The organism is Donghicola sp. (assembly GCF_025210255.1).
Classification (GTDB): domain Bacteria; phylum Pseudomonadota; class Alphaproteobacteria; order Rhodobacterales; family Rhodobacteraceae; genus Donghicola; species Donghicola eburneus.
The window spans coordinates 1-55,260 of record NZ_JAOARZ010000029.1; the positions used below are offsets into that span (position 1 = coordinate 1).

Here is a 55,260-nt window from a genome sequence, read left to right on the forward strand (position 1 = left end):
CTAACCGAACCATCCAGCCTTCCGACCGTCCCGTCCGTCCCAACCGCGCCTCAGCGCCGCCGGTGAGGGGCCTTCTACGGATAGCTGTGGAGAGTCGCAAGTGAAAAAATCACAGAAATCCAAAAAAAATGAAACAGAGCCCAATTTATTGGAAAGCCGCCCAAATTTCAGATGTTAGCGCGCCTCTATCTGAAGCCGAATGGTCTGCTAGGCCGCCTCAGACGGTACCTGCAGATTTACCACGCCCTCTCATCGCCCCGAGGACGCCCAAAGCCCCCAAGAATAGCCATGCTGTCGCAGGCAGCGGGATCGGTGGCGGCGTATAGGCCTCGAACTGCATCGCGCCGAGAACCGCTTCGGACTGCCAGTTCCAGCTCTGAAAATCACCATCAATAGCGAACGTCGTGTTCTTCGGAATGATGATGTCCTGCTCCGATAGATCCAGCCACCCCCATTGATAGGCGGGGAACGCGAGATTGTCGGCCTGCATCTCTTCTCGGACCAAGACTGAAAATGGCAGGCTCGCGCCGCTCGGGTCCAACTTGGTGGTCTTACCGTTCAAGCGCGTCAACTGGATTGCTTCGCTCGCCACAATCGTCAGTGCGTGCATATAGGAGTAGCCGAAACTGAGCCCCCCGTTCTTGAAGAACCGCTCAGGTGTCCCAGCCGACTCGGCCCAAAAGGTCAGATCGATGCCATCCACAGAATAGGTCACCGTCGACTTGGTGTCAGAAAAGAGTGATGACGAGAAGTTCACGGTGGATGCAGCCGCCGACTGCCCGAGTGCGACAACCATTGCCGCAGTGATCATTGCCTTTGTCATATGCGCCCCCAATAAGTCGTGACGCCTAAGGTCTTAGGCCTCAGCGTTTAACAAAGACTTGCCGGAATGAAGAAAGAGGCATCCAGCGCATCGCGAGCAAGAACGCAATCGCAGCGAGGTACACCAAAGGCTCGAGCTGAAAGCCTTTGGCTTGCATCACCATATGGAGACCGGCCAACAGCACTGCCGGATAGACAAGCTTGTGTACAGTCCGCCAACGGGCGCCCAATTTTCGGATGGACCAGTTGTTCGATGTGACCGCCAAAGGCAACAGAAACAGCAGCGCGACCATGCCCACTGTCACATAAGGACGCTTGATAATATCCGCGACGATCTGCGAGGGGATCTGCACATCCAGCACCAACCAAGTCAGGAAGTGCACAAGCACATAGAAGAAGGCCACAACCCCAATCGGTCGCCGCAGCTTGATCAAGCGAAGAGGCGTCAGACGCTGAATTGGCGTAATGCACAAGCCGGCGATCAACAGCCACAGCGCCCAAAGTCCTAGATTACGTTCGATCGCATCTACGGGGTCCGCACCCAGAGCATTCTGAAACCCCAGCGCATAGAGCCATATGACAGGCACTGCGCCCACCACATAGAGAACCCAATTCGGGATCGCCCGAACCGACCGGTTCACGACATCGATCATTAGAAGTTCTTTCGCAGGTCCATGCCTTGGTACAGCGAAGCGACCTCGTCGTAGCCATTGAACATCAAGGTGGGCTCGCGCTTGGCGAACAGGCCACCCCCAATCCGGCGCTCGGTCGCTTGGGACCAGCGTGGGTGAGCGACTTCGGGGTTCACGTTACTATAGAAACCGTACTCGCGTGCGTTCGCCATATTCCAGCTGGTGGGCGGCTCTTTATCCGTCAGGGTGATGCGGGAGATGGATTTGGCGTATTTGAACCCGTACTTCCACGGCACGACCAGACGGATCGGCGCACCATTCTGGTTCGGCATGGGTTTCCCATAAATGCCGGTGGCCAGCAGCGTCAGGGGATGACGCGCCTCGTCCAGACGCAAGCCCTCGCGATAGGGCCAGTCCAGAACAGGGAATCGCGTGCCCGGCATTTCCTCGGGACGTAGCACGGTTTCAAAGGCCACATACTTGGCGCCGCTTTTCACCCCGACCAGTTCCAGCAGATCCGCCAGTTCAAAGCCATTCCATGGCACAACCATCGACCATGCCTCGACGCAGCGGAAACGGTAGATGCGCTCTTCGATTGTCATCTGGGGGACAAGATCGGACAAAGCATAATCGCCGGGCTTTTCGACCATGCCATCAATCTTGATGGTCCACGGGTCGGTTGTCAGCTGATCCGCATAACGCGCGGGGTCGTCTTTGCCTGTGCCAAACTCGTAGTAGTTATTGTAGCTGGTGATATCTTCGAAGCTGTTAGGCTCCAGACCAGCGGCCCGCAGAGGAGAGGCGGTCAAACCCAGCCCAAGCGCCGCAGCCCCCGCCATCATTTGACGGCGATTTACAAACATCGCCTCGGGGGTCACATCGTCAGAAGTCAGGGTATTGCGCCAGCGGTTCGCCATCAGATCCTCCTTGAAAGCTCTGCATGACATAGCATCACCGCCCTCGTTGACCAAAAAACTCCTTTTCACACTGTCGTAAAGCGAATGAAACGTTTGGCGCCGCCATTGCCAGCAACCCACCCCCCGTGCCATAAATTCACAAACACGAATTTGTTTTCACGGGGAGGAAAACCATGAAGCATTGGATTACAGTCGGTCTGATCGCGGCTGCCACGACAGCTGCTGCCGAAGAGCCCTTTATGTATGTCACTGACCAAAGCTTCGATGACGTCACTTTTGGGCTAGAAAGTGCGATTATCGACGCAGGGCTCGTGGTCGACCACATCAGCCACACGGGCGAGATGCTAGAGCGGACCCGCGCCGATGTTGGCTCGGACGTGGTGCTGTTCGAGGCTGCGGATGTCTACAGCTTCTGTTCGGCCACTGTGTCGCGCAGCGTGATGGAGGCGGACCCGCTGAACCTGATGTACTGCCCCTACGACATCTTTGTCGCCGTGATGGCGGATAAACCCAACGAGACCATCATCGGCTTCCGCCCCTACCCTGACGGCCCAATGCAAGAGGTTCATGACCTTCTAGACGGCATTGCACGTGCAGCAATTGGGCTGGAATAACGGCCGGTTCAATCACGACCGCTGACGAAAATGTCAGTGGTCTTCTCCAGAAGCGCTGGCTTAGTCGGCGGATTGCTTAGATCAAGAAATTAAACACGATATCTCGAGTGATCTTTTTCGCGGCTGGCGCGTACTTTCTCCAACAACGCCAACACTGGGTTGTGATTGAAACTAAAATTTGGAGATACAAAATGTTCCGTCGTACTGTTCTTGCTCTTGGTACCGCAGCTTTGATGGCAGGCCCCGCGCTCGCTGAAACTCATTCCATGGACATCGTCGACACCGCAGCCGGTGCAGGCAACTTTAACACTCTGGCGACCGCAATCGAAGCTGCTGGTCTGACCGAGACGCTGAAGGGCGAAGGTCCGTTCACCGTATTTGCCCCCAACGACGATGCATTTGCCGCTCTGCCCGCTGGCACGCTGGACACCCTACTGGCAGACCCCGAGGCACTGGCCGAAATCCTGACATATCACGTAGTCCCCGGCGCCGTGATGTCGTCTGACATCGAAGTTGGCATCATGCCTGTCACCACCGTTAATGGTGCAGAAGCAACCGTGACCAACAGCGACGACGTCATCTCGATTGATGATGCGACCGTGGTGGGTGTCGACATCGAAGCATCGAACGGCGTGATCCACGAAATCGACGCTGTGATTATGCCCCAATAATCACCACTCACGCGAAAGGCCCCGGAGAGCGATCTCCGGGGCCTTTTTTATGCTCGGGTCTTAGTGGACGACGGCGTCATCCGGCTTTGGGCGATTGCTGGCACCGATACGGTCGCCAATCAACAATCCCTCGGCACCCGCGCTAACGGTCACAACAGTATCGTCGCGCACGTCCCCGCCGAGGATCATCTCGGCCAGCGGGTCTTGCAGGGCACGTTGGATCACGCGTTTCAGCGGGCGAGCACCGAACACAGGATCATAGCCTTCGTCGGCCAGCCACTTACGGGCGTCCTCATCCAGCTCCAGTTTGATCTTGCGCGCAGCCAGACGTTTTTCCAGACGGCGCAACTGGATGCTGACAATGCCATCCATATCCGCGCGGCCCAGACGGTCAAAGATGATCGTCTCGTCCAGACGGTTCAGGAACTCGGGGCGGAAGTGCGCCCGCACCGCATCCATCACGTCGCGCTTGGCATCGCTAGCATCCGCACCATCCGGCAGAGTGCTGAGCGACTGGGCTCCAAGGTTAGACGTCAGAATGATCAACGTCTGCTTGAAGTCCACCGTCCGACCTTGGCCATCGGTCAGCACACCGTCGTCCAGAACCTGCAACAGCACATTAAAGACATCGGGGTGTGCCTTCTCGACCTCGTCGAACAGAACCACCTGATAAGGACGGCGACGGACCGCTTCGGTCAGAACACCACCTTCGTCATAGCCGACGTAGCCCGGAGGAGCACCGATCAGACGGCTGACCGCGTGTTTCTCCATGAACTCGGACATGTCGATGCGGACCATCGCGTTGTCGTCGTCAAAGAGGTACTCGGCCAGAGCCTTGGTCAGCTCGGTCTTACCCACACCCGTCGGCCCGAGGAACAAGAAGCTACCCAAGGGACGGTTCTCGTCGTTCAGGCCAGCGCGGGCACGCCGCACGGCGTTCGACACAGCCTTGACCGCCTGACGCTGACCGATGACGCGGCGTCCCAGCTCCTCTTCCATCTTGAGCAGCTTTTCACGCTCGCCTTCCAGCATCTTAGTGGTCGGGATACCCGTCCAACGCTCCACGACCTGAGCGATCTGCTCGGGGCGGACAGCCTCTTCGACCATGACACCGTCGGCTTCTGCGGTCTCGGCGTCGCCTAGCTGTTTTTCCAGCTGAGGGATCACGCCATAAGACAGCTCACCGGCACGGGCCAGATTGCCTTCGCGTTTCGCCTGCTCCAGTTCGGCGCGGGCACGGTCCAGCTTTTCTTTCAGGTCGCGTGCACCGGCCAGCTTGTCCCGCTCTGCCTGCCAGCGGGCAGTCAGTTCAGCGCTACGGTCTTGCAGGTCAGCCAGTTCCTTCTCCAGCTTCTCGAGGCGGTCGCGCGAGGCATCGTCATCCTCTTTCTTCAGCGCTTCGGCTTCGATCTGCTTTTGCAGGATCTCGCGGTCGATCGCGTCCAGTTCCTCGGGCTTACTGTCCACAGCCATACGCAGACGGCTGGCGGCTTCGTCCATCAGGTCGATGGCCTTGTCCGGCAGGAAGCGGTCCGTGATATAGCGGTGTGACAGGGTTGCCGCCGCCACAAGGGCCGAGTCACTGATCCGCACACCGTGGTGCAGCTCGTACTTCTCTTTGATGCCGCGCAGGATACTGATGGTATCCTCGACCGTGGGCTCCTCGACCACGAGGGGCTGGAACCGGCGGGCCAGAGCCGCATCCTTTTCGATGTACTTGCGGTACTCGTCCAGCGTGGTTGCGCCGACGCAGTGCAGTTCCCCCCGAGCCAGCGCAGGCTTGATCAGGTTGGCCGCATCCATCGCGCCATCAGTTTTCCCCGCGCCGACCAGAACGTGCATCTCGTCGATGAACAGGATGATTTCGCCAGCTGCGGCGGTCACCTCGTTCAAGACGGCTTTTAGGCGCTCTTCGAATTCACCGCGGTATTTCGCACCGGCGATCAGCGCGCCCATATCCAGCGCGAGCAGCTTCTTGTTGCGCAGGGATTCAGGGACGTCGCCGTTCACGATCCGTAGGGCAAGGCCCTCGGCAATCGCGGTTTTACCCACGCCCGGCTCACCGATCAGAACTGGGTTGTTCTTGGTCCGGCGAGACAGGACTTGCATCGCACGGCGGATTTCCTCGTCCCGGCCAATGATCGGATCGATTTTGCCGTCGGCAGCGCGCTGGGTCAGGTCGGCCGCGTATTTCTTTAGGGCATCATAGCCATCCTCGGCCGACGCGCTGTCTGCGGTGCGTCCTTTGCGAATGTCGTTGATCGCTTCGTTCAGCTTTTGCGCAGTCACGCCACCTGCATCCAGAGCGTCCTTGGCTTTGGTTTTCACCATCGCCAGCGCCATCAGAATGCGTTCGACAGGAACAAAGCTGTCACCGGCTTTTTGCGCTAGGGTTTCGGCCTCGGCCAGCACCTTGGCAGTTGTCTGCGCCATGTAGGTCTGACCAGCATCGCCGCTGACCTTGGGCAATTTATCGACAGCCAAATCTACGGCCAGAGCAACCTGATTTGCCTGACCACCGGAACGCGTGATCAGATTGGCGGCCAAGCCTTGATCGTCATCCATGAGAGCCTTCAGCAGGTGCTCAGGGGTCAGTTGCTGGTGCCCCTCGCGCATAGCAATCGTCTGCGCGGCCTGAAGGAAACCACGCGACCGCTCCGTGAACTTCTCTAAGTTCATGGCAGTTCTCCTCTATATAAGCGCCCGATTACGGCGATGCCCGCTAAGCGGCACATCATGTTGTGGGCCTCTTACGAAAAGATGGAGTGCACACGCATGGGTTTCAAGAGGTCACACACTCTTGACCGTTCGATTTTCACAGCGCATCACGGGCGAAATTTTCCCACAGGAGACTGCCATGATCGCCGATAACCGCCTGATCGTCGCACTGGATGTGCCGAACGCCCTCGAAGGACTGAAAGTTGCCGAAACCCTCGGGGATGCGGTCAGTTTCTACAAGATCGGTCTGGGGATGCTGACCGGCGGCGGGCTGGCGCTGGCCAACGAGCTGAAGGACGAGCACGGCAAGAAGATCTTTCTGGATATGAAGCTGTTCGACATCGGCCAGACCGTCGAGAACGCGGTGCGCGGGCTGGCGCAATTCGATCTGGATTTCCTGACTGTTCATGGCGACCCCTATGTGGTGAAGGCCGCCAAAGAAGGCGCAGCCGGCAGCAACATGAAAATTCTGGGTGTGACGATCCTGACCTCGCTGGATCGCAGCGATCTGGATGGCGCGCTGATCAAGGACGGTGCCATCGACGATCTGGTCGTCGAGCGCGCGGGCCGTGCCTTTGACGCTGGCGCAGACGGCATCATTTGTTCGCCCAACGAGGCGGCGCGCATCCGTGCCCTGCCCGAATCCGCTGGCCGACTGATCGTCACCCCCGGCGTGCGCCCTACGGGCAGCGCGACCGACGACCAGAAGCGTATCGCGACCCCTGCCATGGCAGTAAAGAGCGGCGTGGACCACATCGTCTGCGGCCGCCCGATCTGGCGCGCGGCTGATCCACGTCAGGCAGCTTTGGATGTGGTGGCAGAGATGCGCGCCGCGGCGGCTCCGAACGCCTGATTTTGGCGCTGACGCGCCACGGCCTGCGGCCGGTTGGGTATTTTTGCCAAGATGAAGGAGGCGGGTGCCATTAGGTGTCCGGCTCTCTTATATTTGCTGCCGGAGGTGGGGTCGGATGCCTGCACTGTGTCGCAATTGTTTGCATGAGTTCGAGAGCGGGGCGCGATGCCCCAAGTGCCGCAGCCCCCGCGTGGTTGCGCATGACGAGTTGTGGGATTTGGGAATCGCCCACATGGACTGCGACGCCTTTTACGCCAGTGTTGAGAAGCGGGATCGGCCTGAGCTGGCCGCCAAGCCTGTGATTATTGGCGGGGGGAGGCGCGGAGTAGTCTCGACTGCCTGCTATGTGGCGCGGATTCGCGGTGTGCGGTCTGCCATGCCGATGTTCAAGGCGCTGGAGCTGTGCCCCGATGCCGTGGTGATCAAACCTCGGATGGAGGTCTATGCCGAGGTTTCACGTGACGTGCGGGCGCGGATGGAGGCACTAACGCCAGCGGTGGAGCCATTATCCCTGGATGAGGCGTTTATGGATTTGCGTGGGACGGCCAAGTTGCATGGCGCTCCGCCAGCGGTTCTGGTTGCGCGACTGGTCAAAGGCATGAAGGACGATCTGGGGATCACCGGATCAATCGGGCTGTCGCATAACAAGTTTCTCGCCAAGATCGCGTCAGAGATCGACAAGCCAAACGGGTTCGCGGTGATCGGCAAGGCCGAGACAGCAGACTTTCTGCGCGACAAAGATGTGGGAATCATTTGGGGCGTTGGCGGTGCGACTAGGGCATTGCTGGACCGTGCAGGGATTCGGACCATCTCTGATCTGCTGCGCTGGGACGAGGCGGAACTGGTCGCGCGGTTCGGCAGCATGGGGCTACGGCTATTCCATCTTGCACGCGGCGTAGATGCGCGCGCTGTGAAACCCGATCGCGGGATGAAATCCGTCAGCAACGAGACAACCTTTGACGAAGATATCTCGGATATCGATCTGCTGGACGGCCATCTGTGGCGCATGGCGGAGAAAGTTTCGGATCGCGCCAAAGCGAAAGGGATCGCGGGCCGTACTGTCACACTGAAACTGAAACGCGCGGATTTCCGTCTACTGACCCGTCGCGTGACCCTGACCGATTCGACCCAGTACGCCGACAAACTGTACCGCGCGGCCCGTGGGCTATTGGATCAAGCCATAGACGCAGCGCCGTTCCGTTTGATCGGCGTCGGGCTCGGTGATCTGGTGGATAGCGGAGATGCGGATCGGTCCGGCGATCTGTTGGACCCTGACGCAGAGCGTCGCGCCCGCGCCGAGAAAGCAACCGACGCCATCCGTCAGAGATTTGGAAGCGACGCGATCATCAAAGGGCGCTCTTTGCGGTAATCACTCGGCCGCCATACGCGTGGGCGTTGCCCTCGCAAACTCTGCCATCCCTGCGATTACACGGCCGATCAGCGCCTTGAAGTCTTCATAGCCCTCGTGCGGGGTGATCGTCGCCTCGTTCATATACAGAGAGCGATCTATCTCGATCTGGATCGCGTGCTGATTGCGGCCAGGTCGTCCGTAATGCTGCACGGTGTAGGCCCCCGCAAAGGGGCTATTACGGGTCACTACCAACCCTTCGGCACGGAACAGAGACTCAAGATGCGTGACTATGGCCAAATCAGCCGAGGCTCCGAAACGATCCCCCAGAACGACTTGCGGGCGCGGTAGGTCGCTGCGCACCAGATTATCGACCGCCTCGTGCGGCATCGAGTGGCAATCAATCAGAATGGCACGACCGAATGACTCACTAGTGTCGTCCATCAACCCGCGCAAAGCCTGATGATAGGGCACCCAGCATCGCTCGATTCGCTCTTGGGCCGTGTCTTGGGTCATCTTGCCCCGATAGATCGCGCGCCCGTTTGACACCACGCGGGGAATCACACCAAGCCCCGATGCGATTCTCGGAGAATTGTAGCGGCGGCGGACACCCTCGATCAGGGCGGGGTCCAGTTCATCGCGGCTACGATTCAGATCTAGGTAGGCGCGCGGGAATCGCGCGGACAGAAACGGCGAGCCTTGATCGGGCGCACTGCTGAACAGGTCGTGGACATAGGCATCTTCGGACGACCGTATGGTGTGCGCGTCAAGGATCGTGCGCTCCATCAAATCTCTCGGATATTCATTGCCGCTATGAGGGGATGCAAACACCACCGCAGTGGTTTGCCGCGCAGGGCGGTCCAAGTCGAATATCCGGTGATGCATGGCGGCTCCTTTGAGACAAATCCTAAACCGAAAAGAATCCTTGTCAAAAGCCCTTGAACACCCCGACGACTCCTTTTATAGAGCGCGAACCGAAACGAAGCAGACGGGTTCTTCGGAGCCTTTGACGCAGACATTTAGGTAAGCGCGCGTAGCTCAGCGGTAGAGCACTACGTTGACATCGTAGGGGTCACTGGTTCAATCCCAGTCGTGCGCACCACGAATTCACCGGTCCTTTTTGGGGCCAACTGCTAACAGGCGCACGCGCGCCGCGACAAGGAGAGATACGATGAAAGTCAAGAACTCGCTCCGCTCGCTCAAGCAGCGTCACCGCGATTGCCGTGTCGTGCGCCGTAAGGGCCGCGTCTACGTCATCAACAAGACGCAGCGCCGCTTTAAAGCCCGTCAAGGCTAAGAGCATCCTGAGCAGCAGAATAAGCCGTCCTTCTGGGGCGGCTTTTTTCTTTGGTAGCCTATGCGATCGCACAGAAAAGAGGCGGCTCTCTGGTTCAGAGGCCGCCTTTTCCATGTGAACTGGTGAGTGTTGGGTCAGCCGCCGTAGCTGCGCTGGTCGTCGATCACCTTGCCATCGTTCGGCAAGCTGCCCACAGGCACACACTCTACGGCACCCTTCAGCTTCAGCACCTCGGCCACAGAGCCCTCGTAAGAGGACGCATCTGTGCCCCCCTCGATTTGGACCCGCATGACATCCATCTCGCCCTCACGCAGGGCGATGACGCGCGCTTTGGTGATCTCCGGGTGCTTGGCCACCAGTTGGGCGACCTGTTCAGGGCGGACGAACATGCCCTTGATCTTGGTCGTCTGGTCCGCACGGCCCATCCAGCCCTTGATCCGCTTGTTCGTGCGGCCACAGGGGCTGGTGCCCTCCATGATCGCGCTCAGGTCACCTGTGGCAAAGCGGATGAGCGGGTAATCGGGGTTCAGACTGGTCACAACGACCTCGCCGACCTCGCCTTCGGCAACGGGCGTGCCAGTGCCGGGGCGGACGATTTCCACGATGACACCTTCGTCGATGATCATCCCGTCCATCGCGGGGCTTTCATAGGCGATATTCCCCAAATCCGCGGTCGCATAGCACTGCAGGCAGGAAATCCCGCGATCGGCATATTCCTGGCGCAGGGACGGGAACAGCGCCCCTCCCCCAACAGCAGCCTTGGTGATCTTGAGCGTTGCGCCCATCTCGTCGGCCTTGTCCAGAATCACCTTCAGATAATCCGGAGTGCCCGCATAAGCCGTCGTGCCCACATCCGCGGCGGCACGCACCTGCAGTTCGGTCTGCCCAACACCGGCGGGCAGAACTGCGGCCTGCACAGCCCGAGCCCCACTCTCAAAGATCATACCCGCGGGCGTCAGATGATAGCCAAAGCAGTTCTGCACGACGTCGCCGCGCCCGATTCCCGCTGCGTGCAAGAAACGCCCGATCCTCCACCAGTCATGGCTGATCTCGCCGGGCTCATAGATTGGGCCTGGCGACTGGAAGATATGCGCGAACTCACCAGCACTTTTTGCGGTGAAACCACCAAAGGGCGAGCTTTGCCCCTGCGCGACCCCAAGCTCTGACTTTCGCAGAACCGGCAGTACGGCCAAATCATCGAGCCCCTCGATTTCTGACGGGTCAATCAGGCCCAGAGAATCGCGATACCCGCGCAAGCCCTGCACAGTACGAAGTTGCGCACGCAAAGCTTCCATCTGCGCGGCCTCACGTTCATCAGCGCTCCGCGTTTCGAGGTCATCAAAATATGTGGTCATCGGCGCCTCCTCAGCTCAGCCAACGCTTGCGGCGGCGATAGCTCCGCACATCGCGGAAACTCTTGCGGCCCTCTTCGGACATCCCGAGATAGAATTCTTTGACGTCTGGGTTCTCGCGCAGATCGGCGGCGCTGCCGTCCATCACAACGCGGCCCGATTCCAGAATGTAGCCGTGGTGCGCGTAGCGCAGCGCCACATTGGTGTTCTGTTCGGCCAGCAAGAAGGACACGCCCTCGTTCTCGTTTACCGATTTCACGATCTCGAAGATCTGTTCCACCAGCTGCGGCGCCAGACCCATGCTGGGTTCGTCCAGCAGAATGCATTCGGGACGGGACATCAGCGCACGGCCAATCGCGACCATCTGCTGTTCGCCGCCCGAGGTATAACCGGCCTGCGATTTGCGGCGTTCTTTGAGGCGCGGGAAATAGTCATAGACCATCTGCAAATCCGCATCGACCGCGCCGCGCCCGTCATGGCGCGTGTAGGCACCGGTCATCAGGTTTTCTTCGACGGTCAGGTGCTCGAAACAGTGACGGCCTTCCATCACCTGAATGACACCCTTTTTCACCAGCGCCGCAGGGTCCAGATCCTGCACGCGCTCGCCCTTGTAGAGCACCGACCCTTTGGTCACCTCGCCGCGCTCGGAATGCAGCAGGTTCGAAATGGCCTTCAATGTAGTTGTTTTGCCTGCCCCGTTGCCCCCGAGCAGCGCAGTGATGCCGCCCTTGGGGACCGACAGACTCACCCCCTTCAGCACAAGGATAACGTGGTTGTAGATCACCTCGATATTGTTGACCTCGAGCAAGGTCTCTTGGGTTCGTCCCGCGTCCAGCATGGCTCTTCTTCTTTGGAAAAATACCTAAAGGTTCTCCGGCGACGACCCGCGCCGCCGGAGCCGTTTCAGATCAGCTGTCGCACTCGACGACGGGCCAAGGCGCGTTGGCTTCGGCGTATTCAGCCGCCTTGGCTTCGGCGAGCGGCTTGATCACCGACTGGTCGGCCTGCAGCAGATCACTGGCTTGGGTGAACTTGGAGCCATCCCATTCCAGAATCCACGCCCCCGAATGGCCGGTGTGGTTCGAGCAAGAGGTCGAGAACGGCGGCACCATGCCTTCCATTCCCAGCTCTGCCAGCTTCTCTTCGGTAATGTTCAGGTTTTCGAAGCCCCAACGCAGGTCCTTGGGTCCGATTTCGGCATTACCTGTGTGCTCTTGGGCGGCCTTGATCGCCTCGGCCAGCATCATCGACATGACCAGACCGCGCTGATAGAAAACACTATTCAACTGGTCTTCGGTGGTCTGGGTTTTGCCGGTGTCGATGACGTGCTTCTTGATGTCCGCCAACAGAGCGCTGTCAGGTTGCGGCATCGACCAGCTGATCGATTTGTAGCCTTTGCCCTCGTCGCCGACAGCCGCCAGATCGGGATCGTGGCCCGCCCACCAGACGCCATAGAACTGATCCATGGGATAGCGGGTCTTGACCGCTTCTTGGATCGCGGCGCTGTTCATCGCACCCCAGCCCCACATGATCACGTTGTCCGGACGCTCGCGGCGAATTTGCAGCCACTGAGCCGACTGGTTCTGCATTTCTTTCAGGCCAACGGGGACCGGAACCAGTTCAAAGCCATGCTCTTCCGCCATTTGCTCCAGCAGGGGCAGAGGCTCTTTGCCGAAGGGGTGGTCAAGGTGCAGGAACGCAATCTTCTTGCCCTGCAGGGTCGACATGTCACCGCCTGCAATATGCGAAACGATCATGTAGGCGCCATCCCAATAGGAGGCGGGCGGGTTATACGCCCACTGGAAGGTGCCGCCTTCGGACATGGGGCTAAAGCCATAGCCGGGTGCCAGGATCGGGATCTCGTCCACGTTGGTCTTTGGCAGAACCTGCAGGGTGATGCCGGTGGACCAAGGCTGGGTCACAATCGCGGTGCCTTTGGTCTTTTCATAGCATTCGACGCCTTTTTCAGTCGAATAGCCGGTCTCGCACTCCGAGAAATCGACGGGTACGCCGCCGACGCCGCCATCGCGTTCGTTCAGCAGGGTCATGTAGTCAGCCTGACCGTTCATCAGCGGGATACCCAGCGCTGCGAACGGGCCGGTGCGGTAGGCCATGTTCGGGGCATACAGGCCCTCTGCCATGGCTCCGCCTGCAATTACGGTCAGCGCAGTCGCGGCTGCCAGTTTCTTCCACAGTTTCATCCGGTCTCCTCCCTTGGATCACGTGGATGGAATTCAGCGTGCTCCCTCCTCAAAGAGCGCGCCAATGGTTGGGCTGCCCCGCGTTAGTGCGGGAACGGCCAGATCACGAGCTTCTCACGGATTAGCGCCCAAAGGCGGGCCAAGCCGTGCGGTTCGATGATTAGGAAAAACACGATCAGTGCACCGACGATCATGATGTTCAGATGCTCAACCGTGGCCGAGCTGATCGGAAGGCCAAAGGTTTCGGGCAAGGTGTTCAGGATCACAGGCAGGCCGACGATCAGGATCGCGCCCAAGTAGTTGCCCAAAATCGAGCCAAGACCGCCGATGATCGCGATGAACAGGATGCGGAACGACAGGGGGATATCGAACAGGTTCGGTTCAGCCGCGCCGCGCCACATAAAGACGAACAGCGCACCGGCCACCCCCACGATGTAGCTGCTGATGGCAAAGGCAGTCAGCTTGGACTTCATCAGGTTGATGCCAATCAGTTCGGCCGCAATGTCCATGTCGCGGGTCGCTTTCCACGTCCGGCCCAGCGTGCCGCGCGTTAGGTTGATGCAAAGCATGGTCATCAGACTCACGATCCCCAGCACCACATAGTATTGCACGTGGCTACTGGCGGTCGGACCGGCAACGGTTACGCCGAACATCTGCAGCGTGGGCACCTGAATCGCGCCCGAAGCGTTGTAGTTGTAGAGCCACGCCCACTTCTCGAAGAGCCAGACGAGGAAGAACTGCGCAGCAAGGGTGGCAATCGCCAGATAGAAGCCTTTGATCCGCAGGCTCGGGATACCAAAGGCCACCCCGACCCCCGCCGAGAACACTCCCGACAGCAGGATCGCCACCACAGGGTTCATCCACGGCATGATCGTCACCAGCTTGTAGCAGGCATAGGCGCCGACCCCCATGAACGCGGCGGTCCCGAGGCTCAGCTGCCCCGCATAGCCGGTCAAAATATTCAGGCCCATCGCGGCCAGCGAATAGATCAGGATCGGGATCAACAGGGTCTGAAACGCGAACTCACTCGCGGTCAGGGGCAAGATCACCCAAGCAAAGGCCAGAATAACCGCCAGTAGGATGGCATCCTGACGGACCGGGAACAGGGCCATATCTGCCGTGTAGCTGGTCTTGAACTGGCCAGACGTACGATAAAACATCGGTTCTCTTTCTTGTTCTTAGCCGGAGATCAGACTGCGGACTCGACGGTGTCTTCTTTGACCGCCCACTTCGGCGGCTGCGCTTTGCCGGTGCGTTCGGAATGGCGGACCAGCCACAAGTGCGCCCACATCCCAACCGCTCCACCAGCCGCGGCCAGTACCACCGCTGTCACCATCCGGTCGGCCTGTCCGGTGTTTTCGGTCAGCGCCAGATACCCAAAGGCCCAGAACCCACACCACGCGACAACGTTCAGAATTGCGATAAGCTTCGGCATTTTCAGACCCTTTCGATAATGCGTTCGCCGAACAGACCCTGCGGGCGGAACAGCAGAACAATCAGTGCCAGAACAAAGGCGAACCACGTTTCGGTGTTGCCGCCCAGCAGCGGCTGGCCCCAGTAAATCTCGAACAATTTTTCCAAGATTCCGATCATCAGACCGCCAATGATGGCCCCCGTGATCGACTCCAGACCGCCCAGCATCAGAACCGGCAGCGCCTTGTAGGCGATGACTTCCAGCGCAAAGCTGACGCCCGCGCGCGCACCCCAGGCAATACCGGTGACCAGCGCGATGATGCCTGCGATGAACCAGACCAAAACCCAGATCGTCTGCAGGCTGATGCCCACGGACAGCGCCGCTTGGTGGTCATCCCCCAGCGCGCGGATCGCGCGGCCCATGCGGGTTTTGTTCAGGAACGCCAGTAGCGCAATTACCAGCACTGCAGCCACGACAACAGCGGTCACGTCCTTCTGCTCCAGCAGAAGGAAACCGCCAAAGGGTTCAAAGATGAACTCACCGGTGGGAATACCCAACTCTTCGGTGATCATGATCTTGTTTTCGCCGCCGAAAATAAGCTCGCCAAAGCCGATCAGGAACAGCGTGATCCCGATGGTTGCCATGAACAAGATGATGTCCGGCTGGCCCACCAGCGGGCGGAGGACAACCCTTTCAATGCTGACCGCCAGCACGAACATCACCCCCAGCGACAGGATCACCGAGATCCACGCTGGCACACCCATTTCATGGAACCCCACAAGGGTCAGCGCGGCGAACACCACCATGATCCCTTGGGCAAAATTAAAGATACGGCTCGACCGGAAGATCAGCACGAACCCCAGCGCGATCAGCGCATAAAGGATACCTGACACCAGACCTTCCCACAGCACCTGCATCAAGAAATCAGGCGCCGCGAACATGTCGGCAAAGGGTTGCACCAAAAGGCTATTCAAAAAATCCATCTGCTCGTTCCTTTAGTGCTGCACGCCAAGATAGGCGTCGATCACGTCTTGATTGTTGCGCACCTCATCAGGTGTGCCGTCACCGATCTTCTTGCCGTAATCCATCACAACCACGCGGTCGCTCAGATCCATGACCACGCCCATATCGTGTTCGATCAGGGCGATCGTGGTCCCGAATTCGTCATTCACATCGAGGATGAAGCGGCTCATGTCCTCTTTCTCTTCGACGTTCATACCCGCCATGGGTTCGTCCAGCAGCAGGATCGACGGCTCAGCCGCCAAGGCCCGCGCTAGTTCCACCCGCTTTTTCAAGCCATAGGGCAAGCGACCCACAGGCGTTTTGCGGATAGCCTGAATTTCCAGAAAGTCGATGATCTCCTCGACCTTCTCGCGGTTTGCGACCTCTTCGTCCCGTGCCTTGCCCCACCAGAGGGCCTGACTTGCGATCCCGGCGTTCATCTTGGTCAAACGGCCCGTCATCACGTTGTCCAGAACGGTCATCCCTTCAAACAAGGCGATGTTCTGGAACGTCCGCGCAACGCCCATCCGCGCCACCTCATACGGGCGCATCGGCGGACGCGGCGCACCCTTGTACCAGACCGACCCTTCGCTCGGGGTGTAGAACCCCGAAATGATGTTCAACATCGAAGACTTGCCCGCCCCGTTCGGCCCGATGATCGCGCGGATCTCGCCCGCGCGAATGTCAAAGCTGATGTCCTTGATCGCCACCACGCCGCCAAACCGCAGGGTGATGTTCTTCATTTCCATCAAGACGCCGCCGATCTGGCGACCGTCCTCGGTCACGTATCCTGCGCTCGCGTCCATCACTGCGTCCGCTCCTTCAAACACAGGTCCATCCCTTCTTTTTGCTGAAAATACTCATGCTGACTGATCCACATGCTCATTCCGCCGCCACCTTCTGGGTCGCAACCTGCGCCACTTCGGCATCGCGGATCTCCAGCGTTGCGCGGATTTTGCCTTTTCGACCGTCTTCGTAGGTGACCTCAGTCTCGGTGTAGATGCTCGGCGATCCGTCATAGAGCGCCCCGACCAGATCAGCGAATTTCTCGGCGATGATCTTGCGGCGCACTTTGCGGGTGCGGGTCAGTTCGCCATCATCCGCATCCAACTCCTTGTGCAGCACAAGGAAGCGGTGGATCTGGCAGCCCGACAGCATCTCGTCCTGCGCAACGCTGCGGTTCACCTCTTCGACATGGTTCTGGATCGTCTCCAGCACTTGCGGATGCCCCGCCAACTCCTGATAGGAGGCATAGGCGATGTTGTTCCGCTCGGCCCAGTTGCCCACCGCCGTCAGGTCGATGTTGATGAACGCCGTGCAGCGATCTTTGCCTGCGCCGAACACCACGGCCTCAAGGATATTCGGGAAGAACTTCAGCTTGTTCTCGACATATTTGGGCGCGAACAGGCTGCCGTCGGCCATCTGACCCACGTCTTTGGCACGGTCGATGATCCGCAGATGGCCGGTCGATGGCTCAAAGAACCCAGCGTCACCAGTGGCCACCCAACCCTCGGCATCCTTGGTGTCAGCCGTGCTTTCAGCGTTCTTGTAGTACTCGACGAACGTTCCGGGGCTGCGATAGAACACCTCGCCATTTTCGGCGATGCGGACTTCGACACCGGGCGAAGGCACACCCACCGTGTCCGAGCGCACCTCGCCATCGGGCTGCTGGGTGATGAACACGCTGGCCTCTGTCTGACCATAAAGCTGCTTCAGGTTGATCCCGAGCGAGCGGTAGAAATCGAAAATCTCGGGCCCGATCGCCTCGCCTGCGGTATAGCCCACACGTACTTGGCCAAAACCAAGCATGTTCTTCAGCGGGCCATAGACCATGAACTCACCCAGAGCGTACTTCAGCCGGTCCATCGGGCTCACGGATTTGCCGTCCAGAATAGCCGGACCGACTTTGCGGGCGTGCGCCATGAAGTGATCAAAGATCTTCTTCTTAGTCGGCCCAGCATCCTCCATCCGGATCATGGTCTGGGTCAGCTGGGTCTCGAAAATCCGCGGCGGGGCGAAATAGTAGCTCGGCCCGATTTCCCTCAGATCGGTCATCATCGTCTCGGGGCTTTCGGGGCAGTTCACGCAGAACCCTGTCCAATACGCCTGCCCGATCGAGAAGATGAAATCCCCCACCCACGCCATCGGCAGATAGGCCAGCACCTCGTCCCCGGCCTTCAGATGGTCAAACTCCGACGAGTTCTTGGCGGTCTCGATCATGTTGCGATTGGACAGAACCACGCCCTTGGGCTTGCCCGTGGTGCCCGAGGTATAAAGCATCACGCAGGTGCTGTCGTAGTTCAGCTTGGCAGTGCGGCGGTGCAGTTCGGGTGTAAGCTCGTCCCGCGCGGCATGGCCCTGTTCCTGCACATGGCTGTATTCATGCAGACGGGTGTGATCGTATTTCCGCATCCCCTTCGGATCGAGATAGATCATATGCTCGAACTGATGCAAGTCGTCCTGAATATCGATGACTTTATCGACCTGCTCTTGATCGCCCGCTATCACGAAACGCGCGCCGCAGTGGTCCAGCACATAGGCCATCTCTTCGGCGTTTGCGTCTTGGTACAGCGGTACCGGAATGGCGCCCACAGCCTGCGCGGCCACCATGGACCAATACAAATATGGGCGATTGCGCCCTATAATGGCGATGTAGTCGCCCTCGGCGATGCCCATATTGATCAGGCCAAGCGCCAGCGATTCAACTTCTTTGGCCGTCTCGGACCACGTCCAGCTTTGCCAGATACCGAACTCTTTTTCGCGATACGCCGGTTTGGCCGCGTACAGTCGGGCATTACGCTCCAACAGCGCTGGAAAGCTCTCCAGCGCGTCGGACGCAGTATGCGTCAGTGTCACGTTATTTTCCTCCCTATGTCCGGTCTCCCCTCCGGACAAGCCGCCAGAGCGACTCTTGACCTATTGGGTCATGGTCTCAGCCTGTCGGTCAACTTTTTCCTGAAAATTTCTGAAACCTAACGAATTGTAACAGCCGCCGCGTCGGCCTTGCACCTGCCTGTTCGATAGCGACTAATACGGGCCGGAGGAGCCATGACACAAAGCGATCACGCCATTCACGCGATGACGACAGCGGGGTTGGATTTGATCCAGCAAGCCCTGTCGATTTTCGATTCCGACCTACGTCTGGTGATCGCGAACCGCCGCATGCAAGAGATGTTCAACCTGCCCGACTCGCTGGCCACGCCCGGTGCGAGTTTCGAGGATGTGATCCGCTATCTGGCCGAACGCGGCGAATATGGCGAGATTGACGATATCCCTGACTACGTGGCGACACGCCTCGAACAAGCCCGTACCTTTGCCCCGCACTACATGGAGCGCACCCGCGCCAATGGCCGCGTGATCAGCGTCGAAGGGAACCCCTTGCCCGAAGGCGGCTGGGTCACGGTCTACACCGACATCACCCAGATCAAACGCCAAGAGGCCCTGCTGCGCGCGCGGTCCGAGGAACTGAGCGACCAAGTCCTGTCCTATGCCGAGGAACTGTCCGGCGCGAACCGTGAACTGGCTGCCACAAACGCCGCCTTGGAACAGGCCAAAGCCCGCGCGAATGAGGCAGAGGCCCGCATCCGTCTGACGACCGAGATGATGCCCGCCCACATCGCTCGCGTCGATCTGAACCTGCGCTATACCTATTCGAACCGGCAGCTATCTTGGGTCATGCCAGGCCGGCGCAAAGACATTCTGGGCATGACCATGACCGAGGCGTTGGGCGAATCCTTCCCAAAGGTGCTGCCAGCCGTCCAGCGCGCCCTGTCCGGCGAATCCGCCGTGATCGAGTTCACCGACGCCCCAACGTCCCGCCGCATCCGCGCGGCCTTTACCCCTGACTTCAGCACGGGCCAGATTTCTGGCGTGAACGTGCTGTCCCTTGATGTGACCGAGGAAACCCAAGCCCGCACCGCGCTCCAGCAGACGAAAAAACGCGAAATGGCCGCGCAACTGACCAGCGGCTTGGCCCATGACTTTTCAAACCTGCTGACGATCATTCTGGGGATGCAAGGGAAACTGGCTCGCATGTCCCTGCCCGCTGATGCGGCCGACCTGATCAGCGCCACGATCAATGCCGCGAACCGTGGCGGGCGGCTGTTGAACAAGATCGCAGGGATCACAGCGGGACGCGAACTCCGTCTGCATTCTGTCGACATGAAAGCGTTCACCAAAGACTTGATTACTCTGGCGCGGTCCACACTGCCCGATGGCGTCTATCTGAAGGTCGAAACGGAGTTGCCGGACACCCCGCTGCTGCTGGACTCCGGCCTCTTGCAAGACGCTGCCCTAAATCTCGTGCTGAATGCGCGGGATGCCTGCGGGGCCAAGGGGCAGATCACCCTGCGCCTGCGGGCGATCAGCGACACATGGCTAGAGCTATCTGTCGGGGACACGGGGCCAGGATTCTCCGAAACCGCCTTAAAACACGCGCTCGACCCATTCTTCACGACCAAAGGCGGCGAAGGCTCGGGCCTTGGACTGCCGATGGTTTACGACATGACCAAAACAGCGGGCGGCACAGTCACCTTGGGCAACACGTCCCAAGGCGCACGCGTCACCATCCGCCTGCCCCTGCGCGCCGCCCCCACCGCAGTTGCCCCCGCGCTGGTCCTGTTGGTCGAGGACAGCGACGACATCCGCACCACCGTCCGCGATATGCTGACCAGCCAAGGGCACTCGGTGATCGAAGCGACCTCGGTCGACGAAGGCCTCGCGCTGGCCCGTGACCTGCCGGAAATCGCCTACATCGTCTCCGACATTTCCCTGACGGGCGAGGCGACGGGGCTCGACCTGCGCGCCGCCCTGACGAACCATCCTGCGAAGATTGTGCTCATGACGTCTCTGCCCGACACCCACCCCCATCACATCGCGGCCCGTGCCAGCGGAACGGTCTTGCGCAAACCCTTCGACGCGTCCGATCTGGCCGCCGCCCTCGGGTCAGAGGTCCAAGCATGACAGAACCCCTTGTCACCATTCTGGACGATGAACCGGAAATCCGTCAGCTCTTGGCCGATACGCTCCAAGAGGCTGGTTTCCGGACCATGTCCTTTGGCCGCGCCACGGAGTTCGAGGCTGCGCTGAAATCCTGCCAGCCCGATCTGTGCCTCGTGGACCTGTCCTTGCCGGATCGGGACGGGCTGTCGCTGGTTCACCGGCTGGCGCTGGAACAGGGCGCAACCGTGATTATCATCTCGGGCCGCGCACAAGTGCAGGACCGGATCACGGGGCTTGAGCTCGGCGCCGATGACTACATCATCAAGCCCTTTGACCCGTCCGAAGTCGTTGCTCGCATCCGCGCCCGTCTGCGCAAGGGCAAAGCCACGAAATCCAGCGGCGAGACTGCGCAATTCGAAGGCTGGACCGCCCATTTCGATCGGTTCACTTTAGAGAACACCGATGGCACCGAAACCCCCTTCAGCCATGCCGAAGGGGCAGTGCTGCGTCTCTTCCTCGAAAGCCCGAAACGGCTGATCACCCGTGCCTATATGCAGGAAACATTGGGCGGCGCAGCGGGCGAAAGCTTTGACCGCGCGATGGACGTCCGAATCTCGCGCCTGCGGACCAAGCTGCAAGAGGACCCCAAGAACCCCCGCCTCATCAAAACGATCTACGGCGCGGGCTACATCTTTCTTGGCGATGTGAGCTGGCGATAGGGGTTGCGACCCGCGCTGCCCTCGGCCTAAGCACCACGGGCAAGAACAGGAGTCGCAGATGACCGAGATTACACTGGTGCGCCACGGGCAGGCCAATACCGGCGCGCAGGACGAAGCCAGCTATGACCGCCTGTCCGATCTGGGCCACCAGCAAGCCGCGTGGCTTGGCCAGCATCTGGAAACCGTCGCGCCCTATGACCGCATTATTTCTGGCGCGATGCGCCGCCAGATCGAGACCGCGCAGGGCCTGAACCGCCGCGCCTTGCCCCACGACACAGACGCGCGCCTGAACGAACTGGACTACTTTGGCCTTGCCGAGTCGCTGAAAAACAGCCACGGAGTGCCAATCCCGACCTGCGCCACCGAGTTTGCCGCCCACGTCCCCCAGGTACTGGACGCGTGGCGCAATGACGGGATCCACCCTGATGTCGAAAGCTATGACGCCTTTCACGACCGGATTTTCGGCGCGCTTCGGGCGGCGGCTGGCACGGGCGAACGCTGCCTTCTGGTCACGTCGACCGGTGTGATTTCGACCCTGACCGCAATTGCCTTGGGTCTGGAAACCGCCGCCAAGGTAAAGATGTTCCTGGCTGTTGCCCACACCTCGGTGCACAAATTCGAATTGCGTGGGGATGACTTGTATCTGACCCAATTCGGCGCGACGCCGCACTTGGATGTGCCCGACCGCATCCACGCCAAAACCCATGCCTGATAGACCAAAGGAAACCACGATGACTCACCTCTGGGTCCGCACCGAAAGCCGCCAGAACGAACAGCGCGTCGGCATCACCCCCGAAGGCGTGGCCGAAATGATCGCTGCCGGATATCAGGTCACCGTCGAAGAAAGCAGCCAGCGCATTATCCCGATTAACGCGTACCGCAAGGCAGGCGCGGAAATCGCCGCCGAAGGCAGCTGGCCGGACGCCCCAAAAGACGCCATCATCTTTGGCCTCAAAGAGCTGCCAGAAGAGGACACGCCGCTCGTTCACCGCCACATCATGTTCGGCCATGCCTACAAAGGTCAGTCCGCAGGTCAGCGCCTGCTGAAACGGTTCAAAGCTGGCGGCGGGACTCTGTTTGATCTGGAATATTTGGTGAATGAACAGGGGCGCCGCGTGGCCGCGTTCGGGTATTGGGCCGGTTATGCGGGTGCAGCAGTGGCGCTGCGCGCTTGGGCCGCGCAGAAATCCGGCGGGATTTGCCCCCCGATGCAAGGCTACGCCAATGCAAAAACCATGTGCGCCATGCTGCGGGACGAACTGGACCGCACCGGTCAGCCCCGCCCCGACGCCATCGTCATAGGCGCGCTTGGCCGCGTCGGTACAGGCGCGAGCGATCTGTGCGGCGAACTAGGTGTGGACGTGACCAAATGGGACATGAAGGAAACCGCTCACGGGGGACCTTTCCCAGAAATTCTCGAACATGACGTCTTTCTAAACTGCATTTTGGCAGGACCAAGGACGCCCGTTTTCGTTCCCGCGTCTGCCAAAGAAACGGAACGCAAGCTGTCTGTCATCGGGGATATCGCCTGCGATCCGGACAGCGATTTTAACCCTGTGCCCTTGTACCATGAGGCCACCACCTGGGCAGAGCCCGCAACCCGCGTCCACGACGACCCGCCCTTGGATGTCACCGCGATCGATAACTTGCCCTCGATGCTACCGCTCGAAAGCTCTCAGGATTTCTCGGGACAATTGCTGCCATGGCTGATGCAACTCGAGGATACCTATTCCGGCGTGTGGGGCCGCGCGATGGCGACCTACCGTAAGCATCTGGTAAATATCTGATCCAAAGGGGGCCGAGGCCCCCTTTTTCACATGATGTCGTCTTCTTCGTCCTCGGCAGAGATGCCAAAAGCGTCCAAACCGCTTTCCAGATACTCAGCAAGTTCGGGCATCCCCAGCAGATAATCTGCCGTTTCGCTGGTGGCTTCGGACACAACGGTCGCCCGCGCTTCGTCCACTTCATCGACGGTGAAAGTGTCGCGCCCGATCCACGCCAGAGCAATAAGATCGGTTTGCTCTTCTTCGTTCAGATCGCCGATGAAAGAGCGGATCGCGTCATCATCCATCCGTCCCATGGTCTGCACTTCGTCTTCAGAAAGGTCTTCGGTCAGGATTTCCATTTCGCCCGAATTCATCCGCAGCTCATGCGCCAGCAAAATGATCTGAGCAACTTTTGACGAGGATATTCTTAGCATGGCTCGTTTCCTTCTTCGGCCCTGATCCAGCATTCGGCGTTTTGCGCCTGCCGTCCTTGATCTAGGGCAACACAGTTTGGTTCAGGAGATCAGGCGGAAATAGGCCCAGTCTGGCAGCAAATTGGCAAGTCGGAACACCCACGAGAACATCGTGGGGAAATTGCGGGCAAAGCTGGGGGAGTTCATGTGGTCAAAGATTTCGCGCGCCGCGTCCTCTGGCTCCATGAGAAAGGGCATCTTGAAATCATTTTTGTTGGTCAACCGCGTCTTAATAAAGCCGGGGTTTGCCAATTGAATCCGAACGTTTGTTTTGCGCAAATCTGCATAAAGCGTTTCTGCCAGTGACATTACGCCGGACTTGGATGCACCGTATCCGACCGCGCCCGGCAATCCGCGGAAGCCAGACAGGCTGCCGGTAAAGACGATATGACCACGGTCTTGGTTGGCAAATTTCGGCACCATCACCCCTGCAACGCGCATCGCACCGGTCAAATTCACATCTGCCATCAGCTCTAGCTTCTCGGCGTCGATTTCCTTGGGCGTCATCGGCCAATAGACGCCCGCCAAGTACACGACACCATCGACATCTCCGACCTCCTCAGCGGCCTTCGACACGCTCTCGAGGCTTGATACATCGCACGTCACGGCGCGGGCGCGGCCCGGCAGCTCTGCGACCAAGTCGTTCAACCGATCCTCGGAGCGGGCGCTCACAATCACTTCGACACCGACGCGGCTCAATTGGTGGGCCAGAGCGCGGCCCAGCCCTTCGCTCGCCCCGATCAACCAATACCGCTTGCCGTTCCAATCTATCACGCAACCTCCTTTGGACGCATGGTGGCGACCAATTCGCCCACCGTGATCCCGAATTTTTTGAACTGGCTGCGGTTCATGATCACCCCATTCGGCGTCAAATACATCCAGTCCGTCACATCCAAAACGTGGCCCCCTGCGTCCTCCATCAGACGAATGCGGTAATTCAATTGCACCGCGTCTCCGCGCTGCCATCCGCGTCCGGTTCCGATCAAGTCTTCTGCTTCGGCTGCGATGGTGCCGTCGTCGGACACCACCAGCTGCCATTCGCGATCCTGCCGAGAGCCACTGTCATATGTGAAGAATTCGCTCAGCGTCCCTTTGTTCCCGTCCCAGCGCCCTTCCATTTCCGCACAAAAGCGCGAGGCAACGCGGCCGGTCGGTCCGTAGATCACGCCTTCGCACAACAGAGGGCCAGAAAGCGCCTTTCGAACGTCAAAAGAGAGGGGTCCGTCGTAATCCGCGGGCTTTTGCGCGGAGAATGACATTTTCCGCTTCACGATCACGAAACCGATCAGGGAAATCACAAAGCCCAAGAAAATCCATAGGACAGTCATCGTCTACAGCTCCTTTTCGATGGGGGTACGCATGAGCAATGCCATGGCGCATAACTTCAACAAACAGGGCACACCTGCATAGAGGATTGTGAGCAGGTACAAGGTCGCGGGCGTATTCGGCCCGCCGCTCTCGAACCCAGCGCCTTGGAGAATGGGCAGTAGAACCGCCGCCGCAAACGCCAGGCTGACCTTGGTCGCAAAGGACCACAGGCCGAAGCCTGCCGCGCCGTTTGGATCAATACGCGCCATGCGCCCCGCAAAGATCGCAGGCAGGATGGTCATATCTGCCCCAAGGGCGAGTCCCGTCGCCACACACACAGCCGCAAAAGGCCAAACATCACCCGCCCCCAAGGTCAGCGCCCAGAGAAACGCCGCGATGGACAGGGCCATGCCGTAGATCAGGGCACGTCGTGCCCCGACCCGTTGGGCAATCGTCGACCAGATTGGCGCACCCACTGCAGCGGACACAAAGAACAGCACCAGAAGCGGGCCCTCGCTGCCGATGCTTTGCAGACGGCTTTCGACAAAGAATAGGAACAAGGTCGAAGTCACCGCGACAGGGGCTGCATTGACAACACCCAACAGCAGAAGCCTGCGGGCGGCACCGTCCCCGAGGATGCGGCGAATGTCAGGCTGTTCCGGCACGGCATGGGTCGCGCCCCATTCGGGTGCCATCACGATAGCGGCTACCGCGGCCAAAGCCACGAACCCGACCGCAAATCCGGCAAAGGGCGCCTCTATCACCCCAGCAAGCATAACCGGCGCAATCGCGGCTAGACACACGCCAACCAGCGCGCCGCCCTCGCGCCACCCAGCCAGTCGCAGATGGGCGCGGCCCAGAGTCTCGGCCCGCTTCACACCCACTGCGTAGAACGTGATGCTCAGAAAACTGTAGGCCGAGAACATCAGAATCAGCATGGCGGCGAACCACAGTGCGGGTCCGAACACCGGCGAGACTGCGAACAATCCGACCATCGCGGCAGCCAGTACAGCCAATCCGATGAACACGGCCAGACTGCGGTATCGAATGCGGGCAGAGAGCAACCCCAACAGGGGATCCTGCACAACATCCAGCAAACGCAGCCCAGCTAGGATGGCCCCAAGGCTCCCCAACCCGACGCCATAGGAATCCACGTAAAATTTTGGCGCGTGCATGTAGATCGGAAGACCCGCCGCCGCCAGCACACCTGCAAACACTGAATATGGCCACAAGGGCCGATGCTGTGTCACCGGCTGACCTCTGACTCGGGCTCCTCCGGTGCTGGTCGATATCCTGCGCGCTTGATCCACAACTTAAGCGCTTGCCAATGGATCAGAAACACTACGCGCCGCGCGCCAAAGGGGCGGCGGAACACCGACTTCAGAATGGAACGGTTCGTGAGCGGTGCCCGTTTGCCCGTCAATGTCGCCGTCAGCCCACCCTTGTCATGGGTCAGGTCAATCCAGATCCCGATCCGATCTCTTCGGATGTCGAAGCGAAACTGATACTCGCCCGCGATCGGCTGGAACGGAGAGACGTGGAAAATCTTGCGCGCGACCAACTTGTCGCTGGGATTAATTGGGGACAGGTCATCGTGGTGGCACAGATAGCTGTGACGTTGGCCAAAGGTATTTGTGACCTCCGCGATCACCACGCGCAGGGTTTGTTCAGCGTCGTAGCACAGCCAGAAGCTCACCGGATTGAACACGTGGCCCAGAACACGGGGCTGGGTTAGAAGCAAAATTTCGCCGTCGACCTCTACACCATTGTCTCGCAGCACAGTCCGAGCCCAAGGCGCGCCGCGCCCGTCCTTTGGTGCGCCGCCATGATCCTTGTCCTGCAAAGAAAAAAGGTTGCCGGCATTGCGCGAAAACAAGCGCGGTGGCTGTACCTCCTGCTCAGGGTTCAACAGCACGTAATCAACGCTGTAGCGAAAGGCGTTCTCGATCCCGCCCTTGCGCCCGTGCCATGTGTACCCCGCGATGTGGTCCACCGTATTCATTCGGCAGCCACCTGTTGTCGAACCCGCAGACGCAGGCTGTCAGCGACTTCTAGACCGCTGGACAGGCCATCTTCGTGGAAGCCATTCTTCATCCACGCGCCGCAGAACCACGTGTTGGCTGTGCCGTTGACCAAAGGCATCTTCTTTTGCGCATCCCACGCCGCCATGTCGTAGACGGGGTGCATGAAGGTCACCTCGTCGTAAATCAGGTCTTCGCGGATGGCACGGCGCGAGTTCAGCGTCACAAAATGCGGGTCATCCATCGGGATCGGCTGCAGTGAGTTCATCCAGTAGGTCAAGTCGATCCGGTCACTGGGGGCATCGCGGTCTTCGGTATAGACCCATGATGACCAGCAAAGACGACGCTTGGGCATCACCGAAGCATCCGCGTGCAGCACGATTTTGTTCGGCTGGTATTTCACCGCGCTCAGGATATCGATCTCGTGCGGCATCGGGTCTTCGAGCAAAGCGAGCGACACGTCAGAGTGCGTCGCAAAGACAATCTCGTCAAATTGCTCCCACTCTCCGCCAAAGCTGCGAACTTGCGGACCAACAGAGGTACGGCGCACCCCTTGGACCGGCGATCCAATGCGTAGCTCGACCCCTTTTCGCTGCAACGCCGCTTTCAGCCGCGTCACGTATTGGATGGACCCGCCCTGCACGGTGTACCATTGGTGCTGTCCTGTGTGGCTCAAGAGCGCGTGGTTCTCCAAAAAGGTAATCATCGCCTGCGCGGGGAAATCCAGAATTTCGTCGACCGGCGTAGACCAGATCGCACCGGACAGCGGGGCGAGGTAATACTTGCGGAACCACTCACCTAGCTGCAGATGATCCAGAAGTTCGCCAATCGTGGCATCCGGCATGTTCGCCGCCGCCTCGACCGCCGATTTATTGAAGCGGAAGATGTCGCGGATCATTCCCAGATATTTCGGGCGTATCAGGTTGCGCCGCTGCGCGAATGTCGCGTTCACCGACCCGAAACCATACTCCAGCCATCCGCCGTCAATCGACGCGCCAAAGCTCATATCGCTTTTGACCGTGGGCACATCCAGACGCTCGAACAGTTCGACCATGTTCGGATAGTTCACGTGGTTAAACACGATGAAGCCTGTATCAACGGGCTGATCCCCGTTCTTGCCCGCAATCACAGTACGGGCGTGGCCGCCAAGGCGCGGCTCGGCCTCGAACAGGGTCACATTATGGTCCTCGGACAATGAATAGGCTGCCCCCATCCCGGAAATGCCACCACCAATAACGGCGATCTTGCGTGCGATAGAGGATGATGTCTCGAAGGGCATTAGTGTGTGACTCCTGTTTTTCTATTCTCTGTTACGCTGGTCAGACGCGGACGGATGAAAAAAATAATCTGAGGTGATCCAAACGTTTTATTGATGCGTATAGGATGCATGTTGATGGAACGGTTGGATATTTCGGAAAACAGGTTGCCAGCACCCGCGAAGCGTCGTGTTATGGAGGATGACGTACGCTCTCCACGCCTGAAAGACGCCGCAGTGCCCGACGCCCCACAACAGCCCGCACAGGACTGGACCGACCATATCCATCGCATCCGTGCTCAGGACCAGGCAGCTTTCAAAGAGCTGTTTGCCCATTTCGCTCCGCGGGTGAAGGGGTTCTTGATCAAGTCCGGTGCGGACGAAGCCTTGGCCGAGGAATGCACCCAAGAGGTGATGGCCACGATCTGGCGCAAGTCAGAGATGTTCGACCCCTCGCGGGCCTCGGTTTCCACGTGGATCTATACGATCGCACGGAACCGCAAGATTGACATGCTGCGCAAACGGCGCCGCCCTGAACCCGAGGATTTGCCTTGGGGACCAGAGGCCGAGCCCGACGCCGAAGACACCTTCGCAATGCAGCAAGAGACACAAAGACTGGGAGAGGCAATCCGCGCTCTACCAGAAAAACAACGGCAGCTGGTCGAGAAAGCCTACTTTGGCGATCTTACTCACAGTGAAATCGCCGAGGAAACGGGTCTGCCCTTGGGCACGATCAAATCTAGGATACGGTTGGCGCTGGACCGCTTGCGCCACCAGATGAAGTGACTGTGATGATGCGCGATATTAAACACCACCTGACCGACCAACTGTTGATGGCCTACTCTGCAGGAACCCTGACCGAGGCTTTTGATCTGATTGTTGCCGCCCATCTATCGATGTGCGACGCCTGCCGTGCGGCAGCCGAGAGTTTTGATGCAACCGGCGGGGCCTTGATTGAGGATTTGGATACCGCCGAGTTGTCCGATGACAGTTTTGCTGCGACCATGCGCCTGATCGAAGGCGCGCCGAAACTATCCGCTCCAAAACCCTGCAAAAAGGGTGTTTTGCCCGGTCCGGTGCAGGATTTCGTCGGCGGCGACCTAGAAAGCGTGAAGTGGCGGTCGATCGGCATGGGCGTGAAACAAGCGATTATCCCAACCGAAAAGGATGCAACCGCGCGCCTGCTCTACATTCCTGCGGGATGCGCTGTGCCGGATCATGGGCATCGCGGGACCGAGCTAACCTTGGTGCTGCAGGGTGCGTTTCAGGACGAAACCGATCACTTTGGTCCCGGTGACATTGAAGTTGCGGACGAGGACCTGTTCCACACCCCTGTTGCGGATATCGGCGAGGATTGTATCTGTCTGGCCGCGACCGACGCACCGCTTCGGTTCCGCAGCTTGCTGCCGCGGCTCGCGCAGCCGTTTCTACGCATCTAAACTCAGGCAAGAAAAAAGGGCTGCTTAACGCAGCCCTGTTTCGTCCAGCAGACCTTTGGCTTTGGCCGCATAGTAGTAGCCGCGTGCGTAGTGCATGACGGCTTCTTTTTCGTTGCCATCTGCCACCAGATAGGCACCGCGCAGGTACTTGCCCGCATATTTCAGATTGGTTTCCGCATCCAGAAGGTCCGTCGGCTCGCCTTTGAAGCCCATGCTGCGGGCCGTGGCGGGCAGGATCTGCATCAGGCCGTAGTAGGGGCCATTGCGCGCACCCGGGCGGTGGGTGCTTTCGCGGATTACGACGCGTTGGATCAGCGTCGGGGGAATTTGGTATTCTTCTGCGTATTTCAGAATGAGAGACCGGATTTCCGGTGTTTCGTTCGGGTAAAGGGGCGCGGCATAGTCGGCAAATGCGAGCGGTTTCACATCGGGGTCCGGCTCTGCCATCTGACTGCAAGCACTGGTCAATACGAATAGGCCAAAGGCCACACAGGTGAGGGTGCGCTTCATCATGTCTTCCACTGCTTCATCATGTCTTCCACTATCGTCCCAAGGTCGCCACTGCGCGCTAAGGCACGTCTTCGGCAGAATTGCGGGGAAGAAACACAGAAATTGCGGTTGCGTCACCCCTGAATTGTTCGCGTGGCGAACGATCGGCGGATTTAGACAGTTTTTTGCGTATTGATGGCTAACTGATCGGCGGTTTCTGGCGCAAGTTCTTCGAAATCGAAATTATCCAGTCGACGAGCGCGTTTGCCTGCCTTTTCGGCACTAATCTTGATTTCAGAGATATCCTTGGCCGCCTGATTGAAATGGCGGTCCAGATTTTCGACCCGTGATCCTAAACGATCCACGTCCGAATAAAGCAGACCCAACTCTTTGCGAATGGCACCCGCCTGCTCTCGCATCCGCGCATCCTTGAGGATCGCACGCATGGTGTTCAGGGTCGCCATGCAAGTGGTCGGAGACACGATCCAAACCCGCTTTTCGAAACCCTCACGCACCAGTTCGGGGAAATTGGCGTGAAGTTCAGCGTACACCGCCTCGGACGGCAGAAACATGATTGCGCCGTCCGCCGTCTCACCTTCTAGGATGTACTTCTCGGAAATCGCCTTGATATGGTTGCGCACGGACTGACGTAGCATCCGCGCCGCCTCGTTCAGCAAGGATTGCGTGTCGGCCTTGCGCAGCGCCTCATAGGCCTCGAGCGGGAATTTACTGTCGATAACAATTGGTCCTGGCGGATTGGGCAGGTGAATCAAACAGTCCGCCCTGCGCCCGTTAGACAGCGTGTGCTGGAGAACGTAGCTGTCCGAAGGCAGCGCCTTGCCCACAATGTCATTCAACTGGATCTCGCCGAATGCACCACGGGTCTGTTTGTTCGACAGAATATCCTGAAGGCTCAGAACATCACCGGACAGTTTGGTGATGTTCTCTTGCGCCTTGTCGATCGCGACGAGCCTCTGCTGCAACTCCCCCAGCGACTTTGCCGTCCGCTGCGCCGATCCGTGCAGGTTCACATTCATCTGCTCGGTCACCGTCGCCAGACGCTGCTCCATCAGTTGTAGCATGTGCTTTTGACTAGAGGCCTGCGCCTCTGACACATGGTTCAATCCACCCGCCAATTGTTGCTGACCATCAGAAAGAGACTGAACGCGCTGGTCTAGTGCCCACATCTGGCGCGCCATCGGCTCCATCATCTGGGCAGACTTTCCAGCAGAGCGCATGACCGCGAACAGCATAAGCAGCACCAATCCACCAAGGATGAGGGCACCCAGAACCAAAGGATTCTGAAGGGTCAAAGTAAGTGCGGTGTCGTCGGTCATGTGCGCCCGAACAGCCTTTCGATGTCAGAGAGTTTCAGCTCCACATAGGTGGGGCGTCCGTGGTTGCACTGACCGGAATGAGGCGTGGCCTCCATCTCGCGCAGGAGGGCATCCATTTCTTCGGCCCGCATCCGGCGGCCGGATCGGATTGAGCCATGGCAGGCGACACGGGACAGGATTGCTTCAAGTCGCGCTTGTAGGGACAGGCTTTCGCCCTGATCCGTCAACTCATCCAGAATGTCGAGAACCATCGCCTTGGCGTCCACATTTCCGAGGATCGCTGGGGTCTCGCGGACTGCGACAGCACCAGCGCCAAAGGGTTCAATGCTCAGCCCCATGCGTGCCAGATCATCCGCGTGTTCTAGCAACCGCGCGCTGTCGCCTTCGGACAAATCCACGACCTCGGGGATCAGCAGGGCTTGGGCCGCGACGCCATTTTCAGCCATCTGCTTTTTCAGCTTTTCGTAGACCAGACGTTCGTGAGCGGCATGCTGATCGACGATCACCATACCATCACGGGTCTGCGCGATGATGTAGTTCTCGTGCACCTGCCCGCGCGCCACGCCCAAAGGCAGATGCACAGGTTCCGGCGCTTCGGTTTCAGGTTCGGGACGCGTATCAGGGACAGGCGGGGTTTCCACGACGCGCCCGCTGTAGGCGGTCGAAAACTCGGCAAAGCCAGTGTCACGCGGTGGAACAGGCTGGATCGCAGGAGCTTGGCCCATGTAGCTGGCACTGCGCGCGGCAGCAGACGGGCGATCCATCTGGTATTGGAACACGCGCGGCTGGGTCGGCTCGGTTCGCATCGCCCCCAAGGTAGCGCCCGCGACGGTGCTAGAAGCGCGATGCCCAGCTTCGGCCAAAGCGTGGCGCAAGGACGAGACGATCAATCCGCGCACCAGACCAGGGTCGCGGAACCGAACCTCTGACTTGGCAGGGTGGACGTTCACGTCGACCTTTTGCGGGTCACAATCGACGAACAGAACAGCTGCGGGATGTCGGTCACGGGACAGAAAGTCCATGTAAGCGGCGCGCAATGCGCCGGTGAGCTGTTTGTCCCGCACAGGCCGCCCGTTCACGAACAGGTACTGTGAGACGGCCGCGCCGCGAGAATAGGTGGGCAGAGCCGCGTAGCCCGTCAGGCGGACGCCTTCGCGCTCGGCATCAATCGCCAGAGCATTTTCAGAGAACTCTCCACCGAGGACTCCGGCCAGCCGCCCGCGAAGCGCGTCGAACAGATCGCCTGTTTCTGGGTCGCTGCGAAAGGTCACACGCCCCGAACCGCCGCCCGAAACATCGCGCAGGGTGAAGCCGATGGACGGCTCGGCCATCGCCAAGCGTTTCACCACATCGCTGATCGCTTGGGACTCAGCGCGGTCGCTGCGCATGAACTTCAGGCGCGCAGGGGTCGCGTAGAACAGATCACGCAACTCAACCACAGTCCCGCTGGTCAGAGCGGCGGGTTTGACCGGCCCCATTTCGCCACCTGCGACTGTGATTTGCGCAGCGTCTTCCCCAGAGGGGCGCGAGGTGATCGTCAACCGTCCAACAGCGCCAAGGGACGGCAGCGCCTCGCCTCGGAAACCGAAGGTGTGAATATTCAAGAGATCAGAGCCGTCGATCTTGCTGGTGGCATGGCGCGACAATGCCAATGGCAAGTCCTCTGCAGACATGCCACAGCCGTCATCCGTCACGCGTATCAAGGTCTTGCCACCATCGGCCACACAGACTTGAATCCGGCGCGCGCCAGCGTCGACTGCATTCTCGACCAGCTCCTTCACGGCCGATGCAGGCCGCTCGACAACTTCGCCAGCGGCGATGCGGTTAATGGCGCCACTGTCAAGCTGGCGAATTACAGGGCGAGAGACCTGATCTGTGGATATCTTGGGGCTGCTCATTGTCATACCCCAAGACTTAGCACGCGATCTTACGAATCTCTAGGGCAGATCATAGGCCCGCAGGCTGACCCACCACGCTAAACGTCAGCTTATCCGGCTGCATCAGCTCCGAAGCAACGCGGTTAATCTGCTCTAGCGTCACTGCGTTCATCCGATCATTTCTGGTCTCGACGTAGGAGACCGGCAGATCATCCATCTGCATGCCCACGAGGATCCGTGCAATGGCGGCATTGCTGTCGAATCGCAGGGGATAGGCGCCAGTCAAATAGGTCTTGGCCTGCTCCAATTCCTCTGCAGTGACGCCTTCGGTCGCCAGTTTAGCCCACTCGTCGCGCACGACACTGATCGCGTCTGCCATCCGGTCGTTGCCCGATGCGACTTGGCCCACCCAAAGCTCGGCATGATCGCGCGGGACAAGATAGCTGCCGATGCCATAGGTCAGGCCCCGCTTTTCGCGGACTTCTGTCATCAGGCGGCTGTCAAAACCCGAACCACCCAGGATTTGGTTCAGGATGTACGCGGCAAAGTAGTCAGGATCGTCCCGTTTCATCCCCGGCTGCGCAAACAGCGCGACCGACTGCGGTGTCTCGAACGGCACAACAGTTGTTTCGCCGTCAAAGGTCAGGATCGCGTCTCCCGGCAGTTCTGGACCACTCTCCGGAAGACCAGTCAGCAGATCGTCCAACATTTGCCCCAGTTCTTCGGCCGTGATGTCACCCACGGCAGACACATATACGCGGTCCAAGGTTAGCGCATTCTGGTGGGCCTGCGCGATATCGTCGCGGGTTAGGGCTGCAACACTTTCGGCGGTACCTTCAAATTCCGTCGCATAGGGGTGGTCCCCATAAACTTGGGCGGCAAACGCGCGGCTGGCGATGTCGTTGGGATCTGTTTGGCTGCTCCGGATGCCGGTCAGCACCTGCTGGCGCACGCGCTCGACTGCGGTCTCGTCGAAGCTGGGAGAGACGAGCGCCTGACGAAGCAGGTCCATCGACTCTTCTTTGTTTTCGGTTAGGAACCGCGCCGAGATCGAGACCGAATCCGCGTTGGTGTTAAACCGATAAGAGGCGGCCAGTGTATCCCGAGCCCTTGCAAAGGCGCGGGCGTCCATGTCGCCGGTGCCCTCTTCTAACAGACCCATCATCAGGTTCGTAGCCCCGCGCTTGCCTTCGGCGTCCAGATTGCCGCCACCACGGAACCGCAGTTCCAGCGCGACAAAGGGGATGGAGTGCTCTTCGACGAGCCAGGCTTTGATACCATTCGGGCTCTCGACTTCTTGGATGTCCACGGCAGCGGCGGCGCGCAGAGTCGACAGTGCGACCAGACACAATGCGATAAGGTATCTCATGATTAACCCTCCGTTCCGGCTTCAGGGGTATTGCCCGCCGTCACATAACCGGTGACCGAACTGCTGCGCTTGAGCACGGATTTCGCCACTTCGATGATCTCTTCTTCGGTGATGTCGAGCACCGTCGGCACCCAGTTTTGTACGTCCTCGACGGTCAAGCCGATCGACAGGGCTGCCCCGTAGCGGTTCGCGCGGGTGCTGGTGCTGTCCATTGCGTAAATCTCGGACGCGCGGAACTGTGTCTTGATCCGTTCTAGATCGTCTGGGTCTGGTCCCTCGGCGATAAAGGCCTGGATAGCGTCATCCATAGCCGCTTCAGCCTCGGCCAACTCCACACCCGGAGCGGGCACAACGACAAAAGTGAATTTGGTATCATCCAGTGTCGCCCCAGAATACGACGCGCTGGTATATACGGCGGTCTGGGTATCGAACTGAAGTTTGGTCGCCAGATACGACGTGGTGCCATCTCCCCCTAGCAAGTTAGACAGCAGCGTTAGAGCCGCCGCTTTTCGCTGATCGCCACTGTCCCGTTCGGGCGCCAGATAGCCGCGGATCATGTAGGGCTGACTGATGCGCGGATCACTAAAGCTAAGGCGTCGCTCCGCACGCTGTGGGGGCTCTTGCGGGCGCACGCGGGGGCCGAGTTCGGGGTTCGGCTCCAGATCACCAAAATGCTTCTCTGCCAAATCGCGGACGTCCGATGGAACGACATCGCCCGCGACAACAAGGATCGCATTATTCGGCGCATAGTACTGATGGTAGAAGGACAGCGCATCCTCTTGGGTCAAACCCTCCATCTCTTGGCGCCAACCAATAACGGGGATCCCATAGGCGTGATTGAGGTACTGGGCTGCATCGGCTTGCTCAGAGAACAGAGCCTGCGGGCTGTTCTCAATACGCATATTCCGCTCTTCGAGAATCACATCACGCTCGGTCAGAACCTCTGCCTCGGTCATGCGCAGATTGACCATGCGGTCCGCCTCCATCCCGAGCATCAGATCCAAGCGGTCTGCCGCCACGTTCTGGTAGTAGGCCGTGTAATCCTGCGAAGTGAAAGCGTTGTCTGTGCCGCCATTCGCCGCCACAGTGGCCGAGAATTCGCCAGCTTCCATGTCCTTGGTCCCCTTGAACATGAGATGTTCAAGGAAGTGCGCAATGCCAGACTTGCCTGCTGGCTCGTCTGCGGCACCAACTTTGTACCAAACCATATTGGTCAGGGCGGACGAGCGGTGATCTTCGATCACAACAACGTCCATCCCATTATCAAGGGTAAAGGTGGTCACGTCGTCAGCTTGCGCCAACGCGGTCGTGGCAAATAATCCGAAGGTCAGGCCCAATGGGGACAGGATGGCTTTCATGGCAGCTCCCTTTTTCCAAAGGAAGCTACGCGAAGACCGCAGGCATTCAAGGGGGCTGACAGGACTGTGACCGACCGTGTCGCGATTATTCGTCTTCGAGAGGCGGCGGCGTCGGGACGCGGTAGCCGCGCGCGCGATACGAGTCGATTAGCTCGTATGGATCGAGACGCATCTCGTTGTAGGGCAACTCTGGCCCTAGCAGACGGCGACGACGTTTGACCCAAATCTGGTCTTCTTCGGCCAGAACCGCGCGGATGTCAGGCGACAGGCCGCCACGAGCAGCATAGCTGACCAGCGCGCCATCAGCGGCAGGATACTGACCATCAACGGCTTCGGTCCGGCCGCCCAATGCAGCAACACCATCCGCGAGCGGGGTCAGGTCCGACCGATTGGCACTGCCAGTGGTGGGCACGGGCAAGGCCGCTGTGTCAGGTATTTCCAGAGGCTTCACAGGAACAATGGCAAATTCGTCCGGTCCCCGAGACAGACGATCGGGGTTTCCGTTATCGCAGGCCCCAAGAGCCAACGCTGCAATGACGAGCACGAAACGCTTCATGCCTAACTAGACCTCCGCTACTTTGCTCCACGCTTAACAGCAGATAAGGGCGGCGTCACGCACCCTTTTTCCGTGCTTTGCTCGGCTCAAAGATCACAAGTCCGATCGCCCCAGCAAAAATAGCAATATCTGCAATATTAAACGCATAGGGATTGCTGATCCCGCAGCATGACATGTTCAGGAAATCGGCGACCGCGCCATAAAGAACGCGATCCACCACATTTGCGAGAGCACCGCCCACCAGCACGCCAGCAGACAGAGTTGCCCAACGACCGGGCTTGGTGCGCAGGGTCCAAAGGATCACGCCGATGCTGATCACCAGCGCAATCGCGATCAGAATCCAGCGCCCCATGTCCCCGTCCGAGGTAAAGAGGCCGAAGTTGATCCCGCGGTTCCACGCCATGTGGAATTGCAAGAACGGCGGCAGCACGTCGATCTGCCCAAGGGTGCGCAGTTCCATCATGTGGACCACGATGTATTTGCTGGCTTGGTCCGCCAGAAACACCCAGAAGGCAGGCCAGAAGAGTTGTGCTACCGCGCGGGTCATGGCCGTCCTCTTAGTGGCGGAAGTGACGCTGGCCGGTAAAGACCATCGCGAGGCCTGCCTCGTCAGCGGCCTTAATCACTTCGTCGTCACGCATGGAGCCACCGGGCTGGATCACAGCCGTTGCGCCCGCTTCGGCAGCAGTCAGCAGACCATCGGGGAAGGGGAAAAACGCGTCCGATGCCACAACAGACCCCATCACGGTCGGCTCTTTCAGGCCCAGAACGTCGGCCATGTCCTGGCTCTTACGCGCTGCGATACGGGTCGAGTCCACGCGGCTCATCTGGCCAGCGCCGATTCCGACGGTCGCGCCATTTTTCGCGTAAACGATGGCGTTCGACTTCACGTGCTTGGCGACTTTCCACGCGAACAGCAGATCTTCGAGCTCTTGCTGGGTGGGCGCAACCTTGGTCACAACCTTCAGATCTTCGAAGGTCATCATGCCATTGTCGCGGTCTTGAACCAGCAGCCCGCCAGACACCTGTTTGAACGCCAAACCGGCTGACGCCGCATTTGCCAGACCGGGGGTGGTCAGAAGACGCAGGTTTTTCTTCTTGGCAAAGATTTCTTTGGCCGCGTCGTCTGCGCCGGGGGCGATCACAACCTCGGTGAAGATCTCGGTGATCGCGAGTGCGGTTTCTGCGTCCAGAATCTGGTTCAGGGCGATGATGCCGCCGAACGCGCTGGTGCGGTCACAGTCAAACGCGCGCTGGTATGCCTCTTTCAGGGTCTCGCCGCGCGACACGCCGCAGGGGTTGGCGTGCTTGATAATCGCACAGGCGGGGCCGTCCTTGGGAAGGAATTCCGAAACCAGTTCGAAGGCCGCATCGGTGTCGTTGATGTTGTTGTACGACAGCTCTTTGCCCTGATGCTGCTCGAAGTTCGAAACGCCGGGGCGGTTGCCGCCATCCACATAGAACGCCGCTTGCTGATGGGGGTTTTCACCGTAACGCAGGGTCTGCTTGATTTCGCCAGCAAAGGTACGGCGGCGCGGGGTTTCGACGCCAGCAGCGCCAGCCATCCAGTTCGACACAGCCGCGTCGTAGGCCGCGGTGCGGGCGTATGCGTTTTGCGCCATCTTCTGACGGAAGCCGTAGGTGGTTTTGCCGTCGTTGGCTTCCAGCTCTGCCAGCAGCGCGTCGTAATCTTCGACATCAACGATGGTGGTGGTGAAGCCGTGGTTCTTGGCCGAGGCGCGGATCATCGCGGGGCCGCCGATGTCGATGTTCTCGATCATCTCGTCATACTCGGCGCCGCGGGCCAGAGCCGCCTCGAACGGGTAGAGGTTCACGACCAGCAGGTCAATCTCGGGGATGCCGTGTTCCTGCATCGCCTGAACGTGGGTGCCGTTGTCGCGCAGCGCCAGTAGGCCGCCGTGGACCATGGGGTGCAGGGTCTTGACGCGGCCATCCATCATTTCGGGGAAGTTGGTGATCTCGGAGACGTCTTTGACCTCGAGACCTGCGTCGCGCAGGGCCTTGGACGTGCCGCCGGTGGACAGCAGCTCGACGCCGCGTGCGGCCAGCGCTTTGCCCAGATCTACGAGGCCGGTTTTATCGGATACGGAAATGAGCGCACGGCGCATGGGTGCGAGGTCTTGCATCGAGGGGTCTCCTAAGGTCGCGTTCGGTCAGTCGGTCTCGGCCGTGGCAGGGGCGAGATCACGGATCGCGCCTTCGCTATCCTGTGCTTTGGCAAAAGACCAGCGGATGCGGGTCGCATAATCTATCGCGCGGGCAGATAAAACGATCTGTTTCGTCGTTCGGGGCCGAATCCGACCTTTTTCCAGATAAACACTCGGCTGTAAGGCCAATTCACCCACGCCATCGTGGCGGAAGACCCAAACCTCACCACTTTTGAGTGTCATGGACACAGCCGTCCCGCCCATGTCCAGAGTCGGCTCCACCTCCGGGTGCAGGTGGAAGCGGATGTTGAACGGCACCCCAGTCAGCGCGGTATCATCAAGCGCCGCGTCGAATTGGCGGCGCGATTTGGGGTCGATCGTCGCCAACAAGTCCTCTCCGACCAAAGCGCGCCCGTCAAAGCTCAGGTCCATCATGCGGGCGTGCGTCAGGCCATGACTGTCGGCATATCCGTTGTGGCCCCCCTCGAACTGCATCCCCTCTGGCGATCGGGTGATCTGTGCACGCACATCATCGGGCGCGTTGACCAAATATTCGCGCAGGATACCGCCGCGCCACGTCTCTGGCCCAAGTTGCGACGAGGACAGGCCGGTCAGGCTGAGCGTCGAATGAGAGGGCGTCGCCCGCCCTGCCCGACGCCAGTCCGCGCCAAAATCGCGGCCTGATCCGCAGTTCACCACGATAGGCCGGCGCCCTGAAGTCAGTTCGAACGCCAGTGTTGAGGCATGCGCGGCAAATCCGGTCGGCGCGGCATCTGGCGCAGCGGCATCGATCACCACGCTGGTTCGGCCCGCAGACAGGCGCGCATAGCCCATAGCAAGACCCGAACGCGGCGTGGCCTTAATCCTTGCGTTCGCCAGTGCGCGGTCCAAGCGCCCTTCGACGCCGCGACCGCCACCGTGAAACCGCGCCAAATCTCCGTCTGCGTGGCGCAAGGCCCGTAGGGTCGGCGCGACTCGCTCTAGCGCATCGTGAAGCGACGGCGGCACGCGATGGCCGGAGTCTTTGAGCGCAACCTTGACCCAAGCCAGCAGGTTGAAGACTTCGAGCAACTCTTCGGGATTACGCGAGGCAATACCACCGCTCGAATCGATTTGACTGTCACAGTGCCCCGCCAAAGCATCAACAGCAGGGCCGACCAACTTCTCCATGCCTTCAAGCGCGAGACCTGCGTAGACAAGGCCCGCCAGCGCTTCGGTACGCGGCAGACCAGCGCCTGCGGCGCGCCATCTGCGGGACAGAAACGTCGTCTGTCGGGCAAGCGCTGCGTAAAATTTCTGAGACTGTTTGGGTTCCGCCCCGCGCAAGATGACCAACGCATGGTTGATCCAGCGGATAATCCGGCGACCCGTTAGATCAGGCGACCAGCCTTCTCCTTTGCCCGCGCCATAAAGCGCGATCCATTCCAGCACCCATGTCTGGGCTGCAGCGCGCGCCTCTGGCGAGCCGAGCGCCGCCAGATCATCGAGCCAGGCGCACCCGTGCACTTCCATCGCAAAGCGCCCTGTGGGCATGCGGATTTTCCAGATCGAGGTGTCTGGCGCTTCGATCAAACGCCCCGCGAACAGAAAATTCCCAGCCAGCAACTGCCGCCCCCGCGCAACAGCGCCGATCGTGCGCGGTTCGGGGCTAGTTGTGAACGCGTTTGCCTTGGCCCCAAAACCAGCCAACCGGGCGTGAATGTGGTTCACGGTCCGCGTGCGTCGTTCCTGCAAACTAAGGTGCTCTGCCATTTGTAAGCCTGCCTGCAAATGCGGGCGCCGTTTCGACGTCCCTATTTTTAAGTCAGACTCTACATCCGGTAGAGATCAAAGTCACGCATTCAAGCGCAGGCACGCCACGTAGAACCCGTCCATACCGCCCCGATCTGCCCAATAATCAGGGCGAAGGCGCAATCCGCCCTCGGGCGAGCGCCAAGCGTCCTCAACCCACGGCAGGTCCATCGCAGCAGTATCAGCTTGAACATTTGGATTACGAGCGAGCAGCTCTTCGATCTGGACTTCGCCCTCGTCGGGCAGGAGCGAACAGGTGCAGTAGACCAGACGCCCGCCGGGTTTCAGCAGGGTCAGTGCGCGGTCCAGCATGACCTCTTGCAGCTCGATCAGAGAGAAAAAGCCGCTGCCATCTTTGGCATAGGGTAGATCGGGGTGACGGCGGATGGTGCCGGTGGCCGAACACGGCGCATCCAGCAGGATCGCATCGTATTTGCCTTCGTGTTCTAGCGCGTCGCCTTGGACGACGTTGGCTTTCAGCCCACAACGCTGCAGGTTCTCGTGGACGCGCTTCAGGCGATCTTCGGAGATATCGAGCGCCGTAACCTTCGCGCCAGCGTTGGCCATCTGCAGGGTCTTACCGCCGGGCGCAGAGCAAAGGTCCAGCACCTTCTCGCCCGCTTGGGCATTGAGGATTTTCGCGGGGACTGCCGCCGCCGCGTCCTGTACCCACCAATCGCCAGCCTCGTAGCCGTCCAGAGCGGTCACCTGCCCTGGATCGCGCAGACGTACGGAGCCAGTCGGCAGCAGTTCACCCCCCAAACGCTCTGCCAACGCAGCAGCGTCGCCTTTGGGTGTCAGATCTAGCGGAGCGCCTGCAAACTGCACCTCTTCCATCGCGGCGATGGGCTTGGCGCCCCAAGCCTCGGCCAGCGGATCGCGCAGCCATTTCGGCATGCGCGGGGTGCGCAGGGCATCCCATGCCTCTGGTCCGTCGGTGGTAAACTTGCGCAGAACCGCGTTCACCAGCCCCTTGAGCATGGCGTTGCGTTTGTTGCGCGAGATAAGTTCGACATAGGAGTTCACGACCCCATGCCCTGCCTCGCGGCGGGCACAGATTTCGATCACGCCAAGGCGCAGCGCATTCTTCACGGTCAAGGACGGATCTTTGCGCAGATGCTTTTGCAGCATGCGGTCCGCACGCTCCATCCCGCGCAGGGTGTCCATGACCAAACCTTGGGCGCGGGCACGCTCTTCTGGCTCCAAACGGTCCAACACGCCGCTGGAGACCATCTCGGCCATCAGGCGTCCTTCGCCGGTGATCTGATCTAGCAGGTACAGCGCCGTACGGCGCGGTGCGAGGCCGCTCTTATCCATGAAACACTCCGTCATCTTGCCCGTGGGCAGATGCTGCGTATATCAAGACAATAGCCGGAAAGGAACCAAGATGAGCGAAGAGCAAAAGCGAGACTTGCCGCCCGCCGCACAGCGCGCCCTAGCCGAGGCCGAAGAGCGCCGCAAAAAGGACCAAGGGTTGGACCTGCCACCCGAACTAGGAGGCCGCGATGGCCCAGAGCCCGTGCGCTATGGCGACTGGGAAAAGAAAGGGATCGCGGTCGATTTCTGACCGCGATTACTTCAGCCCGAAGTTGGCGTGATTGCCCGCGCCTCGATCCGAGGTGAAGCGGATATCGTTGCCGTCCATGGCGACCTGCTGGCAGTTATTGCCTAAGTCTTGCTGCCCCCAGAACAGGCTGCGACAGAAATAACTGTCGTGCCATTGCCACGCGCCAGACACCTGTTTTCCAAAGGCGCGGCCTGTGATTTCACCGTTTTCAGAGACTTGTAGCGTAATCCCCAGACGGGTCAGATCACGCCCTTTGACCAAATTCAGGAATGCGCTCTGGTCTTTGACCACCTGCAGTTCCGCAGAGGCGCCCGTTGCCATCATGCAGAGGGCAAGAGCAGAGAGTATGGCTTTGGTCTTCATCGCGGCCTCCGTTCACCTGTTGATAAGGAAACGTCTCAGAGGCCGCTTTGGTTTTCACATCGGGTTCACCATTCGGTGAACAGGCGATTCACAGCCCCAGCACGTCCAGCATATCATAATCGCCAGCATCTTTCCCCTGTGCCCAGAGCGCCGCTTTGATCGCACCGCGGGCGAAAACACCGCGGTCAGTGGCAACGTGGCGCAGGGTGATGCGCTCGCCATCCGCTGCGAATAGCACGTCATGCTCGCCCACGATGTCGCCGCCGCGAATCACACTGAAACCGATGTCGCCGCGCTTACGCTCTCCGGTGATGCCGTCACGGGCGCGGTCCTCGACGTCTTTCAGCGCCACGCCGCGGCCTTCGGCGGCGGCCTCCCCGAGCATCAGTGCGGTGCCCGAGGGCGCGTCGACTTTGCGGCGGTGGTGCGCCTCGATCACTTCGATGTCGAAATCTTCGTCTAGGGCAGCCGCGACTTTCTTGGTCAGCTGCACGAGCAGGTTCACGCCAAGGCTCATGTTGCCCGCGCGGATGGTGACGCCGCCCTGCCCAGCTTCGGCCAGCGCCTTCAGGTCGTCCTCGGTGAAGCCGGTGGTGCCGATGATGTGGGCCGCAGCCGCCTCTGCCGCTGTTTTGGCAAAGGAAATTGTCGCAGCCGGAGCGGTGAAATCGATCACAGCCTGAGCCCCAGCAAAGGCCGCTGCAGGATCGTCAGACACGATCACACCGCTTTCGGTGCCGCCCATAAGAACGCCCAGATCCTGACCGACCCAGTCATGGCCCGCACGTTCGACAACACCCGCCAGATGGACGCCGCCACGTTCGTTCACGGTTTTGACCAGCATCTGCCCCATACGGCCCGATGCGCCTGTGATGACAATACCGATGCTTTCCGACATAACCCGCGTCCTTTTCTGATATGATCCGGGTGTGACTAGCCGAGAGTTGCTGCTTTGGCAAAGGCTGCTTGGCATGGCGCGGTCAAAGGATTAGATGCGCACTATGGCTAAGAACAAATTCTCCGAAGGCCCCGGACCTTCGCAGCGTCAGCTGCGCGTGGGCGAACTCATCCGACGCACCCTGTCAGAGGTGCTGCAACGGGGCGATATCCATGACCCTGACCTGAACCGTTTGTCGGTCAGCGTGGGCGAAGTGCGTACCTCGCCCGATCTGAAGATAGCGACCGCTTATGTCATGCCCTTGGGCGGACAGGGGCAGGATCAAGTGGTCGAACTGTTGGCCCGCAACAAGAACGAGTTGCGCCGCGCCATCGGCAAGGTCACCAACCTAAAATACACGCCCGACCTGCGCTTCCGTCTGGACGAAACCTTTGACCAGATGGACGAGACGCGCCGCCTGTTCGATCAGGACACCGTCCGCCGCGATCTGGAGGAGTGATGCGCCGACTGCTGCTTGCAGCCGCGATCCTGACGGGCAGCGCGATTGCGGCCCCTGCCTCTGATTGCCGTGATCTAGAATATCAGGGCAATGACTATACCGTTTGCGCGGTCGATCTGACCCAAGAAGACGTGCGCCTGTTCCTGAATGACGGGGACGGCGACATCTGGGGCCAGTTCCGCAAACTGGACAACGGACTCAAGGCCAAGGGGATGCAACTTGGCTTTGCTATGAATGCGGGCATGTACCACCCCAACCGTGCGCCAGTCGGCCACTACGTCGAGAACGGCAAAGAAGAGATGCGTGTGATCCCCAACGCGGGACCGGGCAATTTCGGGATGCTGCCAAACGGTGTGCTCTGCCTGAACGATGGCAGCGCTCAGGTCTATGAAACCCTGCGCTACGCCGAGGAAAAGCCGATCTGCCGCGATGCCAACCAATCCGGCCCGATGCTGGTGATCGACGGCGCGCTGCACCCCCGTTTCCTGAGGGACTCGGATTCGCGCTACATCCGCAACGGCGTCGGCACGACCGAGGATGGCAAAACCGCGTATTTCGTCATCTCGAACAACATCGTGACCTTCCACGAATTCGGCACCCTGTTTCGCGATGCGCTGAAAACCCCCAATGCCTTGTACTTTGACGGGAATATCTCGCGCCTGTACGCGCCGGAATTGAACCGGCACGACGGGGGGTTCCCGATGGGACCAATTGTCGGCACAGTGGTGCCAGCAGACGATTGACCAAAGCCGGTCGCTGGGGTAGGTCCGCCGACCTTGGCAGACAGTAGGGACCACTATGGCACGCAAGAAAAAAGGCCGCGATATTTCGGGCTGGCTGGTGATCGACAAGCCGGCAGGCATGACCTCGACCGCTGTGGTGAACAAGGTCAAATGGGCCTTTAACGCGAACAAGGCGGGCCATGCGGGTACCCTTGATCCCGATGCGACCGGCGTTCTGGCCGTGGCGTTGGGCGAAGCGACCAAGACCGTTCCCTACATCACCGACGCCATGAAGGCGTATGAATTCACCGTCACCCTTGGCGCGGCCACCAATACCGACGACGAAGAAGGCGAAGTGATTGCGACCTCGCCGAACCGTCCCACCGATGACGAGATCAAAGAAGCGCTGTTCGGCTTTGTCGGCGACATCATGCAGGTCCCGCCCAAATTCAGCGCTGTGAAGATCGACGGCCAGCGCGCCTATAAACTGGCCCGCGATGGCGAGGATGTGGAGTTGGCTGCCCGCCCCCTATTCGTAGAGGAACTGCTGCTGGTGGACCGCCCCGACGCGGACCACGTGGTTCTGGAAATGACCTGCGGCAAGGGCGGCTACGTGCGCTCGATCGCACGCGATTTGGGCGAAAGGCTGGGCTGCCACGGGCACGTCCAACGCCTGCGCCGCATTTGGTCCGGCCCCTTTGACGCTGCCGAAGACGGGGTAACGCTGGAGCAGATCGAAGAGAAAGCCCGCACGCCCGAACTGGACGACTTCTTGCTGCCGGTTGAGGCGGGCCTTGATGACATGACCGAAGTCACGGCCACCCCCGAAGGCGCGGTGCGTCTGAAGAATGGCAACCCCGGCATGGTGATCGCATCGGGCGTTGAATACGGCGAAGAGGTTTGGGCCAGCTACGAAGGCAAGGCGCTGGCCGTCGGCACCTTCAAGTCCGGCAACCTGCATCCCGTGCGCGTGTTCAATCTGGACTAAGCGTCAGCCGATCTGGGAAATCTGGGTGATGTTTTCGTGGACTTCCACAATCACATTCGCCCGGAGACCCTCGGCCAAGGGCTGCCCATCCAGCCCGTAAACGGTGTCGTCACCGCCATTCACGTAGCCGACCGTCACCCAGCTGCAGTTTTCCAGAACGACAGCGGGCTGATCATCGATCAGGATGGTCGTCGCACCGCTCTCCTCATCAAAGGCCGAGGACACACGACCGCTTAGGTCATACGTGTCGTCCTCCTGCATCATCTGATCCAGCTCGGCGTCAGAGAGCTTACCCACCAGCGTACCGCTCCCGTGAGTTATCATAGTCCCATCCGTGCCGTAGATCGTCAGGGTCTCTTGCCCGGGCCGGAAATCCGTAATCACCGACGCTTCGTCACCCGCAATCGCGCTAAATGTGTCCGTCCCGTGCCCGCCGGTGATCGTATCACCAGCGTCGATATAGTTGATGATATCATCACCATCATCGCCGTGGGCATCATCGGCAGCGCCGTTCCCGCCCAAGCTCACATCCGCGACACGAGTGTAGGTAGTCACGCCCATATCGTCACCGATATAGCTGTGCTCGACAAAGTCATTGCCAAGCATGACGTTGTCGTTGCCAGCGCCACTGATGATGGTATTCGCCCCATAAGACGTGATGTGGTCATTCCCGGTACCGCCGCGCAGAACCGCATTATCGCCGTTCGCAACGAGAGTGTCGTCCCCTTGGTTTCCGTTCAGGATGCCACCACCCCCGGTTATCAGGTCGTCATTCCCGTCACCTGCCTGCACATTCGAACCGCTTGAGTCGCCTGCCATTCGGATCACATCGACACCAGCGCCGCCATAGACCGAGGCATTGCCCGTTCCCATCACATAGCCTGTCCAGTCGTCGCAGAGATAGGCCGTGTCATCATCCTCGACGTGAAGAACGGTGTATCCTGAGCCGTCGCAAATATAGACGGTGTCAGCGCCAGCGCCTGTGACGATCTCTGTCGCGGCATGGCCCCAGACCTCAATATAATCGTCGCCATCACCGCTATCGACCTGCAGCAGAGCATCGCTGTCCTTGGCCGCAGCAAAGCCGTTTTCGGGATCAGAGCGGTCATCCGACTCGTAGAACCACGCCATTTCATCTTGGCCAGACAGCAAGTTGTCCAAGTCCGTGCGGGCAGCGTAGGTCCAATTGCCTGTCGCATCATCTTCGGCTGTGACATATATTTCGTCGTCATGGGCCCCAGACAGGAAATCTTCCATGCTGGAGACTTCGAACGGCCCAACGGGCTCGACATCTTGCGTGTCTTCGCCTTCGTTCAGGGACTCCTCATCTGCCTCGCGCAGACCAGTTCGCGCGAGCATGCTCAGGCCGCCGTCCCACCCGAGCACTAAGCCCGAAAGAGCGCCGCCTAAACCAAGCAGCATCAAAAGTTCCATCCATTACTCCATGGGCGTGAGTCGGCCCATCAATGTAATCGGCACGCTGATCCCGCTTTTTAGGGAGACATTTCAAAAAAGCGGAAATCCGAGTCACTTTGCGCCCAGAGGCACAAAACAACATTCACGTTGCAATTTCTGCGCGTTTGCCTGCACTACAGCGCCATGCTGACACGGACCCATATCAAAGACGACGCACCTTCGGTCGCCACATATTCAGATTGCGAACACTATCGCTACAGCCTGACTCGGACGTGGGACCCTGACGGCAAACGCGCTCTTTTCGTCATGCTGAACCCCTCTACCGCCACCGAGGTTCAAAACGACCCCACGGTCGAACGCTGCGAACGGCGCGCGCGCACTCTGGGCTTTGGCAGCTTTGAAGTCACTAACATCTTTGCGTGGCGTGATACCGACCCCAAGGCGATGCGAGCCGCAGAAGACCCAATAGGCCCTTACAATGACCAAGCAATCCATGACGGCGCCCTACAGGCGGACCAGATCGTCTGCGCTTGGGGGACACATGGCGCCCATTTGAACAGAGGCCCCGAAGTCGAGCGTCTACTTCGCGCAACAGGTCGGCCCCTGTTCCACCTAGGACTTAGCAAAGCTGGCCACCCCAAGCACCCCTTGTATATTGCATATAACGTACAGCCCGTTCTTTGGAGCCAGACATGAGTCAGACAGAAACCGCACAGCTGCGCCAAGAGATCGAGCGCCTGAACAACCACAAGTTCCTGCGCGTCCACGACAGCTACCGCAAAATGATGTTTTACCAGTTTTTGCGCGGGATTTCGTTTGGGCTTGGTTCGGTCATGGGGGCGACGATTCTTGTTTCCTTTGTTGGCTTCTGGCTGTCCAAGATCGAATTCGTCCCACTGATCGGGGACTATGCCGCGCAGATCGCGACAGAGATCATGCAAGAAATGCCTGAAGACTCTCGCAACTAATCAACCGTTAACCGGTTTCTCGAAAAACACTGCGATTCCATAGCGTTCCAGAGTAGCTTCAACACTGTTCATGTGTAGGAGGCCGAAATGCTGATGCTGGCCAGTTTACTTGGTGCCCTGATGGTCGGGGCCATGACGGTAATGCCCGAGACCGGTCAGGTCGATGCAGAGCCGGATGATAGCACCGAAGACGAAACCGAAGAATTACGCGCCGAAACGCCAGAGTCCGGCGATATTCTGACCGGCAGCGCAGATAACGACACGCTGGATGGCGGCAGTGCCTCTGAGCAACTGGTTGGCTCTGACGGCGACGATCTGATGTCCGGCCACGCTGGGAACGACAGCCTGAACGGGCAATCAGGCGCAGATAGCTTGTTTGGGGGCGATGGCACCGACACACTCTCTGGCGGCGACGGAGACGACTTGCTTGATGGCGGTCAGGACGAAGATGTCCTGAGTGGTATGACAGGCGGCGACACGTTGGTGGGTGGTTCGGGGACCGACAGCCTAAACGGTGGCCCAGATAACGACCTGCTCCGCGGCTCAGGAGGCGACGATCAACTGTCCGGCTGCTTGGGGGATGATACTCTGGTTGGCGGCGGCGGGAGCGATGCACTCTTTGGCGGCCAAGGCAACGATGTGATCGTCGATCGCAGCAATGATCTGGATTTTCTGAATGGGGGCCTTGGGGATGATACGCTGATCGGCGGCATGGGCGACTACTTCCATGGCGGAGACGGCAGCGACATCTACGCAATAGAGCTGTCCGAGGAAATCAGTGACGAAACAGCACCCGCCATCATTCAAGATTTCGACGCGAAAGAGGACGATCTCTTTGTGCTGTACGACGATAGCATGGACGAAGACACGCCAACCCTCAGTCTGGATCAAGACCTAGGCGAAGATGGAATGCGGTGCATTCGCGTTGACGGTACAGTGGTGGCAAAGACAGATTGCACCAGTCTGACAGAGGATGACGTGATCCTGCTTAGCGCGCGCGAAGCGGCGTCTTTCGGGCTTCATGCATTCGCCTGACAAAGAGCCTTTATTTTTCAGACAGAATCGCGTAACAACGCGCATCCGCTGTTGCGGATATCTCCAAGGGCCTTGCTGGACGACATCCCGGCCTGCGCCATAACCCTTAACCTAACAGGAGACCCCGATGTCGATCACTGTTGAAGAAAAAGCACGCATTCTCAAAGAATTCGCAACCAAAGAAGGCGACACCGGTTCGCCCGAAGTACAGGTTGCTATCCTGACCTCGCGTATCACCACCCTGACCGAGCACTTCAAAACCCACAAGAAAGACAACCACTCGCGTCGTGGTCTGTTGATGATGGTTGCTCAGCGCCGCAAGCTGCTGGACTACCTGAAGGGCAAAGAAGAAGCACGTTACCAGGACCTGATCAAGCGTCTGGGCATCCGTCGCTAATTCAGGAACCTCGACAGGTTTCGAAAGGGTCGCCCGCGGGCGGCCCTTTTTCGTTTTTTAGAACCCGCCGATTTTCGACAGCAGGTCAATGACCTGATCCACGCCCTCTTCTTTTCGGACAGAAGCAAAGACGAACGGCAGTCCCTTGCGAACGCGGGTGGCATCGCGGTCCATGACCTCAAGCGAGGCACCGACATAAGGCGCCAGATCGGTCTTGTTGATCACAAGGATGTCCGAGCGTGTGATGGCGGGGCCACCTTTGCGCGGAATTTCCTCGCCCGCGGCGACATCGATTACATAGATGGTCACGTCCGCCAATTCGGGGCTGAAGGTCGCCGACAGGTTATCGCCACCGCTCTCGATCAGAACGATTTCCACGTCGGGATGGCGTTCCTGCATCTCCGCCACCGCGGCAAGGTTGATCGACGCATCCTCGCGGATCGCCGTGTGCGGGCAGCCGCCCGTTTCCACGCCGATGATGCGGTCCTGCGGCAGGATCTGCATGCGCATCAGGGCCTCGGCATCCTCTTGGGTGTAGATGTCGTTGGTGATCACCCCGATCGAATGCGTATCTTTCAGGCGCTTAGACAGGGCGGCGGTCAGACTGGTCTTGCCGGCGCCGACAGGACCACCGATCCCGACCCGCAGGGGGCCATTCCGTTTGCTCATGTGCGGAAAATCCTTGGACTTAGTACTTCGTGCTGCATGGCCGCGATGTCGGCGGCAAAGCATTGACTGGTGATGTCATCGCACCCCAAGCCTTTGGTTTCTTCGGCAACCTCGGCGCAGAGCGGCGTCAGGGCCGTCAGGATGCGCTGGCCGTTAGTGTGCCCCAAGGGCATCAGGCGTTGCGCCGCCGCGATCATGTTGGACACATAGGCGTGCAGGTACATCTGGATCGCCAGATCAACCGGCAGGTCCAGCGCCCGCAAGCCCTGCCCCAAAGCAACCGGATAGGTCAGGTTCGCCACGGGCAAATCCCAGACATTCGCCAGCTGCAGGCAGAACGCGCGACCGATGGATTCGGTCTCTAGCAACCGTTCGCGGCTGGCGCAAAAGGCGCGGGCGGTTTCGTCCACCTCGGCAGGATCATCGGTTTCGGCAGAGGCTCGGATCAGGATCGCGTCCGACCGCCCCGTGCCGTGGACCAGAAAATCTGCCAGCCAGTCCTGCAATGCATCGACGGGCAGCCCACCCGACACTGCCGCCTCGAGCCCGCTGGAATAGGCGAACGCGCCCACCGGAAAGGCGGGCGAGAGCCATTGGGCCAGCAGGATCGTGGCGTCAGTGCGCATGGGAATGGGTGCGCCCGTGGCCATACGCCCCGCCTTCGGGGGTGAAGGGTTCGGTGACTTCGGCCACATCGGCCCCCAGTTTTCCCAGCATGTCGCGGATCACGTGGTCGGGCTGGATCAGCAGGCGATCCTCTTCGATCTGGCAGGGCGTGTGGCGGTTGCCGATGTGCCACGCCAGTCGCACCAGATGGTCCCCACGCACTTGGAGCAGGGTTTCGGGGGCGGCAACGACTTCGATCTCGCGACCGTCCTCAAGGATCAAGGCGCCGCCGTGATCCAGAGAGGTGGTTTGCTCGAGGTCCAGCAGGAACTCGAGGCCATCATCCGTGACCAACACGCGCCGGCGCAGGAAACGCGCCTCGTAGGTCAGGGAAATGCGGGCCGCAGGGGTGCCGTGGATGTGGTTATGGTAGTGGTTTGCGACGATCATGATCTTAGAACAGGAAGTAACGTTGAGCCATCGGCAGGGTCTCGGCGGGCTGGCAGGTTAGCAGTTCGCCATCCGCGCGGACTTCGTAGGTTTCGGGGTTCACCTCGACCTTGGGCAGGGCAGTGTTCAGCTTCAGATCGCTCTTGCCGATGCCGCGGGTGTTTTGCACGGCGACGGTCTGCTTGAAGATCCCCAGCTTCTTGCCGATGTCGTCGGCTTGTGCGGCCTCGGACACGAAGATGACAGCAGAGTTTTCGACCGCACGGCCATAGGCGCCGAACATCGGCCGCGAATAGACGGGCTGCGGCGTCGGGATCGAGGCGTTGGGGTCGCCCATCTGGGCCATCGCAATGCTCCCACCGATCAAGACCATCTCCGGCTTCACGCCAAAGAATGCGGGGTTCCACAGCACGAGGTCGGCGCGCTTGCCTTCTTCGATGCTGCCGATCTGGTGGCCGATGCCATGCGCAATCGCAGGGTTGATAGTGTACTTGGCGATGTAGCGGCGGACACGGAAGTTGTCGTTGTCGCCGGTTTCTTCGGGCAGGCGACCACGCTGCTTCTTCATCTTGTCAGCGGTTTGCCATGTGCGGATCAGCACCTCGCCGACGCGCCCCATGGCCTGACTGTCGGACGCGATGATCGAAAACGCGCCCATGTCGTGCAGGATGTCCTCGGCGGCGATGGTTTCGCGGCGGATGCGGCTTTCGGCAAAGGCGATGTCTTCGGGGATCGATTTATCAAGGTGGTGGCAGACCATGAGCATGTCGAGGTGTTCCTCGAGCGTGTTCACGGTGAAAGGACGGGTCGGGTTCGTGGACGAGGGCAGAACATGCTCTTCGCCGCAGATTTTGATGATGTCGGGGGCGTGACCACCGCCCGCGCCTTCGGTGTGGAAGGCGTGGATGGTGCGACCCTTCATGGCTTTAACGGTATGCTCAACAAAGCCGGACTCGTTCAGGGTGTCCGTGTGGATCATCACCTGAACGTCCATCGCGTCCGCCACGCCAAGGCAGCAGTCGATCGCGCCGGGGGTTGTGCCCCAGTCCTCGTGCAGTTTCAGGGCACAGGCGCCCGCCTTAATCTGCTCTTCCAAGGCTGCGGGGAGCGAGGCGTTGCCCTTGCCCGCGAAGGCAAGGTTCATCGGGAAGGCATCCGCCGACTGTAGCATCCGACCTATGTGCCAAGGGCCGGGAGTACAGGTGGTCGCCAGCGTGCCGTGCGCGGGGCCAGTGCCGCCGCCAAGCATGGTGGTCAAGCCGGAATGCAGCGCGTCCTCGATCTGCTGAGGGCAGATGTAGTGGATGTGGCTGTCAAAGCCGCCAGCGGTCAGGATGCGGCCTTCGCCAGCGATGGCTTCGGTGCCGGGACCAACGATGATGTCGACGCCGGGTTGGGTGTCGGGGTTGCCCGCTTTGCCGATCTTGTGAATGCGGCCGTCTTTCAGACCCACGTCGGCCTTGTAGATACCGGTCCAGTCCACGATCAGCGCGTTGGTGATCACGGTATCCACCGCCCCATCGGCGCGGGTGGTCTGGGCTTGGCCCATGCCGTCGCGGATCACTTTGCCGCCGCCAAATTTCACCTCTTCGCCGTAGATGGCGGCGTTCGGCCCTTCGCCGCCAGTGCGGGCTTTACCCACCGCCTCGGCGGTCAGGTCGCGCTCGACCTCGATGATCAGGTCAGTGTCGGCAAGGCGCAGGCGGTCGCCCGTGGTCGGGCCGAACATCGCTGCGTAATCGGAGCGTTTAATCGTTGCGGGCATAGGAAACTCCTAGAAAGTCTTCGGACCGAGGCGGGTCAGGCGTTTGTGGTTGGCAGAGGTCCGGCGGCGCAAAGGCTTCGCGGCTTCCATCATCACGACGTCCGCGGTTTTACCGCTCATGGCCGCGATAAAGGCCTTTTGGCTGGACTTGGCAAAAGCGACTTGTTTTTCGCTGATCATGCGGCTGTTTTCGCTGCTTGGAACGGCCCACAGACCCGACATACCCAGCATTCGCATTCCAATCACGGCCGAGGCCTCAATGGCCATGGCGGTGACATACATCTGTGCACTGAATAATTTGAACGGGTCCGGGAAGGGGTTGTTCATTCAAGCTCGCCCATGATCTGCTGATTGAAGCCGTAAATCTTGCGGGCACCGCCCACTGGGATCAGCTGCACTTCGCGGCGCTGGCCCGGCTCGAAACGGACGGCGGTCCCCGCTGCGATGTCCAGACGCATTCCGCGCGCAGCGGCTCGGTCGAAGTCGAGCGCAGGATTGGTTTCCGCAAAATGGTAGTGGCTGCCGACCTGAACGGGGCGGTCACCCGTGTTTGCAACCATCAGGGTGATCGCCTCGCGATCTGCGTTCAGGGTCAGGTCCCCTTCGGCGGGGAAGAGTTCGCCGGGGATCATTGGCGCGCCTTCCATGCAACCGCTGCCAGCGCGATGATGCCCAACGCGACCGCCACGGGCAGCCAGTTTTCGGTGCCGTGGGGATGCATGTGGATACCATCGTTGTGAGCCTGAGCAGCAGTCGCGGTCAGAAGAACGGCCAAGGGAGCAACAAAACGTTTCATGATAAATGTCCTCTGATCGGGAAGTTAGCGAATAGGGTTGTGGACGGTGACCAGCTTGGTCCCGTCAGGAAAGGTGGCCTCGACCTGCACTTCGTGGATCATCTCGGCGATCCCATCCATGCACTGCTCGCGGGTGATGACTTCGGCACCGGCTTGCATCAAATCTGCGACCGAGCGGCCATCGCGCGCGCCTTCGACCACCGCGTCGGTGATCAGGGCAATCGCTTCGGGGTGATTCAGTTTAACACCGCGGGATAGACGCTTGCGCGCGACCTCGGCGGCCATAGCCACCAGCAGCTTGTCTTTTTCGCGAGGCGTGAGGTTCATTCTATAGTCTCCATGAACGTGGAAGATCGTTACCCGTCAATAAATCGAGAACAGGCAAAAGCGATTGGCGCAGGCCAAAACCGTCGGCGGCCAGAAAGCGCATAACGAGCGCCCCCTCGGTAACCAAAGAGACACCAGCAGTGTTCGGCAGCAGATCACGAATCCGGTCAAGGTAAGCTTCGGCATCGGGGGCAGCGTACAGGACAAAGGCCATCGCGCGAGCGCCATTTCCAACACCGGGCCGGTCAAGCTGGCTCGCGATGTCCCCGCGCAACAGAGTTGCATCACGGAACAGCACTTTATCGTCTCGGGTGATGGTGATGCGGTCGGACAGTTGCGCCTGCTGCACCGTCTCACCCATCGCGAGACGACCGAATAGCACGGGCTCTACCATAAGGAAGCGACTGTCGCTGGTAATGGACGCCTCTAGACTTCGGCGCAGATAAGCATTGTCGAACAGAATGGTCTCTTGCGGCAGCCAATCCAGCCTGGATCCAGGCTCTGCACTCAAGCGCGTGGTCACGGACCCAGCGGTCTGGTCACTGCTGCGATAGATTCGCTCTGCAGCTTGTGTGGTGAGCCGCAGCGTCGAATCGGCACCTGCGTGCGCATCGATCCGCAGCGTATCCCCGCCCGTGATCCCACCCGACGTATTAATGACGACGCCTTCGACGGCATCACGTCGCGAGACCGATAGAAACTTGGCAGAGCCCTGCTGACGCAGGGTTCCCAAAGAAGAAGCCCCGCGCCCCAATGCCTTGGAGGTAATCTGCAACGTCCCGTGCGACCGAGGCTGCGTGTTGGATATGGAGTCGAGACAGGTGATCTTTTTTCTTCCGGTAAAAAACTTGCTCTCTGGATAGGCAGTTTGACCGACAAGATGCCAGATGTGCACGTCAAATCAGCATGATTCTCATTCTTTTAGATTAATAAATGTGCAATCAGTAACATAATCGCACACGAATTAATCAAATAACCGCGTTCCCTCACGAAGTTGGGAACCAGCACTTTCAATCAAGCGACCAAGCGGCAACCAATTCCGACACCAACAGGTGAGACTTCTCACAAGGGTGTGTGGCGGCCGAA

The 55,260-nt window shown here is 59.6% G+C and carries 60 protein-coding genes and 1 tRNA gene; 20 read left to right on the forward strand and 41 right to left on the reverse strand.

The window, feature by feature from the left end; translation table 11 throughout:
- Positions 1-217: 217 nt before the first annotated feature.
- Genes N4A58_RS13785 through msrP form a run of 3 tightly spaced genes read right to left on the reverse strand, consistent with a single transcriptional unit; the run spans position 218 to position 2,371 of the window.
- Positions 218-823: a VPLPA-CTERM sorting domain-containing protein gene (locus N4A58_RS13785; RefSeq protein WP_293710521.1), complete on the reverse strand. Its 606-nt coding sequence runs from the start codon at positions 821-823 to the stop codon at positions 218-220.
- A 40-nt stretch (positions 824-863) separates the two neighbouring features.
- A complete protein-coding gene (msrQ, locus tag N4A58_RS13790; protein WP_293710522.1) occupies positions 864-1,475 on the reverse strand; it encodes a protein-methionine-sulfoxide reductase heme-binding subunit MsrQ in 612 nt (203 codons plus the stop codon).
- On the reverse strand, positions 1,475-2,371 hold the full coding sequence (gene msrP / locus N4A58_RS13795; RefSeq protein WP_293710523.1) for a protein-methionine-sulfoxide reductase catalytic subunit MsrP: 897 nt from the start codon (positions 2,369-2,371) through the stop codon (positions 1,475-1,477). The genes msrQ and msrP overlap by 1 nt, the downstream gene beginning before the upstream one ends.
- A gap of 173 nt (positions 2,372-2,544) precedes the next feature.
- Here msrP and N4A58_RS13800 point away from each other — a divergent pair, with 173 nt between their 5' ends.
- Positions 2,545-2,985: a DUF302 domain-containing protein gene (locus N4A58_RS13800; protein WP_293710524.1), complete on the forward strand. Its 441-nt coding sequence runs from the start codon at positions 2,545-2,547 to the stop codon at positions 2,983-2,985.
- 191 nt (positions 2,986-3,176) lie between these two features.
- Positions 3,177-3,656, forward strand: a complete 480-nt coding sequence (locus N4A58_RS13805; protein ID WP_293710525.1) for a fasciclin domain-containing protein — start codon at positions 3,177-3,179, stop codon at positions 3,654-3,656.
- Between the two features lie 60 nt (positions 3,657-3,716).
- Here the strand turns inward: N4A58_RS13805 and clpB are convergent, their stop codons facing one another.
- Positions 3,717-6,335: an ATP-dependent chaperone ClpB gene (gene clpB, locus N4A58_RS13810; protein ID WP_293710526.1), complete on the reverse strand. Its 2,619-nt coding sequence runs from the start codon at positions 6,333-6,335 to the stop codon at positions 3,717-3,719.
- Positions 6,336-6,513: 178 nt separating this feature from the next.
- On the opposite strand from clpB, the gene pyrF reads away from it, so the two are divergent.
- Complete coding sequence (pyrF, locus tag N4A58_RS13815) at positions 6,514-7,227, forward strand: orotidine-5'-phosphate decarboxylase (protein ID WP_293710527.1); 714 nt, start codon at positions 6,514-6,516, stop codon at positions 7,225-7,227.
- A gap of 115 nt (positions 7,228-7,342) precedes the next feature.
- Positions 7,343-8,596, forward strand: a complete 1,254-nt coding sequence (locus tag N4A58_RS13820; protein ID WP_293710528.1) for a DNA polymerase IV — start codon at positions 7,343-7,345, stop codon at positions 8,594-8,596.
- Here N4A58_RS13820 and N4A58_RS13825 read toward each other — a convergent pair whose 3' ends face one another.
- Positions 8,597-9,460, reverse strand: coding sequence for an N-formylglutamate amidohydrolase (locus tag N4A58_RS13825; RefSeq protein WP_293710529.1), 864 nt, complete (start codon positions 9,458-9,460; stop codon positions 8,597-8,599).
- A gap of 142 nt (positions 9,461-9,602) precedes the next feature.
- Between N4A58_RS13825 and N4A58_RS13830 the strand changes: the two genes are divergently transcribed.
- Together N4A58_RS13830 and ykgO are read left to right on the forward strand one after the other, a co-directional pair.
- A tRNA-Val gene (locus N4A58_RS13830) sits at positions 9,603-9,677 on the forward strand.
- Positions 9,678-9,746: 69 nt separating this feature from the next.
- Positions 9,747-9,872 carry a type B 50S ribosomal protein L36 gene (gene ykgO, locus N4A58_RS13835; protein WP_012177066.1) on the forward strand — a complete coding sequence of 42 codons (126 nt, stop codon included), beginning with the start codon at positions 9,747-9,749 and terminating at the stop codon, positions 9,870-9,872.
- A gap of 134 nt (positions 9,873-10,006) precedes the next feature.
- Here ykgO and N4A58_RS13840 read toward each other — a convergent pair whose 3' ends face one another.
- From N4A58_RS13840 to N4A58_RS13875, 8 genes are all read right to left on the reverse strand, one after another.
- On the reverse strand, positions 10,007-11,227 hold the full coding sequence (locus N4A58_RS13840) for a phenylacetate--CoA ligase family protein (RefSeq protein ID WP_293710597.1): 1,221 nt from the start codon (positions 11,225-11,227) through the stop codon (positions 10,007-10,009).
- Between the two features lie 10 nt (positions 11,228-11,237).
- Entirely contained in the window at positions 11,238-12,062 is an 825-nt protein-coding gene (locus N4A58_RS13845; protein WP_293710599.1) for an ABC transporter ATP-binding protein, read from the reverse strand.
- A gap of 70 nt (positions 12,063-12,132) precedes the next feature.
- Positions 12,133-13,425, reverse strand: coding sequence for an ABC transporter substrate-binding protein (locus N4A58_RS13850; RefSeq protein WP_293710601.1), 1,293 nt, complete (start codon positions 13,423-13,425; stop codon positions 12,133-12,135).
- Positions 13,426-13,508: 83 nt separating this feature from the next.
- A complete protein-coding gene (locus N4A58_RS13855) occupies positions 13,509-14,585 on the reverse strand; it encodes a branched-chain amino acid ABC transporter permease (RefSeq protein ID WP_293710603.1) in 1,077 nt (358 codons plus the stop codon).
- Between the two features lie 29 nt (positions 14,586-14,614).
- Positions 14,615-14,860: a hypothetical protein gene (locus N4A58_RS13860; protein ID WP_293710604.1), complete on the reverse strand. Its 246-nt coding sequence runs from the start codon at positions 14,858-14,860 to the stop codon at positions 14,615-14,617.
- A 2-nt stretch (positions 14,861-14,862) separates the two neighbouring features.
- The gene (locus tag N4A58_RS13865) at positions 14,863-15,822 is read right to left on the reverse strand and encodes a branched-chain amino acid ABC transporter permease (RefSeq protein ID WP_293710605.1); all 960 of its coding nucleotides are present in this window, start codon (positions 15,820-15,822) and stop codon (positions 14,863-14,865) included.
- A 12-nt stretch (positions 15,823-15,834) separates the two neighbouring features.
- The gene (locus tag N4A58_RS13870; protein WP_293710917.1) at positions 15,835-16,650 is read right to left on the reverse strand and encodes an ABC transporter ATP-binding protein; all 816 of its coding nucleotides are present in this window, start codon (positions 16,648-16,650) and stop codon (positions 15,835-15,837) included.
- 73 nt (positions 16,651-16,723) lie between these two features.
- Positions 16,724-18,697 (reverse strand): AMP-binding protein, encoded by a 1,974-nt coding sequence (locus tag N4A58_RS13875; protein WP_293710606.1) that lies wholly within the window; start codon positions 18,695-18,697, stop codon positions 16,724-16,726.
- A 192-nt stretch (positions 18,698-18,889) separates the two neighbouring features.
- On the opposite strand from N4A58_RS13875, the gene N4A58_RS13880 reads away from it, so the two are divergent.
- The 4 genes from N4A58_RS13880 to N4A58_RS13895 are packed head-to-tail and all read left to right on the forward strand — an operon-like array spanning position 18,890 to position 23,288.
- Positions 18,890-20,803 (forward strand): PAS-domain containing protein, encoded by a 1,914-nt coding sequence (locus tag N4A58_RS13880; RefSeq protein WP_293710607.1) that lies wholly within the window; start codon positions 18,890-18,892, stop codon positions 20,801-20,803.
- The gene (locus N4A58_RS13885) at positions 20,800-21,501 is read left to right on the forward strand and encodes a response regulator transcription factor (protein ID WP_293710608.1); all 702 of its coding nucleotides are present in this window, start codon (positions 20,800-20,802) and stop codon (positions 21,499-21,501) included. The genes N4A58_RS13880 and N4A58_RS13885 overlap by 4 nt, the downstream gene beginning before the upstream one ends.
- 58 nt (positions 21,502-21,559) lie before the next feature.
- Entirely contained in the window at positions 21,560-22,213 is a 654-nt protein-coding gene (locus N4A58_RS13890) for a histidine phosphatase family protein (RefSeq protein WP_293710609.1), read from the forward strand.
- A gap of 19 nt (positions 22,214-22,232) precedes the next feature.
- Positions 22,233-23,288, forward strand: a complete 1,056-nt coding sequence (locus N4A58_RS13895; protein WP_293710610.1) for a saccharopine dehydrogenase — start codon at positions 22,233-22,235, stop codon at positions 23,286-23,288.
- A 26-nt stretch (positions 23,289-23,314) separates the two neighbouring features.
- Here the strand turns inward: N4A58_RS13895 and N4A58_RS13900 are convergent, their stop codons facing one another.
- The 6 genes from N4A58_RS13900 to N4A58_RS13925 all read right to left on the reverse strand — a co-directional run bounded on the left by N4A58_RS13900 (position 23,315) and on the right by N4A58_RS13925 (position 28,348).
- Positions 23,315-23,701: a DUF3775 domain-containing protein gene (locus N4A58_RS13900; protein WP_293710611.1), complete on the reverse strand. Its 387-nt coding sequence runs from the start codon at positions 23,699-23,701 to the stop codon at positions 23,315-23,317.
- Positions 23,702-23,782: 81 nt separating this feature from the next.
- Entirely contained in the window at positions 23,783-24,514 is a 732-nt protein-coding gene (locus tag N4A58_RS13905; protein WP_293710612.1) for an SDR family oxidoreductase, read from the reverse strand.
- Positions 24,511-25,068: a DUF3833 family protein gene (locus N4A58_RS13910; protein WP_293710613.1), complete on the reverse strand. Its 558-nt coding sequence runs from the start codon at positions 25,066-25,068 to the stop codon at positions 24,511-24,513. Before N4A58_RS13910 ends, N4A58_RS13905 begins: the two co-directional genes overlap by 4 nt.
- Before the next feature lie 3 nt (positions 25,069-25,071).
- On the reverse strand, positions 25,072-26,298 hold the full coding sequence (locus N4A58_RS13915; RefSeq protein ID WP_293710614.1) for an MFS transporter: 1,227 nt from the start codon (positions 26,296-26,298) through the stop codon (positions 25,072-25,074).
- Entirely contained in the window at positions 26,295-27,050 is a 756-nt protein-coding gene (locus tag N4A58_RS13920; RefSeq protein ID WP_293710615.1) for a DUF1365 domain-containing protein, read from the reverse strand. The genes N4A58_RS13915 and N4A58_RS13920 overlap by 4 nt, the downstream gene beginning before the upstream one ends.
- Positions 27,047-28,348, reverse strand: a complete 1,302-nt coding sequence (locus N4A58_RS13925) for an NAD(P)/FAD-dependent oxidoreductase (RefSeq protein WP_293710616.1) — start codon at positions 28,346-28,348, stop codon at positions 27,047-27,049. The genes N4A58_RS13920 and N4A58_RS13925 overlap by 4 nt, the downstream gene beginning before the upstream one ends.
- A 114-nt stretch (positions 28,349-28,462) precedes the next feature.
- On the opposite strand from N4A58_RS13925, the gene N4A58_RS13930 reads away from it, so the two are divergent.
- Together N4A58_RS13930 and N4A58_RS13935 are read left to right on the forward strand one after the other, a co-directional pair.
- The gene (locus N4A58_RS13930) at positions 28,463-29,110 is read left to right on the forward strand and encodes a sigma-70 family RNA polymerase sigma factor (protein WP_293710618.1); all 648 of its coding nucleotides are present in this window, start codon (positions 28,463-28,465) and stop codon (positions 29,108-29,110) included.
- 5 nt (positions 29,111-29,115) lie between these two features.
- Positions 29,116-29,763 (forward strand): ChrR family anti-sigma-E factor, encoded by a 648-nt coding sequence (locus N4A58_RS13935; protein WP_293710620.1) that lies wholly within the window; start codon positions 29,116-29,118, stop codon positions 29,761-29,763.
- Between the two features lie 24 nt (positions 29,764-29,787).
- Here the strand turns inward: N4A58_RS13935 and N4A58_RS13940 are convergent, their stop codons facing one another.
- From N4A58_RS13940 to N4A58_RS13985, 10 genes are all read right to left on the reverse strand, one after another.
- Positions 29,788-30,210, reverse strand: coding sequence for a lytic transglycosylase domain-containing protein (locus N4A58_RS13940; RefSeq protein ID WP_293710918.1), 423 nt, complete (start codon positions 30,208-30,210; stop codon positions 29,788-29,790).
- Positions 30,211-30,425: 215 nt separating this feature from the next.
- Positions 30,426-31,589 (reverse strand): DNA recombination protein RmuC, encoded by a 1,164-nt coding sequence (locus N4A58_RS13945; protein ID WP_293710622.1) that lies wholly within the window; start codon positions 31,587-31,589, stop codon positions 30,426-30,428.
- Positions 31,586-33,493 carry a DNA mismatch repair endonuclease MutL gene (gene mutL / locus N4A58_RS13950; protein WP_293710624.1) on the reverse strand — a complete coding sequence of 636 codons (1,908 nt, stop codon included), beginning with the start codon at positions 33,491-33,493 and terminating at the stop codon, positions 31,586-31,588. Before mutL ends, N4A58_RS13945 begins: the two co-directional genes overlap by 4 nt.
- A 43-nt stretch (positions 33,494-33,536) precedes the next feature.
- Entirely contained in the window at positions 33,537-34,835 is a 1,299-nt protein-coding gene (locus N4A58_RS13955; RefSeq protein ID WP_293710626.1) for a pitrilysin family protein, read from the reverse strand.
- A 2-nt stretch (positions 34,836-34,837) separates the two neighbouring features.
- Positions 34,838-36,193 (reverse strand): pitrilysin family protein, encoded by a 1,356-nt coding sequence (locus N4A58_RS13960; RefSeq protein ID WP_293710628.1) that lies wholly within the window; start codon positions 36,191-36,193, stop codon positions 34,838-34,840.
- Positions 36,194-36,278: 85 nt separating this feature from the next.
- The gene (locus N4A58_RS13965; protein ID WP_072709331.1) at positions 36,279-36,749 is read right to left on the reverse strand and encodes a DUF3035 domain-containing protein; all 471 of its coding nucleotides are present in this window, start codon (positions 36,747-36,749) and stop codon (positions 36,279-36,281) included.
- 55 nt (positions 36,750-36,804) lie between these two features.
- A complete protein-coding gene (gene lspA / locus N4A58_RS13970) occupies positions 36,805-37,296 on the reverse strand; it encodes a signal peptidase II (RefSeq protein ID WP_293710631.1) in 492 nt (163 codons plus the stop codon).
- Positions 37,297-37,306: 10 nt separating this feature from the next.
- Positions 37,307-38,896 carry a bifunctional phosphoribosylaminoimidazolecarboxamide formyltransferase/IMP cyclohydrolase gene (purH, locus tag N4A58_RS13975; protein WP_293710633.1) on the reverse strand — a complete coding sequence of 530 codons (1,590 nt, stop codon included), beginning with the start codon at positions 38,894-38,896 and terminating at the stop codon, positions 37,307-37,309.
- Between the two features lie 27 nt (positions 38,897-38,923).
- On the reverse strand, positions 38,924-40,669 hold the full coding sequence (locus N4A58_RS13980) for a heparinase II/III family protein (protein ID WP_293710635.1): 1,746 nt from the start codon (positions 40,667-40,669) through the stop codon (positions 38,924-38,926).
- Between the two features lie 81 nt (positions 40,670-40,750).
- Positions 40,751-42,025, reverse strand: coding sequence for an RsmB/NOP family class I SAM-dependent RNA methyltransferase (locus N4A58_RS13985; protein ID WP_293710636.1), 1,275 nt, complete (start codon positions 42,023-42,025; stop codon positions 40,751-40,753).
- A gap of 70 nt (positions 42,026-42,095) precedes the next feature.
- Between N4A58_RS13985 and N4A58_RS13990 the strand changes: the two genes are divergently transcribed.
- Positions 42,096-42,275, forward strand: coding sequence for a DUF1674 domain-containing protein (locus tag N4A58_RS13990; protein WP_293710637.1), 180 nt, complete (start codon positions 42,096-42,098; stop codon positions 42,273-42,275).
- Between the two features lie 6 nt (positions 42,276-42,281).
- Here N4A58_RS13990 and N4A58_RS13995 read toward each other — a convergent pair whose 3' ends face one another.
- Both N4A58_RS13995 and dapB read right to left on the reverse strand, forming a co-directional pair.
- The gene (locus N4A58_RS13995) at positions 42,282-42,638 is read right to left on the reverse strand and encodes a dihydrodipicolinate reductase (protein WP_293710639.1); all 357 of its coding nucleotides are present in this window, start codon (positions 42,636-42,638) and stop codon (positions 42,282-42,284) included.
- Positions 42,639-42,726: 88 nt separating this feature from the next.
- Positions 42,727-43,536 (reverse strand): 4-hydroxy-tetrahydrodipicolinate reductase, encoded by an 810-nt coding sequence (dapB, locus tag N4A58_RS14000; protein WP_293710641.1) that lies wholly within the window; start codon positions 43,534-43,536, stop codon positions 42,727-42,729.
- A gap of 103 nt (positions 43,537-43,639) precedes the next feature.
- On the opposite strand from dapB, the gene rbfA reads away from it, so the two are divergent.
- The 3 genes from rbfA to truB are packed head-to-tail and all read left to right on the forward strand — an operon-like array spanning position 43,640 to position 45,745.
- On the forward strand, positions 43,640-44,035 hold the full coding sequence (rbfA, locus tag N4A58_RS14005; RefSeq protein ID WP_072709314.1) for a 30S ribosome-binding factor RbfA: 396 nt from the start codon (positions 43,640-43,642) through the stop codon (positions 44,033-44,035).
- Positions 44,035-44,778, forward strand: a complete 744-nt coding sequence (locus N4A58_RS14010; protein WP_293710644.1) for a phosphodiester glycosidase family protein — start codon at positions 44,035-44,037, stop codon at positions 44,776-44,778. The genes rbfA and N4A58_RS14010 overlap by 1 nt, the downstream gene beginning before the upstream one ends.
- A gap of 55 nt (positions 44,779-44,833) precedes the next feature.
- Entirely contained in the window at positions 44,834-45,745 is a 912-nt protein-coding gene (gene truB, locus N4A58_RS14015) for a tRNA pseudouridine(55) synthase TruB (protein ID WP_293710646.1), read from the forward strand.
- A gap of 3 nt (positions 45,746-45,748) precedes the next feature.
- On the opposite strand, the gene N4A58_RS14020 is transcribed toward truB, so the two are convergent.
- Complete coding sequence (locus N4A58_RS14020; protein ID WP_293710648.1) at positions 45,749-47,179, reverse strand: hypothetical protein; 1,431 nt, start codon at positions 47,177-47,179, stop codon at positions 45,749-45,751.
- Between the two features lie 165 nt (positions 47,180-47,344).
- Here N4A58_RS14020 and N4A58_RS14025 point away from each other — a divergent pair, with 165 nt between their 5' ends.
- From N4A58_RS14025 to rpsO, 4 genes are all read left to right on the forward strand, one after another.
- Entirely contained in the window at positions 47,345-47,857 is a 513-nt protein-coding gene (locus N4A58_RS14025; RefSeq protein ID WP_293710650.1) for a DUF1643 domain-containing protein, read from the forward strand.
- On the forward strand, positions 47,854-48,129 hold the full coding sequence (locus tag N4A58_RS14030) for a DUF5665 domain-containing protein (RefSeq protein WP_072709306.1): 276 nt from the start codon (positions 47,854-47,856) through the stop codon (positions 48,127-48,129). The genes N4A58_RS14025 and N4A58_RS14030 overlap by 4 nt, the downstream gene beginning before the upstream one ends.
- Before the next feature lie 87 nt (positions 48,130-48,216).
- A complete protein-coding gene (locus N4A58_RS14035) occupies positions 48,217-49,164 on the forward strand; it encodes a calcium-binding protein (RefSeq protein WP_293710653.1) in 948 nt (315 codons plus the stop codon).
- Positions 49,165-49,291: 127 nt separating this feature from the next.
- Complete coding sequence (rpsO, locus tag N4A58_RS14040; protein WP_072709302.1) at positions 49,292-49,561, forward strand: 30S ribosomal protein S15; 270 nt, start codon at positions 49,292-49,294, stop codon at positions 49,559-49,561.
- Positions 49,562-49,618: 57 nt separating this feature from the next.
- On the opposite strand, the gene ureG is transcribed toward rpsO, so the two are convergent.
- The 9 genes from ureG to N4A58_RS14085 are packed head-to-tail and all read right to left on the reverse strand — an operon-like array spanning position 49,619 to position 54,949.
- Positions 49,619-50,230 carry an urease accessory protein UreG gene (ureG, locus tag N4A58_RS14045; protein ID WP_293710656.1) on the reverse strand — a complete coding sequence of 204 codons (612 nt, stop codon included), beginning with the start codon at positions 50,228-50,230 and terminating at the stop codon, positions 49,619-49,621.
- Positions 50,227-50,880, reverse strand: coding sequence for an urease accessory protein UreF (locus tag N4A58_RS14050; protein ID WP_293710658.1), 654 nt, complete (start codon positions 50,878-50,880; stop codon positions 50,227-50,229). The genes ureG and N4A58_RS14050 overlap by 4 nt, the downstream gene beginning before the upstream one ends.
- A complete protein-coding gene (locus N4A58_RS14055; protein WP_293710660.1) occupies positions 50,846-51,286 on the reverse strand; it encodes an urease accessory protein UreE in 441 nt (146 codons plus the stop codon). Before N4A58_RS14055 ends, N4A58_RS14050 begins: the two co-directional genes overlap by 35 nt.
- Positions 51,287-51,290: 4 nt before the next feature.
- Positions 51,291-53,051, reverse strand: a complete 1,761-nt coding sequence (ureC, locus tag N4A58_RS14060; protein ID WP_293710662.1) for an urease subunit alpha — start codon at positions 53,049-53,051, stop codon at positions 51,291-51,293.
- A gap of 9 nt (positions 53,052-53,060) precedes the next feature.
- A complete protein-coding gene (locus N4A58_RS14065; RefSeq protein WP_293710663.1) occupies positions 53,061-53,378 on the reverse strand; it encodes an antifreeze protein in 318 nt (105 codons plus the stop codon).
- Positions 53,375-53,683 (reverse strand): urease subunit beta, encoded by a 309-nt coding sequence (locus N4A58_RS14070; RefSeq protein WP_072709291.1) that lies wholly within the window; start codon positions 53,681-53,683, stop codon positions 53,375-53,377. Before N4A58_RS14070 ends, N4A58_RS14065 begins: the two co-directional genes overlap by 4 nt.
- The gene (locus N4A58_RS14075) at positions 53,680-53,847 is read right to left on the reverse strand and encodes a hypothetical protein (RefSeq protein WP_177218592.1); all 168 of its coding nucleotides are present in this window, start codon (positions 53,845-53,847) and stop codon (positions 53,680-53,682) included. Before N4A58_RS14075 ends, N4A58_RS14070 begins: the two co-directional genes overlap by 4 nt.
- A gap of 24 nt (positions 53,848-53,871) precedes the next feature.
- Positions 53,872-54,174: an urease subunit gamma gene (locus N4A58_RS14080; protein WP_072709289.1), complete on the reverse strand. Its 303-nt coding sequence runs from the start codon at positions 54,172-54,174 to the stop codon at positions 53,872-53,874.
- A 1-nt stretch (position 54,175) separates the two neighbouring features.
- Entirely contained in the window at positions 54,176-54,949 is a 774-nt protein-coding gene (locus N4A58_RS14085; protein WP_293710665.1) for an urease accessory protein UreD, read from the reverse strand.
- Positions 54,950-55,260 lie beyond the last annotated feature (311 nt).

What these genes read in the sequence shown, in the direction of transcription:
- N4A58_RS13785 (WP_293710521.1), bottom strand. Translation starts at nt 823, where the DNA reads ATGACAAAGGCAATGATCACTGCGGCAATGGTTGTCGCACTCGGGCAG.
- msrQ (WP_293710522.1), bottom strand. Translation starts at nt 1,475, where the DNA reads ATGATCGATGTCGTGAACCGGTCGGTTCGGGCGATCCCGAATTGGGTT.
- msrP (WP_293710523.1), bottom strand. Translation starts at nt 2,371, where the DNA reads ATGGCGAACCGCTGGCGCAATACCCTGACTTCTGACGATGTGACCCCC.
- N4A58_RS13800 (WP_293710524.1), top strand. Translation starts at nt 2,545, where the DNA reads ATGAAGCATTGGATTACAGTCGGTCTGATCGCGGCTGCCACGACAGCT.
- N4A58_RS13805 (WP_293710525.1), top strand. Translation starts at nt 3,177, where the DNA reads ATGTTCCGTCGTACTGTTCTTGCTCTTGGTACCGCAGCTTTGATGGCA.
- clpB (WP_293710526.1), bottom strand. Translation starts at nt 6,335, where the DNA reads ATGAACTTAGAGAAGTTCACGGAGCGGTCGCGTGGTTTCCTTCAGGCC.
- pyrF (WP_293710527.1), top strand. Translation starts at nt 6,514, where the DNA reads ATGATCGCCGATAACCGCCTGATCGTCGCACTGGATGTGCCGAACGCC.
- N4A58_RS13820 (WP_293710528.1), top strand. Translation starts at nt 7,343, where the DNA reads ATGCCTGCACTGTGTCGCAATTGTTTGCATGAGTTCGAGAGCGGGGCG.
- N4A58_RS13825 (WP_293710529.1), bottom strand. Translation starts at nt 9,460, where the DNA reads ATGCATCACCGGATATTCGACTTGGACCGCCCTGCGCGGCAAACCACT.
- ykgO (WP_012177066.1), top strand. Translation starts at nt 9,747, where the DNA reads ATGAAAGTCAAGAACTCGCTCCGCTCGCTCAAGCAGCGTCACCGCGAT.
- N4A58_RS13840 (WP_293710597.1), bottom strand. Translation starts at nt 11,227, where the DNA reads ATGACCACATATTTTGATGACCTCGAAACGCGGAGCGCTGATGAACGT.
- N4A58_RS13845 (WP_293710599.1), bottom strand. Translation starts at nt 12,062, where the DNA reads ATGCTGGACGCGGGACGAACCCAAGAGACCTTGCTCGAGGTCAACAAT.
- N4A58_RS13850 (WP_293710601.1), bottom strand. Translation starts at nt 13,425, where the DNA reads ATGAAACTGTGGAAGAAACTGGCAGCCGCGACTGCGCTGACCGTAATT.
- N4A58_RS13855 (WP_293710603.1), bottom strand. Translation starts at nt 14,585, where the DNA reads ATGTTTTATCGTACGTCTGGCCAGTTCAAGACCAGCTACACGGCAGAT.
- N4A58_RS13860 (WP_293710604.1), bottom strand. Translation starts at nt 14,860, where the DNA reads ATGCCGAAGCTTATCGCAATTCTGAACGTTGTCGCGTGGTGTGGGTTC.
- N4A58_RS13865 (WP_293710605.1), bottom strand. Translation starts at nt 15,822, where the DNA reads ATGGATTTTTTGAATAGCCTTTTGGTGCAACCCTTTGCCGACATGTTC.
- N4A58_RS13880 (WP_293710607.1), top strand. Translation starts at nt 18,890, where the DNA reads ATGACACAAAGCGATCACGCCATTCACGCGATGACGACAGCGGGGTTG.
- N4A58_RS13885 (WP_293710608.1), top strand. Translation starts at nt 20,800, where the DNA reads ATGACAGAACCCCTTGTCACCATTCTGGACGATGAACCGGAAATCCGT.
- N4A58_RS13890 (WP_293710609.1), top strand. Translation starts at nt 21,560, where the DNA reads ATGACCGAGATTACACTGGTGCGCCACGGGCAGGCCAATACCGGCGCG.
- N4A58_RS13895 (WP_293710610.1), top strand. Translation starts at nt 22,233, where the DNA reads ATGACTCACCTCTGGGTCCGCACCGAAAGCCGCCAGAACGAACAGCGC.
- N4A58_RS13900 (WP_293710611.1), bottom strand. Translation starts at nt 23,701, where the DNA reads ATGCTAAGAATATCCTCGTCAAAAGTTGCTCAGATCATTTTGCTGGCG.
- N4A58_RS13910 (WP_293710613.1), bottom strand. Translation starts at nt 25,068, where the DNA reads ATGACTGTCCTATGGATTTTCTTGGGCTTTGTGATTTCCCTGATCGGT.
- N4A58_RS13920 (WP_293710615.1), bottom strand. Translation starts at nt 27,050, where the DNA reads ATGAATACGGTGGACCACATCGCGGGGTACACATGGCACGGGCGCAAG.
- N4A58_RS13925 (WP_293710616.1), bottom strand. Translation starts at nt 28,348, where the DNA reads ATGCCCTTCGAGACATCATCCTCTATCGCACGCAAGATCGCCGTTATT.
- N4A58_RS13930 (WP_293710618.1), top strand. Translation starts at nt 28,463, where the DNA reads ATGGAACGGTTGGATATTTCGGAAAACAGGTTGCCAGCACCCGCGAAG.
- N4A58_RS13935 (WP_293710620.1), top strand. Translation starts at nt 29,116, where the DNA reads ATGATGCGCGATATTAAACACCACCTGACCGACCAACTGTTGATGGCC.
- N4A58_RS13940 (WP_293710918.1), bottom strand. Translation starts at nt 30,210, where the DNA reads ATGGCAGAGCCGGACCCCGATGTGAAACCGCTCGCATTTGCCGACTAT.
- N4A58_RS13945 (WP_293710622.1), bottom strand. Translation starts at nt 31,589, where the DNA reads ATGACCGACGACACCGCACTTACTTTGACCCTTCAGAATCCTTTGGTT.
- mutL (WP_293710624.1), bottom strand. Translation starts at nt 33,493, where the DNA reads ATGACAATGAGCAGCCCCAAGATATCCACAGATCAGGTCTCTCGCCCT.
- N4A58_RS13955 (WP_293710626.1), bottom strand. Translation starts at nt 34,835, where the DNA reads ATGAGATACCTTATCGCATTGTGTCTGGTCGCACTGTCGACTCTGCGC.
- N4A58_RS13960 (WP_293710628.1), bottom strand. Translation starts at nt 36,193, where the DNA reads ATGAAAGCCATCCTGTCCCCATTGGGCCTGACCTTCGGATTATTTGCC.
- N4A58_RS13965 (WP_072709331.1), bottom strand. Translation starts at nt 36,749, where the DNA reads ATGAAGCGTTTCGTGCTCGTCATTGCAGCGTTGGCTCTTGGGGCCTGC.
- lspA (WP_293710631.1), bottom strand. Translation starts at nt 37,296, where the DNA reads ATGACCCGCGCGGTAGCACAACTCTTCTGGCCTGCCTTCTGGGTGTTT.
- purH (WP_293710633.1), bottom strand. Translation starts at nt 38,896, where the DNA reads ATGCAAGACCTCGCACCCATGCGCCGTGCGCTCATTTCCGTATCCGAT.
- N4A58_RS13980 (WP_293710635.1), bottom strand. Translation starts at nt 40,669, where the DNA reads ATGGCAGAGCACCTTAGTTTGCAGGAACGACGCACGCGGACCGTGAAC.
- N4A58_RS13985 (WP_293710636.1), bottom strand. Translation starts at nt 42,025, where the DNA reads ATGGATAAGAGCGGCCTCGCACCGCGCCGTACGGCGCTGTACCTGCTA.
- N4A58_RS13990 (WP_293710637.1), top strand. Translation starts at nt 42,096, where the DNA reads ATGAGCGAAGAGCAAAAGCGAGACTTGCCGCCCGCCGCACAGCGCGCC.
- N4A58_RS13995 (WP_293710639.1), bottom strand. Translation starts at nt 42,638, where the DNA reads ATGAAGACCAAAGCCATACTCTCTGCTCTTGCCCTCTGCATGATGGCA.
- dapB (WP_293710641.1), bottom strand. Translation starts at nt 43,536, where the DNA reads ATGTCGGAAAGCATCGGTATTGTCATCACAGGCGCATCGGGCCGTATG.
- rbfA (WP_072709314.1), top strand. Translation starts at nt 43,640, where the DNA reads ATGGCTAAGAACAAATTCTCCGAAGGCCCCGGACCTTCGCAGCGTCAG.
- N4A58_RS14010 (WP_293710644.1), top strand. Translation starts at nt 44,035, where the DNA reads ATGCGCCGACTGCTGCTTGCAGCCGCGATCCTGACGGGCAGCGCGATT.
- truB (WP_293710646.1), top strand. Translation starts at nt 44,834, where the DNA reads ATGGCACGCAAGAAAAAAGGCCGCGATATTTCGGGCTGGCTGGTGATC.
- N4A58_RS14020 (WP_293710648.1), bottom strand. Translation starts at nt 47,179, where the DNA reads ATGGAACTTTTGATGCTGCTTGGTTTAGGCGGCGCTCTTTCGGGCTTA.
- N4A58_RS14025 (WP_293710650.1), top strand. Translation starts at nt 47,345, where the DNA reads ATGCTGACACGGACCCATATCAAAGACGACGCACCTTCGGTCGCCACA.
- N4A58_RS14030 (WP_072709306.1), top strand. Translation starts at nt 47,854, where the DNA reads ATGAGTCAGACAGAAACCGCACAGCTGCGCCAAGAGATCGAGCGCCTG.
- N4A58_RS14035 (WP_293710653.1), top strand. Translation starts at nt 48,217, where the DNA reads ATGCTGATGCTGGCCAGTTTACTTGGTGCCCTGATGGTCGGGGCCATG.
- rpsO (WP_072709302.1), top strand. Translation starts at nt 49,292, where the DNA reads ATGTCGATCACTGTTGAAGAAAAAGCACGCATTCTCAAAGAATTCGCA.
- ureG (WP_293710656.1), bottom strand. Translation starts at nt 50,230, where the DNA reads ATGAGCAAACGGAATGGCCCCCTGCGGGTCGGGATCGGTGGTCCTGTC.
- N4A58_RS14050 (WP_293710658.1), bottom strand. Translation starts at nt 50,880, where the DNA reads ATGGCCACGGGCGCACCCATTCCCATGCGCACTGACGCCACGATCCTG.
- N4A58_RS14055 (WP_293710660.1), bottom strand. Translation starts at nt 51,286, where the DNA reads ATGATCGTCGCAAACCACTACCATAACCACATCCACGGCACCCCTGCG.
- ureC (WP_293710662.1), bottom strand. Translation starts at nt 53,051, where the DNA reads ATGCCCGCAACGATTAAACGCTCCGATTACGCAGCGATGTTCGGCCCG.
- N4A58_RS14065 (WP_293710663.1), bottom strand. Translation starts at nt 53,378, where the DNA reads ATGAACAACCCCTTCCCGGACCCGTTCAAATTATTCAGTGCACAGATG.
- N4A58_RS14070 (WP_072709291.1), bottom strand. Translation starts at nt 53,683, where the DNA reads ATGATCCCCGGCGAACTCTTCCCCGCCGAAGGGGACCTGACCCTGAAC.
- N4A58_RS14075 (WP_177218592.1), bottom strand. Translation starts at nt 53,847, where the DNA reads ATGAAACGTTTTGTTGCTCCCTTGGCCGTTCTTCTGACCGCGACTGCT.
- N4A58_RS14080 (WP_072709289.1), bottom strand. Translation starts at nt 54,174, where the DNA reads ATGAACCTCACGCCTCGCGAAAAAGACAAGCTGCTGGTGGCTATGGCC.